At 45.6% G+C, this 57,671-nt stretch carries 52 protein-coding genes and 1 tRNA gene (1 of these 53 running past the window's edge); 34 read left to right on the top strand and 19 right to left on the bottom strand.

Going from position 1 to position 57,671, the window contains the following annotated elements; translation table 11 throughout:
* Both FC82_RS07635 and FC82_RS07630 read right to left on the bottom strand, forming a co-directional pair.
* On the bottom strand, nucleotides 1-641 hold the 5' portion of the coding sequence (locus tag FC82_RS07635; RefSeq protein ID WP_056996655.1) for a TMEM175 family protein. It extends 202 nt beyond the left edge of the window; 641 of the gene's 843 nt are visible here — the first part of the coding sequence; the start codon lies at nucleotides 639-641; its stop codon lies beyond the left edge, outside the window.
* A gap of 504 nt (nucleotides 642-1,145) precedes the next feature.
* Nucleotides 1,146-1,218 (bottom strand) — tRNA-Lys (locus tag FC82_RS07630).
* A gap of 335 nt (nucleotides 1,219-1,553) precedes the next feature.
* Here FC82_RS07630 and yycF point away from each other — a divergent pair.
* The 4 genes from yycF (at nucleotide 1,554) to FC82_RS07610 (ending at nucleotide 6,461) form a co-directional block, all read left to right on the top strand.
* Nucleotides 1,554-2,273: a response regulator YycF gene (gene yycF, locus FC82_RS07625; protein WP_054758864.1), complete on the top strand. Its 720-nt coding sequence runs from the start codon at nucleotides 1,554-1,556 to the stop codon at nucleotides 2,271-2,273.
* Between the two features lie 165 nt (nucleotides 2,274-2,438).
* Nucleotides 2,439-4,313 (top strand): cell wall metabolism sensor histidine kinase WalK, encoded by a 1,875-nt coding sequence (gene walK, locus FC82_RS07620; RefSeq protein ID WP_082620259.1) that lies wholly within the window; start codon nucleotides 2,439-2,441, stop codon nucleotides 4,311-4,313.
* Complete coding sequence (locus tag FC82_RS07615) at nucleotides 4,303-5,601, top strand: YycH family regulatory protein (RefSeq protein WP_054758866.1); 1,299 nt, start codon at nucleotides 4,303-4,305, stop codon at nucleotides 5,599-5,601. The genes walK and FC82_RS07615 overlap by 11 nt, the downstream gene beginning before the upstream one ends.
* A gap of 29 nt (nucleotides 5,602-5,630) precedes the next feature.
* Nucleotides 5,631-6,461 carry a two-component system regulatory protein YycI gene (locus FC82_RS07610; RefSeq protein WP_056996654.1) on the top strand — a complete coding sequence of 277 codons (831 nt, stop codon included), beginning with the start codon at nucleotides 5,631-5,633 and terminating at the stop codon, nucleotides 6,459-6,461.
* A 439-nt stretch (nucleotides 6,462-6,900) separates the two neighbouring features.
* Here FC82_RS07610 and FC82_RS07605 read toward each other — a convergent pair whose 3' ends face one another.
* The gene (locus tag FC82_RS07605) at nucleotides 6,901-7,485 is read right to left on the bottom strand and encodes an NADPH-dependent F420 reductase (RefSeq protein WP_056996653.1); all 585 of its coding nucleotides are present in this window, start codon (nucleotides 7,483-7,485) and stop codon (nucleotides 6,901-6,903) included.
* Nucleotides 7,486-8,190: 705 nt separating this feature from the next.
* Between FC82_RS07605 and FC82_RS07595 the strand changes: the two genes are divergently transcribed.
* The 6 genes from FC82_RS07595 (at nucleotide 8,191) to FC82_RS07570 (ending at nucleotide 14,143) form a co-directional block, all read left to right on the top strand.
* Nucleotides 8,191-8,997 carry an MBL fold metallo-hydrolase gene (locus FC82_RS07595; RefSeq protein ID WP_054758877.1) on the top strand — a complete coding sequence of 269 codons (807 nt, stop codon included), beginning with the start codon at nucleotides 8,191-8,193 and terminating at the stop codon, nucleotides 8,995-8,997.
* A 227-nt stretch (nucleotides 8,998-9,224) separates the two neighbouring features.
* Nucleotides 9,225-10,481, top strand: a complete 1,257-nt coding sequence (locus FC82_RS07590) for a S1C family serine protease (RefSeq protein ID WP_412778485.1) — start codon at nucleotides 9,225-9,227, stop codon at nucleotides 10,479-10,481.
* Between the two features lie 498 nt (nucleotides 10,482-10,979).
* Entirely contained in the window at nucleotides 10,980-11,459 is a 480-nt protein-coding gene (rlmH, locus tag FC82_RS07585) for a 23S rRNA (pseudouridine(1915)-N(3))-methyltransferase RlmH (protein WP_054758979.1), read from the top strand.
* A 12-nt stretch (nucleotides 11,460-11,471) separates the two neighbouring features.
* Entirely contained in the window at nucleotides 11,472-12,053 is a 582-nt protein-coding gene (locus FC82_RS07580; RefSeq protein ID WP_054758879.1) for a putative immunity protein, read from the top strand.
* A gap of 238 nt (nucleotides 12,054-12,291) precedes the next feature.
* Complete coding sequence (gene hemH, locus FC82_RS07575) at nucleotides 12,292-13,242, top strand: ferrochelatase (RefSeq protein WP_056996652.1); 951 nt, start codon at nucleotides 12,292-12,294, stop codon at nucleotides 13,240-13,242.
* A gap of 352 nt (nucleotides 13,243-13,594) precedes the next feature.
* Entirely contained in the window at nucleotides 13,595-14,143 is a 549-nt protein-coding gene (locus FC82_RS07570; RefSeq protein WP_054758881.1) for a TetR/AcrR family transcriptional regulator, read from the top strand.
* Nucleotides 14,144-14,218: 75 nt separating this feature from the next.
* Here the strand turns inward: FC82_RS07570 and FC82_RS07565 are convergent, their stop codons facing one another.
* Nucleotides 14,219-15,046, bottom strand: coding sequence for a hypothetical protein (locus FC82_RS07565; RefSeq protein ID WP_056996651.1), 828 nt, complete (start codon nucleotides 15,044-15,046; stop codon nucleotides 14,219-14,221).
* A gap of 396 nt (nucleotides 15,047-15,442) precedes the next feature.
* Between FC82_RS07565 and FC82_RS07560 the strand changes: the two genes are divergently transcribed.
* Nucleotides 15,443-15,763, top strand: a complete 321-nt coding sequence (locus tag FC82_RS07560) for a thiamine-binding protein (protein ID WP_056996650.1) — start codon at nucleotides 15,443-15,445, stop codon at nucleotides 15,761-15,763.
* 126 nt (nucleotides 15,764-15,889) lie between these two features.
* On the opposite strand, the gene FC82_RS07555 is transcribed toward FC82_RS07560, so the two are convergent.
* On the bottom strand, nucleotides 15,890-16,729 hold the full coding sequence (locus FC82_RS07555; RefSeq protein WP_056996649.1) for an AraC family transcriptional regulator: 840 nt from the start codon (nucleotides 16,727-16,729) through the stop codon (nucleotides 15,890-15,892).
* Between the two features lie 410 nt (nucleotides 16,730-17,139).
* On the opposite strand from FC82_RS07555, the gene FC82_RS07545 reads away from it, so the two are divergent.
* The 4 genes from FC82_RS07545 (at nucleotide 17,140) to FC82_RS17155 (ending at nucleotide 22,651) form a co-directional block, all read left to right on the top strand.
* Nucleotides 17,140-19,512 (top strand): glycoside hydrolase family 2 TIM barrel-domain containing protein, encoded by a 2,373-nt coding sequence (locus FC82_RS07545; RefSeq protein ID WP_162260935.1) that lies wholly within the window; start codon nucleotides 17,140-17,142, stop codon nucleotides 19,510-19,512.
* A gap of 30 nt (nucleotides 19,513-19,542) precedes the next feature.
* Nucleotides 19,543-20,757 carry an MFS transporter gene (locus FC82_RS07540; protein WP_054758901.1) on the top strand — a complete coding sequence of 405 codons (1,215 nt, stop codon included), beginning with the start codon at nucleotides 19,543-19,545 and terminating at the stop codon, nucleotides 20,755-20,757.
* 310 nt (nucleotides 20,758-21,067) lie between these two features.
* On the top strand, nucleotides 21,068-21,694 hold the full coding sequence (locus FC82_RS07535) for a B3/B4 domain-containing protein (RefSeq protein ID WP_235809194.1): 627 nt from the start codon (nucleotides 21,068-21,070) through the stop codon (nucleotides 21,692-21,694).
* Between the two features lie 288 nt (nucleotides 21,695-21,982).
* Nucleotides 21,983-22,651: a YdeI/OmpD-associated family protein gene (locus tag FC82_RS17155; protein ID WP_056996646.1), complete on the top strand. Its 669-nt coding sequence runs from the start codon at nucleotides 21,983-21,985 to the stop codon at nucleotides 22,649-22,651.
* 126 nt (nucleotides 22,652-22,777) lie between these two features.
* On the opposite strand, the gene FC82_RS07525 is transcribed toward FC82_RS17155, so the two are convergent.
* The 3 genes from FC82_RS07525 to FC82_RS07515 form a co-directional block, all read right to left on the bottom strand.
* Nucleotides 22,778-23,521: an ABC transporter permease gene (locus tag FC82_RS07525; protein WP_054758906.1), complete on the bottom strand. Its 744-nt coding sequence runs from the start codon at nucleotides 23,519-23,521 to the stop codon at nucleotides 22,778-22,780.
* An 11-nt stretch (nucleotides 23,522-23,532) separates the two neighbouring features.
* On the bottom strand, nucleotides 23,533-24,489 hold the full coding sequence (locus FC82_RS07520) for an ATP-binding cassette domain-containing protein (protein WP_056996645.1): 957 nt from the start codon (nucleotides 24,487-24,489) through the stop codon (nucleotides 23,533-23,535).
* Nucleotides 24,490-24,590: 101 nt separating this feature from the next.
* Nucleotides 24,591-25,898: a DUF4097 family beta strand repeat-containing protein gene (locus tag FC82_RS07515; protein WP_056996644.1), complete on the bottom strand. Its 1,308-nt coding sequence runs from the start codon at nucleotides 25,896-25,898 to the stop codon at nucleotides 24,591-24,593.
* A gap of 192 nt (nucleotides 25,899-26,090) precedes the next feature.
* On the opposite strand from FC82_RS07515, the gene FC82_RS07510 reads away from it, so the two are divergent.
* Entirely contained in the window at nucleotides 26,091-26,666 is a 576-nt protein-coding gene (locus FC82_RS07510; RefSeq protein WP_056996643.1) for a TetR/AcrR family transcriptional regulator, read from the top strand.
* Between the two features lie 242 nt (nucleotides 26,667-26,908).
* Here the strand turns inward: FC82_RS07510 and FC82_RS07505 are convergent, their stop codons facing one another.
* Nucleotides 26,909-28,078, bottom strand: coding sequence for a DUF2075 domain-containing protein (locus FC82_RS07505; RefSeq protein WP_054758981.1), 1,170 nt, complete (start codon nucleotides 28,076-28,078; stop codon nucleotides 26,909-26,911).
* A 243-nt stretch (nucleotides 28,079-28,321) separates the two neighbouring features.
* Between FC82_RS07505 and FC82_RS07500 the strand changes: the two genes are divergently transcribed.
* The gene (locus tag FC82_RS07500) at nucleotides 28,322-28,723 is read left to right on the top strand and encodes a pyridoxamine 5'-phosphate oxidase family protein (RefSeq protein ID WP_054758920.1); all 402 of its coding nucleotides are present in this window, start codon (nucleotides 28,322-28,324) and stop codon (nucleotides 28,721-28,723) included.
* A gap of 107 nt (nucleotides 28,724-28,830) precedes the next feature.
* On the opposite strand, the gene FC82_RS07495 is transcribed toward FC82_RS07500, so the two are convergent.
* Together FC82_RS07495 and FC82_RS07490 are read right to left on the bottom strand one after the other, a co-directional pair.
* The gene (locus FC82_RS07495; RefSeq protein ID WP_054758922.1) at nucleotides 28,831-29,271 is read right to left on the bottom strand and encodes an OsmC family protein; all 441 of its coding nucleotides are present in this window, start codon (nucleotides 29,269-29,271) and stop codon (nucleotides 28,831-28,833) included.
* 421 nt (nucleotides 29,272-29,692) lie between these two features.
* Nucleotides 29,693-30,148: a hypothetical protein gene (locus FC82_RS07490; protein ID WP_056996642.1), complete on the bottom strand. Its 456-nt coding sequence runs from the start codon at nucleotides 30,146-30,148 to the stop codon at nucleotides 29,693-29,695.
* A 234-nt stretch (nucleotides 30,149-30,382) separates the two neighbouring features.
* Between FC82_RS07490 and FC82_RS16885 the strand changes: the two genes are divergently transcribed.
* The 10 genes from FC82_RS16885 (at nucleotide 30,383) to FC82_RS07445 (ending at nucleotide 40,054) form a co-directional block, all read left to right on the top strand.
* The gene (locus tag FC82_RS16885) at nucleotides 30,383-30,634 is read left to right on the top strand and encodes a hypothetical protein (protein WP_056996641.1); all 252 of its coding nucleotides are present in this window, start codon (nucleotides 30,383-30,385) and stop codon (nucleotides 30,632-30,634) included.
* A 126-nt stretch (nucleotides 30,635-30,760) separates the two neighbouring features.
* Nucleotides 30,761-30,922, top strand: coding sequence for a hypothetical protein (locus tag FC82_RS16735; protein ID WP_156405138.1), 162 nt, complete (start codon nucleotides 30,761-30,763; stop codon nucleotides 30,920-30,922).
* A 46-nt stretch (nucleotides 30,923-30,968) separates the two neighbouring features.
* Nucleotides 30,969-31,916, top strand: coding sequence for an NAD(P)-dependent oxidoreductase (locus FC82_RS07480; RefSeq protein ID WP_054758929.1), 948 nt, complete (start codon nucleotides 30,969-30,971; stop codon nucleotides 31,914-31,916).
* Between the two features lie 25 nt (nucleotides 31,917-31,941).
* A complete protein-coding gene (locus FC82_RS07475) occupies nucleotides 31,942-32,667 on the top strand; it encodes a TatD family hydrolase (protein WP_054758931.1) in 726 nt (241 codons plus the stop codon).
* Nucleotides 32,668-32,778: 111 nt separating this feature from the next.
* On the top strand, nucleotides 32,779-33,234 hold the full coding sequence (locus tag FC82_RS07470; protein WP_054758933.1) for a hypothetical protein: 456 nt from the start codon (nucleotides 32,779-32,781) through the stop codon (nucleotides 33,232-33,234).
* 238 nt (nucleotides 33,235-33,472) lie between these two features.
* On the top strand, nucleotides 33,473-35,146 hold the full coding sequence (locus tag FC82_RS07465; RefSeq protein ID WP_054758935.1) for a DUF5776 domain-containing protein: 1,674 nt from the start codon (nucleotides 33,473-33,475) through the stop codon (nucleotides 35,144-35,146).
* Between the two features lie 309 nt (nucleotides 35,147-35,455).
* Complete coding sequence (locus FC82_RS17150; protein ID WP_056996640.1) at nucleotides 35,456-37,093, top strand: DUF5776 domain-containing protein; 1,638 nt, start codon at nucleotides 35,456-35,458, stop codon at nucleotides 37,091-37,093.
* Nucleotides 37,094-37,592: 499 nt separating this feature from the next.
* Nucleotides 37,593-38,123 (top strand): dihydrofolate reductase family protein, encoded by a 531-nt coding sequence (locus FC82_RS07455; RefSeq protein WP_054758942.1) that lies wholly within the window; start codon nucleotides 37,593-37,595, stop codon nucleotides 38,121-38,123.
* A 335-nt stretch (nucleotides 38,124-38,458) separates the two neighbouring features.
* On the top strand, nucleotides 38,459-39,316 hold the full coding sequence (locus tag FC82_RS07450) for a DMT family transporter (protein WP_082620256.1): 858 nt from the start codon (nucleotides 38,459-38,461) through the stop codon (nucleotides 39,314-39,316).
* 78 nt (nucleotides 39,317-39,394) lie between these two features.
* Nucleotides 39,395-40,054 (top strand): SDR family oxidoreductase, encoded by a 660-nt coding sequence (locus FC82_RS07445; RefSeq protein WP_054758944.1) that lies wholly within the window; start codon nucleotides 39,395-39,397, stop codon nucleotides 40,052-40,054.
* A 105-nt stretch (nucleotides 40,055-40,159) separates the two neighbouring features.
* On the opposite strand, the gene FC82_RS07440 is transcribed toward FC82_RS07445, so the two are convergent.
* From FC82_RS07440 to map, 4 genes are all read right to left on the bottom strand, one after another.
* Entirely contained in the window at nucleotides 40,160-41,053 is an 894-nt protein-coding gene (locus tag FC82_RS07440) for a DMT family transporter (RefSeq protein WP_191982800.1), read from the bottom strand.
* A gap of 189 nt (nucleotides 41,054-41,242) precedes the next feature.
* The gene (locus tag FC82_RS07435; RefSeq protein ID WP_056996638.1) at nucleotides 41,243-42,826 is read right to left on the bottom strand and encodes an MFS transporter; all 1,584 of its coding nucleotides are present in this window, start codon (nucleotides 42,824-42,826) and stop codon (nucleotides 41,243-41,245) included.
* A gap of 2 nt (nucleotides 42,827-42,828) precedes the next feature.
* Nucleotides 42,829-43,374: a PadR family transcriptional regulator gene (locus tag FC82_RS07430; protein ID WP_054758947.1), complete on the bottom strand. Its 546-nt coding sequence runs from the start codon at nucleotides 43,372-43,374 to the stop codon at nucleotides 42,829-42,831.
* 143 nt (nucleotides 43,375-43,517) lie between these two features.
* On the bottom strand, nucleotides 43,518-44,312 hold the full coding sequence (map, locus tag FC82_RS07425; protein WP_054758949.1) for a type I methionyl aminopeptidase: 795 nt from the start codon (nucleotides 44,310-44,312) through the stop codon (nucleotides 43,518-43,520).
* Between the two features lie 143 nt (nucleotides 44,313-44,455).
* Here map and FC82_RS07420 point away from each other — a divergent pair, with 143 nt between their 5' ends.
* On the top strand, nucleotides 44,456-45,166 hold the full coding sequence (locus FC82_RS07420) for a glycosyltransferase family 2 protein (RefSeq protein ID WP_054758951.1): 711 nt from the start codon (nucleotides 44,456-44,458) through the stop codon (nucleotides 45,164-45,166).
* A 188-nt stretch (nucleotides 45,167-45,354) separates the two neighbouring features.
* Here the strand turns inward: FC82_RS07420 and FC82_RS07415 are convergent, their stop codons facing one another.
* A complete protein-coding gene (locus FC82_RS07415) occupies nucleotides 45,355-47,520 on the bottom strand; it encodes a YhgE/Pip domain-containing protein (RefSeq protein ID WP_056996637.1) in 2,166 nt (721 codons plus the stop codon).
* 356 nt (nucleotides 47,521-47,876) lie between these two features.
* Here FC82_RS07415 and FC82_RS07410 point away from each other — a divergent pair, with 356 nt between their 5' ends.
* Together FC82_RS07410 and FC82_RS07405 are read left to right on the top strand one after the other, a co-directional pair.
* Nucleotides 47,877-48,497, top strand: a complete 621-nt coding sequence (locus FC82_RS07410) for a hypothetical protein (protein ID WP_054758958.1) — start codon at nucleotides 47,877-47,879, stop codon at nucleotides 48,495-48,497.
* A gap of 237 nt (nucleotides 48,498-48,734) precedes the next feature.
* On the top strand, nucleotides 48,735-50,870 hold the full coding sequence (locus FC82_RS07405; RefSeq protein WP_056996636.1) for a YhgE/Pip domain-containing protein: 2,136 nt from the start codon (nucleotides 48,735-48,737) through the stop codon (nucleotides 50,868-50,870).
* A gap of 439 nt (nucleotides 50,871-51,309) precedes the next feature.
* On the opposite strand, the gene FC82_RS07400 is transcribed toward FC82_RS07405, so the two are convergent.
* Complete coding sequence (locus FC82_RS07400; protein WP_054758964.1) at nucleotides 51,310-51,813, bottom strand: pyridoxamine 5'-phosphate oxidase family protein; 504 nt, start codon at nucleotides 51,811-51,813, stop codon at nucleotides 51,310-51,312.
* 26 nt (nucleotides 51,814-51,839) lie between these two features.
* Entirely contained in the window at nucleotides 51,840-52,670 is an 831-nt protein-coding gene (locus tag FC82_RS07395; RefSeq protein WP_056996635.1) for an arylamine N-acetyltransferase family protein, read from the bottom strand.
* Nucleotides 52,671-53,005: 335 nt separating this feature from the next.
* Here FC82_RS07395 and FC82_RS07390 point away from each other — a divergent pair, with 335 nt between their 5' ends.
* Together FC82_RS07390 and FC82_RS07385 are read left to right on the top strand one after the other, a co-directional pair.
* A complete protein-coding gene (locus FC82_RS07390; RefSeq protein WP_056996634.1) occupies nucleotides 53,006-54,379 on the top strand; it encodes an aminotransferase-like domain-containing protein in 1,374 nt (457 codons plus the stop codon).
* A gap of 66 nt (nucleotides 54,380-54,445) precedes the next feature.
* Nucleotides 54,446-55,045 (top strand): hypothetical protein, encoded by a 600-nt coding sequence (locus FC82_RS07385; RefSeq protein ID WP_054758972.1) that lies wholly within the window; start codon nucleotides 54,446-54,448, stop codon nucleotides 55,043-55,045.
* Between the two features lie 237 nt (nucleotides 55,046-55,282).
* On the opposite strand, the gene FC82_RS07380 is transcribed toward FC82_RS07385, so the two are convergent.
* The gene (locus FC82_RS07380; protein WP_054758974.1) at nucleotides 55,283-55,852 is read right to left on the bottom strand and encodes a TMEM175 family protein; all 570 of its coding nucleotides are present in this window, start codon (nucleotides 55,850-55,852) and stop codon (nucleotides 55,283-55,285) included.
* A 242-nt stretch (nucleotides 55,853-56,094) separates the two neighbouring features.
* On the opposite strand from FC82_RS07380, the gene FC82_RS07375 reads away from it, so the two are divergent.
* On the top strand, nucleotides 56,095-56,853 hold the full coding sequence (locus tag FC82_RS07375) for a sulfite exporter TauE/SafE family protein (protein WP_056996633.1): 759 nt from the start codon (nucleotides 56,095-56,097) through the stop codon (nucleotides 56,851-56,853).
* Between the two features lie 180 nt (nucleotides 56,854-57,033).
* Nucleotides 57,034-57,555 (top strand): hypothetical protein, encoded by a 522-nt coding sequence (locus FC82_RS07370; protein WP_056996632.1) that lies wholly within the window; start codon nucleotides 57,034-57,036, stop codon nucleotides 57,553-57,555.
* Nucleotides 57,556-57,671: the final 116 nt, after the last annotated feature.

Below are 57,671 nucleotides of genomic sequence, written 5' to 3'. Positions count from 1 at the left end.
GCGACCGGCAGCGCCAGAAAGTTTTGCTGGTCCTGCACCTCCATCTGGTCCATTTGCTGAAATTCTTCCTGCTCGCGGCTGTGAGAAAAAAACGACCACAGTGGAATGAAAAAATAGAGCCCGAGTGCGACTTCCGGGTAGAAGTAACCGAGACCGATAATAATGATGTAAATGATCCAAGAATTCCAAACCGTTGAACCGAAAATGCTCTTGTAGATTTGAGTCATTGCCGCTTTGTCCGTGTATTTCCCCTGAATGATCGTGCGTGAAATCCAGCTGAAAATAAAGGAGATGAGCAGACTTAGACCGCCGTACAGCATGACGGAATCTGCGTTGGTGACGGTGGTGATGAGTCTGGTAAAGGCTGGCATCAGTGACATCAAAAATAGCAGGATCAAATCGAAAACGACGACTCGATTAGCCACCGTTTCTGCTTCGTTGAAGACAAGCGCATGCTGGTACCACAGGTTAGCAATAAAACAGAAGCTGACAAGGTAGATGCCGATTGATTTGAACAATTGAGCGTAATCGACCACACCGTTGTGAATATCCAGCGGCAATGACATAACCATAATGGTGATAATGATGGCAATAACGGCGTCTGCAAAAACGTCCAGACGCTCTTTAAGTTTAGCTTTCAAGATCAGTGTCCCCCTTGAAGTCCGGCGGTGAAATTCGACCAGAACTTCCCCTAATTGTGATATTTCTTCTATTATATGACTGTTTGCTGCCGCTTACCCGCAATCATTATCCTTTTAACGGCTGTTTCGTTAAACGCAATGGTGGGTAGTAGATAGCTAGTAGAAGGGGGTACCTATAAAGGTTGTATATTACATTGTACAACCGTGTCTGCAATCGATTATCACGATCCACATGTTAAAGAAGACACTGACAGCTAGCTATTAAATTTATTTAAGAGCGGCGGAGAAAGCCTTTGCGTCCTGGTGGGGTACGTGTCGGTTCAGGGTGGGAGAACTGGAATGAAACGGCCTTGGCTGGGCAGGCTCTTCATTGGCATTGCTGACGGGGTGCTTACGTGTTGCATTCTGTGACTGTCAGTAACCGCCACTACAAAGAAGACACAAAAAAATCAGCAATCACGGCGTTTAACGCGGCGTGTCTGCTGATTAGTGGTGTTGATATGATGGGCAGTCAGGGGATCGAACCCTGGACCCACGGATTAAGAGTCCGTTGCTCTGCCAGCTGAGCTAACTGCCCATATCATTAAATATGTTGCTGTTGACGTGTTTGCTGAATCAATCAACGTTAAATATAATATCATGTAGATTTGATGTTGGCAACAACTTTTTTGATTTTTTTTGCATTTTGCTGGTTTTTTTGCAAAAAAGTGTGGTGGACCGGTGTTGCCGGGGCTCTGCGTAATCCCTGATACTGTGATATAATAAGCGTTGTGTAGACCAATCGTCAACACTAATTCCTGAAATCGTTGGTTCGGGCCGTGCTACTTGAATCAATATTAACCGAAAAGCACTTAAACTAATAAAACTAAACTTACCTGAAACGAATCGTTATCTGAAGGAGGATACATTCAGATGAAAAAAATTCTAGTTGTCGATGATGAAAAACCAATTACTGATATTATCAAGTTTAACTTAACAAAAGAAGGTTACGACGTTTACGTGGCTCACGATGGTGAGGAAGCGTTGCAACAAGTTGAAGAGGTCGAACCGGACCTGATTATTTTGGATCTCATGTTGCCTAAGGTGGACGGCCTTGAAGTCGCCCGTCAAGTGCGTATGAAGCATGATATGCCAATCATTATGGTCACTGCTAAGGACTCTGAACTGGACAAGGTCTTAGGGCTTGAACTGGGTGCCGATGACTATGTCACAAAGCCGTTCTCTAACCGGGAACTGGTTGCTCGGGTCAAGGCCAACTTGCGGCGTCAAAACACCGTAAGTACCGCGGTTCCTGAAGAAGAGGAAAATAAGGATATTGAAATTGGCGACTTGGTTATTCACCCGGACGCTTATTCGGTATCAAAACGGGGGCAAAACATTGAGCTGACCCACCGTGAATTTGAATTGTTACACTATTTGGCTCAACATATCGGCCAAGTCATGACCCGGGAACACTTGCTGCAAACGGTTTGGGGTTATGACTATTTTGGCGACGTCCGAACTGTTGATGTCACGGTCCGTCGTCTCCGTGAAAAGATTGAAGATAATCCAAGCCACCCAACCTGGCTTGTCACACGACGCGGGGTGGGCTACTATTTGCGTAACACCGATGGAGATGCCGCCCAAGCCTAAATGGCAGGGGTGCAGACTGTCGTTTTCAATAACGGCCACTATTTTTGCCGTAGTGGGGCCCTAAAGCCTGAAGTGACCCATTTTGTATAAAACAATTTGGTGGCCGCTTTCGTCTTTATATATAGAAAGGACCTCACTTTTGGCTATTAAGGGGTAAGCAGTAACGTGAAACGAAAACTAAGATGGTACCAGTCGATTCAATTTAAGATTGCGTTTGTGTTCGCAATGATGTTAATCATTACGTTGGAAATTGTCGGGGCGGTATTTGTCCAGCAGCTGGAATCCCAGAACTTGCGGACTTTTAAGAACCAAATCTCGCTTCAACGTTACGTGAGCACGAACCTGACCAACGAGTTGTCACGGACGAATACGACGTCTGCAAATAAGCAGATTTGCATTCTTCTTTCTGATGCCAATATTCCGAGCACGGCGAATGCCGAAATTCGGGTGATTGACAACAAGGGCACCATTCGGGGGACCAATGAAGCTAATAATCAAACGATCGTTGGCCAGAAGACCACGGACAACGCGGTTAAAAAAGTGATTTATAACAACAGCGGCGGCAGTGAAGCCACCACTTACGATGCCGACACAAATCAGTACTACTACACGAAAATAACGCCTTTGATCAAACAATCCAGCGGGAGCAGTACGCCCGTTGGTGTTGTTTACATCAGGGCGAGTTTGAAGAACGTTTATAACAGTATCAGCCAGGTCACGACCATTTATTTGCTGGCCGCCATTATCGCGGTCGGTCTGGGACTGATTTTGTCACTAGTTATTTCCCGGGCAATTACTGTCCCCATTACTGAAATGAAGGAACAGGCGCTGCGAATTGCACGTGGTGATTATTCCGGTCAGGTTAAAATCTACGGAAACGATGAACTTGGCCAGTTGGCAAGTGCCGTTAACAACCTGTCTGTTCGTGTGGAGGAATCTCAGGAATCGACCGAGTCTGAGCGACGACGGCTGAATTCGGTTATGGCGCACATGACCGACGGGGTTATCGCCACCGATCGCCGTGGGAATGTCACAATCATCAACGAAACCGCCGTTGAATTTCTGGATGTTGATTCAGACCAGGCAATCGGCCGATCAATTCTTGATATTTTGAATATTCGTAAACAATATACATTGCGTGACCTATTGGAAGACCCGGATGAAATTATGCTGGACTTTTCAACGGACGACCACGACCTGATCCTGCAGGCCTATTTCTCACTGATTCAGCGAGAATCCGGGTTTATTAGCGGGCTGGCTTGTGTGCTGCACGATGTCACTGAACAACAAAAGATTGACGAGGACCGTAAGCAGTTTGTTTCGAACGTTTCTCATGAACTGCGGACACCGCTGACCAGCGTGCGTTCGTATATTGAAGCTCTGTCAGACGGTGCTTGGAAAGATCCTGAGATTGCCCCGAAGTTCTTGAAGGTGACCCAGGAGGAAACTGACCGGATGATTCGGATGATCAACGACCTGTTGACCCTGTCACGAATGGATTCCGGAACACAAAAACTGAATCTGGAACTTGTGAACCTCAATGAATTGTTTAACTACGTCCTCAACCGTTTTGATATGATCATCGACTCCAACGAGCAAAACGACCGTTCTGATAAGCACTACACCATCAAACGGGAGTTTACACAACGTGATTTGTGGGTTGAGATCGATACCGACCGGTTTACCCAAGTATTGGATAACATTATGAATAACGCCATCAAGTATTCGCCTGATGGTGGGGTGGTGACCTGCCGCCTGATCGAAACGCACAATAACGTCATCATGAGCATCGCTGACCAGGGTCTTGGGATTCCGCGAGCCGATATTCCGCACGTGTTCGACCGGTTCTACCGAGTTGATAAAGCACGGTCGCGGGCACAAGGCGGAACCGGCTTAGGGCTGGCTATTTCCAAGGAAGTTGTCCAGTCGCTGGGCGGCAAGATCTGGGTCGAATCTCGTGAGGGTCACGGCTCGACCTTCTACATTTCGTTGCCGTATGAACCTTATGATGAGGGGGACGATCTCTGGGATGAAGATTAGACAATTATTACTGCCGACTGGTCTCGGCGTTGCCTTGGTATTGAGCTTGGTACTGTCTGGCATGATGTGGACCAACCCGGCCCACTCAAACGGCAACAGCGGCACCAAGGTGACCAAGACCAGCGATAATACGAGCAACGCGACGTTCCAGGATATTTACCTGCCGTCTTACATTATTTCGACGAGTAAAACGGGCAAGCAGCAGACCTTGACCAACAATCGCATCAACATCGTGTCTCAATTGCGCGATAAGATGAGCCGGTTTAAATCTACCGGGACGACATCAATCAGTCAGGGCTCCAGCAGCAAGTATTTAAAACAACTGCACCGAAAGAACAGCCTGTTGTTGAACTATGAAACGTCAATGACCGTCAATTTCTTTCGAAAAGTGTTCCAGAATCAGTTGAAGATTCCCAATATGCGGTTTAATCGTGTTCAGCTGCTTTTGAATGATTCGAAGCATCTGTATTTGTTAAACGATAAAAACTATCACATCGAACGTGTGACGTTGAAGGGGAACAACTCCAGTAAACTCAAGAAAGTTTTGGCCGATCAGATGGTCAAACATGAAGTGGATATCAAACTCTTAAATGGCAAGCCGCTGGTTTATTATCCAAAGGCCGTTAAATTGAAAAATTACAGTTTTCAGTTGACGCAACAGACCGAGACTTACTATGCCAATCGTATTATGACGAGTAACAACAGTAACAGTGTTCAGGTCAAACGTCGGAAAAACAAAACCGAGTACAACGACCGTGGCTTTCGTCAGATGACGGTTGATAAGAGCAGCGATACGGTGACCTTTACCAACTACAATTCGAAATCCGGGTCTGGCAGTTTCCTATCAACGATGAACCATGCCTACCAGCAAATGGTCATGGTTGGAATCCCGATGGACAGTATTCGGCTGTTCTACTATGATTCCGGTAACGATACCACCATTTTCCGAACGTACGTAGGCGGGGTGCCGGTCTTTGACCAGTCCGGTTTCGGTGCGGTTCGATTCAGTACGCTGGATCAGACCTCGTACCGCATGTACTTCTCACTGGATAGTTTACAAGTCCCAATTCCACCTGAGCGTTCCACCACAACGCTGATTTCAATGAAGACGCTTCTAACTGAACTTAAGAATGCTGGGATCAAACAATCCAAGATCACCAACATTAAGTTGGGCTATGAGTGGTCTCGGGCCACCGACATGAAAAGGGCGGTTAACCTGTCACCAACATGGTATGTCTTAATCAACCATCAGTGGGAAACTTACACGGACGCTATCAATGGTGACTAAACCATTTTTGGGGGAAGGAGGACCAACTCGTGAACTTTAAACGAATTTTGGGGATTTTCTTAATCATATTCATCGCTATCGACGTGTTTTTGTTTGTCGTCTATAATCGCAGCAGTGTTACAAATTCGGACACATCCAGCAGCAGCAACATTCTGGAAGAAATGCGCAAGGATCAAATTAGTTTCAGTAAACCCGCAAATGATACGCACGAGGGGTTCTACTTTTCTGCGGATAATTCTTCGACACTGCGTCAACAAGCCACCGGCCTGCAGCAGCAGTCATACCGCTTTGATGGGACGGAACTCGTCAGTGAATTCAAGCGCAGCATCACTGTACCAACAGGCAAAACGAAAAAGACACTGGACAAGGTCGTTAATAACCCGGTTCTGGTTGCCTTTGGAGATTCCTACAGCTACAGCAAAAAGTTGTCCACTAAGACCGAGATCGTTTATGTTCAGCGAGTTGCTTCAGGTCCGGTATACTCAAAGTATGGCCAGATCCGTTTCACGCTGAACAGCGAGCGCCGTGTCGTCGGCTATAGTCAAAACTACCTAAGCAACGTCAAGCTGCTGAAGGAAAAAACCAAGACGATTTCCGAAAAAAAGGCGCTGACTTGGCTTTACCAATATAATGAATTGTCAAACGGTGCCAAGATCGACTGGGACAACTTAGCCTACACAAGGTTGCTGACAGCCCGCGGCCAGTACGTGTTCATCCCAACTTGGGTGTTCGCGGTCCGAATGAGCGGTTCGTCCACAACGATTCTGAAGCGGGTGAACGCTTACACGGGTGAGATTATTAAGACCGGGAGTTCGAATCAGAGCAGCAATTCTAATTCGGAGATATTTACGATTAATTAAGAGAGTGTGGAGCAGGGCGCATTGAGGGCGGAGCGTAAGGCACTTCGACCCAAAAAGTCAGACCCGGACTTTTCGGGCCGAAGTGCCTTACGTAGGAGCCCTCAGCCCTGCGAAACACGTTTCAGCAATGTAAACTAAAATTAATTCGCCAAAAACGCCCTGCAGACAGAAACAGAAACCAAATAGTAAAAAAACCGCTTAACAATCAATTCCGATGAATCAATTGCTAAGCGGTTTTTTAGCGCCAAATTTCAACATTAATTTAAGCCAACTTTATGGTTACTTAAGTAAAATAAACATCGATTATTATGGCCATCGCTGTGCCTAACGATGGTCCAATCAGGAATTCGTGTTGACGGGAGGTTACATGGGGCACAACAATAAAAACGACCCGGTGTTAGGTACACCAAGTCGTCATGTTACACAGTATTGATTAGCGTTACTCTTGCGTTTGGATAAAGTGCGTTCCTGAAAGCGGGGCACCAAATTCCATCATTGGGGAAGCCTCTTTTAGCGTCCCAAGATCGACGGGTGCAAAGCCCATTTTTTCAAAAAGAGCGGCTGCCGTTTTCTTACTGTCGGCATCGTCACCACCATAAAACAGTACCCGCTTGCCGGCTGCTGTTTCACCAGTGATATAACGTGCAAATAGCGTGTTAAAAGCCTTGATCACGTGGGCGCCTGGCGCTAAATGTGCAACCAGTTCGCTACCGGGATATGCGGGATCAGTGCGGGAATCTGGTAGTTCATTTGTGGCATCGATGATGATCTTACCAGTCCAATTTGGTGTTTTTGCCAAGGCATCGGCGACACCTGGACGTAAAACGGCCAAAATAACGATGTCCTGCTGACCGGCTTCCGCTGGCGTGCCGGCCTTAGCCTTTGGTCCGAGTGCGTTAATCAAGCCTTTGAGTGATTCTGAACCGTGGTGATTGCTCATGATGACAGTGTTGCCTGCGTCAATCAAGAGCTTGGCGACTGCTTCACCAATGTGGCCGCTTCCAATTACGCCAATTGTTGCCAATAATGTCACGTCCCTTACTTTTTTGCTTAGTCTATGCGCTTGGTTAGAATTGGTCAAATGATTGGTTTGAGGCGTTGTGAATTTTTCTATTGATAACTGTAGGAAAGGTCCGATCGAGCTGGTGCAATTAGGTAAAGTAGCTGAAACGCGCTACAAGAGGAAAGTGTATTGCGCGGTCTTCAAGCGCCTCTTTTTGCAGTTGATTATTTTATTTCAGCTAAAGACCCGAATGATCAGGCGCATTCAATTTATATTGTCGAAACGTGCTCCTGAGGGGCAGGGGGCTCCTGCATAAAGACAACATGGCACAAAAACCAAGCCCGGGTTTTTCTGCCATGTCGCCCTTTAAGCGCCTCTTTTTGCAGTTGATTATTTTATTTCAGCCAAAGGCCCGATTGATAAGGTAAAGCATATTCAATTTATATTGTCGAAACGTGCTCCTGAGGGGCAGGGGGCTCCTGCATAAGGGCAACTGGGCACAAAAACCAAGCCCGGGTTTTTCTGCCCAGTTGCCCTTATGCTCCGCCCCCTAACCGCCCTTCTTCCGCACTCTATAATTGCCTTTTCTCCAAAAATGCGGTGTAATAGTAAACGACTAATCAATTAGCGAACAGCTGATTAAAAAAGTTCTCGCACACGATTTTTAAAAAGGTTGCGTGCGTCACCGGATTCAAGTAATTAAGGCAAAAGGAAGTAGAGAAATCGATGGAAAATGAAGGGCTAAAGGTTTGTGTGCTGGCTAGTGGGAGTACTGGCAACTGCACCTATATTGAAACAAATGAACACAAGGTGCTGGTGGATGCTGGGCTGAGCGGCAAAAAAATCGAAAATCTCATGGCTTCCGTTGGTAAGGACATGCAGGACGTTGATTCGCTTTTCGTGACCCACGAACACAGTGATCACCGCAAGAGTGTTGGTATCCTTGCTCGCCGGTACCCCGGCTTAAACGTGTATGCCAACGAGGGTACCTGGGACGCCATGGCACCGAAGATCGGCAAGGTGGCCACTGAACAGAAAAACCTGTTTGCTCCGGATACCACGTTGAGTATGGGCGATTTGGACGTCGAAAGTTTTACGGTATCGCATGATGCCGTAGAACCTCAGTTTTATGCGTTTCACAGCGGCGGCAAAAGTTTCGTTATCTTGACGGATACCGGCTACGTCTCAGACCACGTAGAAGGCGTTATCAGCAACGCTGACGGTTATCTGATGGAATGTAACCATGACGTGGAAATGTTGCGGATGGGCAGCTATTCTTGGCCTCTGAAGCAACGCATCCTTAGTGACACGGGTCACTTGTCAAACGAGGATGGGGCTGACGTCATGATGGACGTCTTGGGTAACCGCACGAAACGCATTTTCCTGGGTCATTTGAGTCAGGAAAACAACATGAAATCGCTGGCTCACCTGACCGTTGCTTCTATCATGGAAGACCATGATTACGGCGTGGATCACGATTTCAAGATTCTTGATACAGATCCGGAAAAAGCGAGCGGGTTAGTCACGCTGTAATCAAAGTGCAGCACTCGCCTAAAATGCCAAGAAACTCACTTTTCAAATCTAGTTTTCTTGACTGATTAGCTTAAAGTCGTAAGGGTTACTTATGAAAAACTTATACATTTGTGCAATCATTATTCAAACATTTTTCATAACTTGCCTTTAAAATAGATATTAATAACGTACCGTACAAGGGTACAAATGAGAAGTTAAGGGAGGGAAGCGCATTTTTGCGCGATGTAATGGATAATCAACCGGAATCAAACGAACCAGAAGAACCAAAACGGTCAAACAACCGTGGGATGTTAACGAAGGTCGCTGTTACTGCGTTAGTTGCAGGGGCAGTTGGCGGTGGAGCCGTTTATGGTGGCGCCACATACATTAGCAACCACAATTCAACGGCTGTACCAAGCGGCTCAAACAGTGGCGGAACGGCGAAAACCAGCACCCTTAATGTCAAGGTGAATTCACAGGCGTCAAAGGTGTATAAAGCCGTTAAACCAGCTGTTGTGTCCGTGATCAATTTACAAAAAGAAAGTTCATCATCGACCGGCATCAGCGGGTTATTCGGCAGCAGCAGTTCTTCAAGCTCCAGCTCAAGCAGTTCTCTTGAAACGAGTTCTGAGGGGTCTGGCGTCATCTATAAGAAGTCCGGCAACGCCGCTTACATTGTGACCAACAATCACGTGGTTTCCGGTTCAAACGCCTTGGAAGTTGTTTTGAGCAACGGGAAGAAACTGACTGCTAAATTAGTCGGTAAGGATTCTGTAACCGACCTGGCCGTTTTGAAGATCAACGGGACGGATGTTAAGAGTGTCGCCACCTTTGGGAACTCCAACAACATTGAAGTTGGGGAGACCTCACTGGCTATTGGGTCGCCACTGGGCACCGATTACGCATCATCACTGACGGAAGGAATCATCTCTGCCAAGAAGCGTTCGGTTACCACGTCAAATGGGACTGCCACCGTTATTCAAACGGACACGGCGATTAACCCCGGGAACTCTGGCGGACCGCTGTTGAACCTTGAAGGGCAGGTCATTGGGATCAACTCGATGAAACTGGCTACCGACAGTGAAGGAACCAGCGTTGAAGGGATGGGCTTTGCTATCCCAAGTAACGAAGTCGTTAAGATCATCAACCAGTTGATCAAGAACGGGAAGATTGTTCGTCCCGCACTGGGTATTAAGTATGTTGATCTGTCAGAAATTTCCTCGTCACAACAAAGTTCCGTCTTGAAGCTGCCATCAAGCGTTTCAAACGGGGCGGTCGTCATGACGACACCGGGTTCAAGCACACCTGCTGGTAAGGCTGGCTTGAAGAAGTACGATGTCATTACCGCAATTGATGGTAAGAAGGTTACTTCGACCACCAGCGTACGTGATCTGTTGTACGAGCACAAGGTCAACGACACCATCAAGCTGACTTATTACCGGAGCGGTAAGGAAAAGACGGTTAGTGTGAAGTTGACGGAAACCACTAGTCAGCTCAATAACTAATCATTAAAGAAAAATGAACTGAAAACGCAATGATCGGCTAACCGGTTATTGCGTTTTTTCGTGGTTTGAAAAAGTCGAATATTCGTTTTATATAGAATTGGGAAGGTAGGGTGAAATCGGTCGTTCGGAATTTTAAATGCGAATGTAGTAAGCGGATTCTCCGGATAAATTTCGAAAATCGGTGTTATCCACCACGTCCTGTGGATAACTTTGGGGATAACTCGAAAACGGTGATGAGACCTGTTATGAACAGGCTGAGTCGCTTTTTTGTTTTAATTTATGAACACCCTGTGGATAACTAAAACGTCAATTTGTCAATTTTTGATGAAAACGTTGCTATCACGCGGTTTGTTAGGTAAAATAGAAACTGAAAACAGGGTGAAACCTAAAATTGGTATACCTAAATTGGTATTAAATCGGTCTAAGAAACGAAAGAGCTATCATGTGAATAAGCCTGTGGATAACTTTGTGGATAAGTCGGATGAGAAAGGGAAATTTATGAACATTAAACTCGTAGTTGTTGGGAAACTAAAAGAGAAGTATTTTAAGCAGGGCATTCAGGAATACGCTAAACGCCTGTCACGCTTCTGTAAATTCCAAATTGTGGAGGTGCCGGACGAAAAAGCACCCGAATCGTTAAGTGATGCTCAAATGGCCCAAGTGATGGAAAAAGAGGGTGACCGCATCCTGGATAAGATCAAGGACCGGGAGTACGTCTTCGCGCTGGCCATTTTAGGTAAGGAACGTACTTCGGAGGCGTTTGCGAAGGAGATCAAGGACTTGACGACATACGGTCACTCAGACATTACGTTTGTGATCGGCGGGTCACTGGGGCTGGACCCTGCTGTTTTAAAACGCGCGGATACGCAGATTTCGTTTGGTAAATTCACGTTGCCGCACCAGTTGATGCGCTTGGTGCTGACCGAGCAGATTTACCGGGCATTTATGATCAATGAGGGCTCACCATATCATAAGTAACAAGGCGCTCAAATGTATTGGTCTGGAAAAGAAGCCGACAAGTCAAAAGGGGTGATTCGGGTGGAGTTGAACGATTATTCTTGGAATCAGCATGAGCGTGAAATTAAGGCGGCCGCTGGTAGGCTGTCTACTCCGGTAAAAATTTCGCTTAATGATGATCCGGCATTGCGTGAAACGTTAATAACGCAGCTTGAGTTTTTGACCCACGCTGAACTAATGGTTTGGGCGCTCAGGGTCGCCCAGCCGTTTCTGCACTATTTTGATGCGGCATTACGTTCTGATCCAAGAATTCAGTTGGGCGAAACGGCTTTGAAACAACGCAGTGCTGGCCAAATTAGTGCTGGCGCTCTTCGGCAAATCGGGTTTCGTGTGAATGACATCGCAAAGGCGTCCCAAACGGCTACCGGTAAGTTTGCTGCACGCACGTTTGCCCAAGCCGTTGCTACTGGGCACATGCGCGGACATGCTGCGGCAGCCAGTGACTATGCGATAAAGACCATTAACTTGCTGAAACCAGATGATTTGGCAGCTGTCAGAGTTGAGCGTCACCGGCAGCTGAGACTTGTTCAGTGCGTTTTGAAAGAGAACGCGTAAAAATTGCGGTATGATTAGTTTAATTGCCGGATTAGAGTCCGTTGAAGCGATACCGCAGTCACACTGGTGAAAGACGCGAAATATTGCGTCTTAGTACTGGGGGCCGTTACGCTGCTGTGGACTGGGGGTTTCGCAATCAGTTAGGGAAAACACGGCAGTTGTGGGCACCGGTATGGGAGCCGACACACTCGGTTTTCATGAAATGAGGAGCGGGGGAATCCCGCATGGAGGGATACATATGAAAGGTGTTTTATTGATTAATCTAGGAACGCCGGAGGAACCAACGGCACAGGCGGTTCGTCGGTATTTGGGGGCGTTTCTCAGTGACCGGCGTGTTATCCAAATGAACCCAATATTTTGGCAGCCGATTTTACATGGCATGATCATGCCGTTTCGCGGCCCGCGTTCGGCCAAACTTTACCAAAAAATCTGGACTGATGAGGGCAGTCCGTTGTTAACGATTACGAAGGCACAAGCGGAACAGCTGCAAACACTGCTGCCTGAACAACGTGTCCGTTTCGCGATGAGCTATAGCCAACCGTCGATTGAAAACGAGCTGACAGCCATGACGCAAGCCGGCGTCGATGATTTAACGATTCTGCCGGCTTACCCGCAGTATTCGACCACCACTGTTGCCTCGGTGCTGGACAGCGTGCACCGGTTCTATCTGCATCAGCAATCCAGCCCAACGCTACACCTGATCAGCAGCTATTGCCACGAACCGGCCTACCTTGATGCGCTTGCCAACAACATTAAAAACCAGCTGGAAAAGCACCCGGTTGAGCACCTTGTGTTCTCCTATCACGGCATTCCTGAAAGCTACGCACAGCAGGGCGACCCCTATGCAAAGGAGTGTACCGATACGACAGCGGGGGTTGTGGCACGTTTGAATCCTACCGTTCAAGTCAGCCAATCATATCAGTCACAGTTTGGGCCGAGTCAGTGGCTTCAACCGAGCACCCACCAGACCCTAGTCGATTTAGCTCAGGGTGGCACACGTTCGGTGGCGGTGATTACGCCCAGTTTTATCGCCGATTGTTTGGAAACCATTTCAGAAATCGGAATCGAAAACAGAGGTTATTTTGAAGACGCTGGCGGTACCGAACTGGTCCGGATCAAACCGGTAAATGAGGACCCTGCGTTTGTTAGCGCATTGCGCGATATTGTGGTTGTTAACCAGCGGCGGTAGCAATGATGGGAAAGTAAATCAACTGATTGTACTTATTTAAGCTATCGTCATACACGGCCAGATATAAATAAATTCAATGTAAAAAAGGGGTTCAATCAGAAACGGTACTTCATGTTTCTGACTGAGCCACTTTTTTTGCAGTGATTAAATTGCCTTATTCATGTTTATGCTAATAACGACTGACAACGTGACCGTTTAAGTAGACAAAATAATCTTGCCCCAAATAGGTGCCGGCGCCGCGCTTTTTTTGAGCATAGTAATCCATGCGCGTACCCAGTTAATGCAACACGTGTTGCTTTTGACGTGACTATGCTATGATAAAGATGTGTTTAATGGATAGGGAATGATGACAATGTCTCGCAAAGATACAGATAAATTGATTATGACGGAATTCGGCAAATTATATGAAAAACGAACGATTACTCAAGTAAGCGTTAAAGAGATTGTTGCTAATTGCCATATTAACCGGACGACTTTTTATAAGCATTTTTATGATGTTTATGACGTTCGTGACCAAATGGAAAATCAATTCATTGATAATTTTACGAATACAATCAAGGAAAATTTCCAGGCTGGTTTTTCAATTGAAAACGTTTCTTATTATTTCGTGAAGATACTGGAAAGCAATGACCCGTACTTTAACGTTTTACTGAAAAGCCCAGACTCATATCATACAATTGACCGATTAACCGAGAAATTGGAGTCGTTTTTTCGTGCTCAAATGGCAATTCATGAGAATGAAATGACAGACTATATTTTAAATTTTTATATTTCTGGCCTGTGTTCGATGCTAATTGAACGGACAAGGAAAGGAAAAAAGATGAGCTCAGAGCAATTAGGTGGGTTGTTGGAAACAATTCTGACAAAGGGAATGTACGTTACTTTAGAGCAATATAATTAAAAAATGGCGCTAAAAAGTCGTAGTCAATACAACTACGATTTTTTAGTGATTTGTCAAATAATGAAAAATGAAATTTTACTTGTTTTGTTCGTCATAAGCAGCCTTGATCCAGTTACTAAACTCAATTGCCAGATGCATTTTATGCTGTTCAACAAGTTGCGCTGGAAATTTATCTGAGAAATAAAGGTTTAAACTTGCGATAAACCCTTTTTCAGTTGGTTTGAATTGATGGAAGGCAGTAATACCAGAATAGTTGCCAGTTTGTGAGTCAGTTCCAATGACACACAGGACAATTGGATAATTTTCCAAACGTGGTGCCGGAAAATCTTTTTTATCGGTTGTGGTGTGAAGGATATAGCGCATCGGTTTTTCATACATTCCCATTGTTTCGATTAATTCTTGGTCACCACTTCCGTCAGGATTCGTATTTGTAGAAACATAGTGGTCCGGATTTGCAATTAAGATACCACGAATGGCATTATCATCTTCTGACGCTTTTTGGTGGGCAAAAAATTGTCCAAATTGTTGTGCTGATAAACCCTCAATTTCGATAGTCGTCTGAGAAAGGTTATAGTGGATTTCTTTTTCATTACTTGCATTATATTTTTGACTCATCCAATTTGTTTCGGGAAGTAATAGGGCTAACATATTTTCGGTGCCAGTGTCTAATTTCAGGGAAACAAGTGCATTTTTTAAATCTTCTAGGGAAGCGTCCTTTTCCTCGAGCAATTTATGCATAGACTTCAACTGAGGTGCGACTTTATGGCTCAACTCTGTATCAGATTCAATGAGTTGAAGCAAATCACTTGCAACTGCAATTGTACGCTCTAACTCTGCCGAATGGATTGCTGAAAAAGAAACTGGCTTTTCATCAATGGTAACTTTCATTTTTAATGCTGTCATTTTTAACAACCTCCTAAATATTATAGGCAACACGTGTTGCCTTTTACGGTTATTATCTTATGACGTTGGTAATGCCTGCTCAAGCAACAATGTTGACTAATATGTTGCCCTGACACTGCTGGTTTCACTGGAAAAACGAATGATTAAGACATTAAATTTTTTGTTTTGACCATACTCTTTGTTCGGTTAAATATACCGTTAAGTGACTTTGAATGTTGCTTAATTTACCACCAATTTCAGTTAAATTAAGCTATTCCGCTTTAGACGATAAAACTGACATAATTGCTACAAAAGTTTCACGTGAAACTTTCTATTCACTCATTGCCCAAAGCAGAAATTCAACGTACAATAAATCTGATTCTTTCACTAAAAGTCGATTCAAAAGGAGATACGAATATGGCAAATGCAGTAATGGCAATTCAAGTTTTACCAAAGGCGGACTCAACGAAAGAAATGTTAAGACTAGTGGATGTGGCAATTGCTGAAATCGATGCAAGTGGGCTTTCTTACGAAGTTAGTGCTTTTGAAACTACGGTCGAAGGGGATTTGGACGACCTCATTAAACTGCTCCATAAAATTCAAATTTCCGTTACTGAAAGTGGTGCGGCCAGCATTAGCAACTACATTAAGCTGTCGTATGCGCCTGAAGCCCATATTTTGACGACTGATGAAAAACTGGCCAAGTATCGGGCACACAACGAAGCGCAACAAGGCTAATCGTTGGTAGCTAAGGTATCATTATTTAGCATAAAAACTCCTCAGCTTTCTTTGCTGAGGAGTTTTTATGCTAAGAAGTCAAAAATACAGCCACGGGGTTTTAATTATTTTTTTAACCAAAATTGTTTATTTTGAATTATATTTCCCTCGAAATTCTGACGGTGTGATGCCATGTTTTTTAATAAATACGTTATTAAAATTTGTGCGATTTGAGAAATTTAATTGAGAGACAATTTCTGTAATTGATAATTTAGAGTACATTAGGTATTCATCTGCCTGTTCCATACATATTTTAATTATATAAGCATGAATAGAAACACCAAAACTTTTTTTAAAGACACGATTTAAATACTTTCCGTTATATCCAAAAGTGTGGCTGAGTTCATCGTATGAGATTTTTTGCTTTTTGTTGTCTATATACTGTTTTATTAATTCACTCAGCTCATTCGAATTAGAGCTTTGGGTTTTAATTGACTCAATTTTAAATTGTGATGAGTTACTCAAAGAATCTAATAATCTTATAGTTAGTCCGGCAATAAGTAGAGAATAGCCGGGCTTTTTTTGTTTGAATTCTTGTTCCAATCTTTGAAAACTTTCAGCCGTTGTATTATGACCCAATGTTCTAAGGAGAAAGGATGTATGCTGATCATTTTTAGAGTTGCCCTGATGGGATAACAAATTAGACATAACTGCATTTTTTTTGAAATAGATAGACTTTTCTTTTGCCCATTGATTGATTATTTCTTCGGGAATTCCTAAAAAATAAGTCAGTTCTTCGGAGTCCCTTCGCAATTCTAGATGATAGGTATTTCTATCTATTAGTAAAAGATCTCCAGAAAATAATTGCTTTTTTTCAGTATCCACTTTGACTGTGAGGCGACCTTTGTCAACAAAAATTAATTCAAAAAAATTATGCATATGCATTAAATTAAAATGGTTAAAGTAGTGAAATTCGGCTTCATTCATTGAGAATGCTTTGGTTTTATCAAAAAGATATTGATAAAAAAAGTGGCGTGATTTGTCTTGAGAAATTTTTGCAAAATAATATGAATATTTCTTCTAATGGATAAACTGTTATCGACTTTTACTTGTTCGTCTTGGTTTGTCTGTATATTTTTGTGAATCCAATATTCATTTTCCATGCTTATTCTCCTATTTTTTCTATGTTCATAATAACCGATTATGATTAATTAGTTGACGATTAAGTACTTAATCGTACATAAACCTTCCAAAAAGTAATTAATTGATACCCCTTGAGCATAATAACCAGGTTAAAGTAATATCCGTTGTAGAAAGCGTTTACAGGAAAGGGTAATGAATATATGGAACAAGAATGTATCAATAAGGGTTGGACCGTTCGAAATTCAATTTCTACTGTGGGTGATCAAGTACAGGGTGAAAAACAAATTGTGAGTAAAAAAGTCGATCTTCCATACGATGGCATGATTCACACTGTGCGAGACAAGCAAAATACCACAGGTTCTGACCTTGGTTACTTTACGCCAGAAGACTATGTGTATACGAAACAATTGATGATCGGTGATGATCAGAAAGGTAACGATTTTTTTGTCAAATTCGATGGTGTTTTTGGGATCACGACTGTTCAAATTAACAACCAGGTTGTTGGCCATCATAATTATGGATACGGCAGTTTTTTATTTAAAATCACAGATTACGTTAAGGTTGGCAAGCTTAATGAGATAAAAATCATCGTTAGAAATCGAGTACAACCAGCAAGTCGTTGGTATACAGGAAGTGGTGTTTTTGACAACGTGTTTCTCATTACTCTAAAGCCGTTAGATGTTTTACCAGACAAACTTCAAATTAGTACTGTAGGTGTTAATAATGATGTTGCCACACTTTCAGTTAAAGTCGCAATTCATAATCATTATATGGAAAGAAAAACGCTTTTTCTTCAACATGAAATTTTTGATGAGGCTGGTCATTTGGTTACGTCTAGAAAACAAAAGCTTAATTTGAAATCACAAAGTAATTTATCCACGTCTACGAGATTGTATCTCAACCACCCAAATCTTTGGAGTGCTGATTCACCATACTTATATCATTGTGTTACGACTTTGCTTGTTGGAAACGAAAAAATTACGATGACTCAAAGCAATTTTGGTATTCGGACACTTTCATTAGATCCCGTTAACGGTCTTCAAGTTAACAATAAAACAGTGAAATTAAAGGGAGGATGTATCCACCCGGATAATGGTTTATTAGGTGCTGTGAATATTGTCGATGATTTAAATAGAAAAGTTCAGTTGCTAAAATCCGCTGGATACAATGCGCTACGTTCAGCTCATAACTCAATGAGTCCGGAATTACTTGAGGCCTGTGATCGATATGGGTTGTACGTTATTGACGAGTTTGCAGATACCTGGACGCAATCCAAGACCTATTTTGATTATTCAGTATTTATGGATAATCAGTGGGCGGATGATTTACAAAGCATGGTTTTAAAAGACTATAATCATCCGTCAGTTATTTTTTATTCAATCGGAAATGAAATTCCAGAAACAGGTACAAATGAATCGGCGTTTTGGGCCATAAAATTCATTGATAAAATCAGGTCTTTAGATCAAACCAGATATATAACCAATGCAATTAATCCAACGCTGTCAAATATGGATAAATTGCCACAAATTACTGAATCTTTAAAGACAGAAATTCCAGAAAAGAATATTAATGATATCATGCATGATTTTAAAAAATTAATGCCGGTTATTAATACTCACCCTATCACTAGTGAAGCAATTTCTGAATCTGCTGATTTAGTGGATGTTGTCGGATACAATTATGCTGCTGCTCGATATGAATTGGATCATAAAGACTATCCGAATAGGGTATTCATTGGGACAGAAACGAATCCGCGTGATTTAGATAATAATTGGAAGCAAGTTGTAGATACACCATACGTCTTAGGTGATTTTTCTTGGACGGCCTGGGATTATCTTGGTGAAGTGGGACTAGGACGCATGGTTCCAGATACCGGGCACGAACAATTTCTTGCAAGTTACCCATGGTTAATCTCCTGCAGTGGCGATTTCGATATTACTGGTTATCGAAAACCCGTATCCTATTGGCGGGAAACAATTTGGGACAAAGAGAATCATAAACCTTATATAGCCGTTCGAAATCCTAAGAATTTTGGGGAAAAAATGTTTATTAGTAACTGGTCTTGGACTGATTCTAAGCATTCATGGACCTGGCCGGGTAGCGAAAATCAGGCAACTTCGGTTGAAGTTTATTCGAATGCCGATGAAGTAGAACTATTTCTCAATAATCACTCGCTTGGCCGCAACAGCATGTCAGCAACTAGGAGAAATTATTTCGTTTGGAATCCAAATTATGTTCCGGGTGTTTTGAAAGCAATCTCTTATTGTGATGGTCGTGCTGTGGGTTCTAGTGTATTGAGTACCGTTCGAGGACAATATGATTTGGTTACAGAGACACATTCATATGGAAGTCTCCGATACGTTGATATTTATGCCGAGGATTCGAATGGCACACTTGATATGAATGCTATTGATGAATTGACTGTTACTGGGGATGAACGTGTCACAATTTTAGCTTTTGGCACGGGAAATCCTAAGCCACTTGAAAAAATGTCAGATTTGACTCACCCGTTGTTCGATGGTCACGCTTTGATAATTGTAAAAATGGAAGATGGCCACAGCGATGCTCAAATTAGTGTTAAGTCTAATGCATTTAAGACAAAAGTGGTTTCTTTCAAAAATCACTAAAACAAAGTCATTAAAAGGAGCGTATTAGTTATGGAAGTATCTCATAAAAGCGTTATGTCTCGAAAAGTCGGAATTTTATCACTAAGTACTTTATCAATGATAACTTTGTGTATTTCACCATCCTACGCGGCCATTGGTAAAGCCTTCCAGGCCAGTAATACATTGGTTCAGATGTTAACATCATTGCCAAACTTAGCAGCTTTAGTAGCTGGACTGGTTATTGGGAAAATAGCAAGTACGAAGTTATCGCACAAGACTTTATCAATTATTGCGTTAGCATTAATATTGCTCGGGGGACTTTCTCCGCTAATTTATCACGCTAATATTGGTTTCTTGTTACTCTGTTCTGCTGTTATGGGGTTTGGCCAGGGTATGATTTCTAATCTTGTCCAGATTTTAATCACTAGTGAATTACCAGAAGATCAAAGGCAATCAACCATGGGGAAAAACACTGCTTTTTCTAATTTGGGAGCAATGGTTGTTATCTTCCTTGGCGGGATTTTAGCTGCAAAATCTTGGGTTAATAATTACATGGTGTTCTTCTTCCCAATTTTAATTCTGATCATTGTTATTTTTGCCCTTCCAAATCGGTATAATGAGCAAGTTAAAACAAATGACCAAAAAGAGACAACTACTGAGTCAAAATCAGTTTCACTTAATAAATATACTTGGCAAATTACTTTTTGTTCCTTTTTCTCAATGTTAATTTATAACGTATACGCAAACAATATTTCTATCTACATCACTGAACATCATATTGGAGGTAGTTCTCAGGCTGGGACAGCTTCAATGATCGGTTTATTTGGTGGATTAGTTTGTGGAATTTTTGTAGCAAAGCTTGCGAAAGTTTTTGGGGCCAGCACGATTGGCATTTCCTTTATTACAATGGCCCTTTCGTTTTTAATTGTGGGATTTACAACTTCCTTGATTGTTGTTATGATTGGTAGTTTTTTGTCAGGTGCCGGGTTAAGTCTATGTATGGCGCAATATCCATATTTAATTTCAATTTCTGTAGACTCTGCGACAGCACCGACTGCTTTTGGTTTTTATAACGCATGTTTAGCTTTCGGTGGTGCATTAAGTCCGATTATTATTAATGCCATTATGGTACCGTTTAAAAATAGTGCTGTCCTAAATACGTTTACAGTCAGCGGTATTATTGCACTGGTTATTGGATTAATTGTAATTTTTTCAAGATTTCAAAACAGAATTATTCAGCGTTCTCAAGACACAGATCACGCCTAATATCATTGGCTTTGTTAGAATAAACAACTGAATCAAATAACTTGTTTCAAAATATAAAGAATTCATCTGAAGTTGTTTTTGAAACTTTCAGATGAATTCTTTTGGTATAGTTGCACACAGACGGTTTTGTATATTTCACTGCAAAGGGTGGATTTACAATCATTGGCGACAGCATCATTAAAAATCAGAATATGCTAACATAATAACCATATGAAGGTGCTACGGAACTAGTTTTGAGTTAAATCCAGACTTAAATCACTTCATCCAGAAAGGCCGTCCTAAAATGTTCACGAGAAATAAACAGATTCCAATGACTATTAAACTAGGCGTCACGATTCTAGAATTCAAAAACGAGACGAAAAACGATGCGATGTGGGCAACCCTCCTCACGCCGCTGATTGATCGAATCAACGCTAACGATACCCTAGAAACTATTCGGCAGTCACCTGAGATTCAAGCAACCAAACAGGCCTATAAGGCGCTTGGTAAAGATCCGTCAAGATTTCGCCCTTCGTCGGACAGTTTGTGGCGCCGCGTTGCGAAGGGGAAGGGGCTCTATCAAGTCAACGCGTTGGTCGATCTTAATAACGCGCTCTCGCTGACCTTTAAAATGCCGTTCGGCAGTTACGATTTAGACAAAATTCAGGGTGATATCACGTTGACCAAGGGGCTGCCCGGTGCGCAGTATCCCGGTATTGGCAAGGATATGATCAACATTGAGAATCTATTAGTGTTAGCGGATAATCAGGGTCCGTTTGGCAGTCCGACGTCAGATTCAACGACTGCGATGATTAATGAGACGACGCACAGAGCTGCGATTATCGCTTACCTGTTCGATGTGGACAACGATGCGGCTGCGCACATTCAGGCGGAAGTTAAAGCGACCGCGGAAACCTACCTCAGTGAAGCCAGTGTGGTGGCACAACAGATCGTCTAACAAACCATCACACAACCACTAACCGCAACGACTTGCCAATTTGGTATCGAGTCTTGAACACCACGATTGTTCATTATAGCTGTATACTAAACGTGCGATGAACTGGATTCGAAAGGGAAAAATGTTTCATGTGAAACATTTTGAGATGGTTATATTGTGAGTCGAGTGCGACGTTGATGCTGATTCTAAGTTTGATCATACCGCAAAGCGAGTTTCTATCGATGACCATCAGCGCACGGATGTCATTTTGACCCATTGGCCATAGTTAATAGACGGAGGGAAACGCACATGAATGAATTGGAAAGATTGGGCTTCACTAAACACGACAACATTGCTGTTGAACATTTACCAGCTGAACTTGAGACCCAGTTTAGTCAGTTGCATATTCAACCTGAGGCGACCACTGCGACTGATCTGCTGGTGCTGTTTGGATTTTCCGTTCCGCAAATCAAAACCGCATTGGCGCGCATAGCGGATGCGCACAGTTTAACTGAGAACGGCACGATTTATCTCCTCTATCCGAAGATGGCCAGCAAACGGTATCCAGGGGTCAATCGTGATGCGTTATTTAACGGATTGTCAGTTAACGAAGATACTGGGGAAGTTGCCGCAACTGGGCTCAAATTTTCACGGATGCGCAGTTTTAACGCCGATTTTACAATGGTTGATCTCAAATGGCTGGCGTCATCGCCACGGCCAAGAACGACACCTTCACAACGGGTGGCGGACTATGTCGAGCGCATTCCTGAGTTGCAGAGCCGATTGCAGCACACCAGCGGGCAACAGCGCGCCGCAACGTTTTTTGAACAACTCACGCCGGGATACAAACGGGAATGGGCGAGATACATTTATGCGCCGGTCCGCGAAGCAACACAAACGAGCCATTTTGAGCAAATGCTTACGGCCCTGAATGCGGGTGCCCCCAACTGGGAAACGTATCAAAAACAACAAAAATAGTCTGGCCTTTGAAAATAGCAACTAAAGACCAAAAAGTCGCCATGTTTGCCTCGAAACTAAATCGGGCAAATCGTGGCGACTTTTGATTTGGGTAGTGATTTCAGGACGTCATCATCAGGCTTTGTGTTAGATGCGCAGTTTTCGGTAACTGTGTGTACTGATAAGCAGCCCAATCAGCAGCAGGACCAGTGAAACGGCAAAACCGCTCACGCCCCATTTTGAATCGAACGTCCCTTGATTGAAGGCCTGGGCACCTTTGACGACGTAGTACATCGGGTTAAACTGGGCAATCGTGCGCAACCAATGCGGGCCGTAGGAAATGGGCAGCATGACGCCGGATAATAACATGAGCGGCAGCTGGATACCGCTGACGATGCCGCCGACAGCACCCGTATTTCGAATTTTCAGGCCGACCCAAGCGGTCAGCGATGAGACGGCTAATGCGAACACGGTGCCAAGCAGTAACAAGACCGATAACCCTTCAATGTGGATCGTAAACCCGCGCCAGGCAGCCCCGATAATGAGAATGGCGGCGGGGACTAAAAAGCCGATAATATCGTAAATGACGGTGCCTAATACGTACGCAAAGCTGTTGATCGGCATCACTTTAAAGAGCTCTAAAATGTCCTGTGTGTCATCGTCAACAACGTACCAGCCAGTGCCCATCCCTGCGGAAAACGCGGTGAGGATCAGAATGCCGGGAACGAACTGATTCAAGACATCGGCCATACTGCCGGAGAATCGTTGCAGCAGCGGCGCAAACAGTACAAGATAGAGAATCGGTGTCATCAGGGTCATAAACAGCATTGCGGGTTGTTGAAACGACTTGATGAGCCGCCTTGTGAAAAAGAGCCAAGTTTGTTTAATCATGGGAATTCTCCTTATTTGGTTTCTTGGGTGTCACTGGTGATCGGTGCGTGACCGGTACGAGCGATAAAGACATCATTTAACGTGGGTTTGGTGATACTGAACGAATGGATCGTCAATCCAGCAATCGTGAGCCGTTGGAAAACCTCGGGTACGTTGGCCGCACTATCGGCAATTTCCATGCGAAAATCTTCGGCTGATAGTTGGTGTACGTTGCGGATATAAGGCAAGTCATCTAAGGGTGACGCTACGGTTTGGTCGTGGGCACCGATACTCAGCGTCAAAATATCACCCTGCAGAGACTGCTTAAGATGATCAGGCGTGTCTAGCGCGACAATCTTTCCCTGGTCAATGATTGACACACGGTCCGCCAACACATCGGCTTCGTCCATCAGGTGCGTCGTAAACAAAATAGTGAGACCGTTACCGGCAAGCTTTTTTAAATATTGCAACAGGTCCTTTCGATTTTGCGGATCAAGCCCAGTGGTGGGTTCGTCCATGAATAAAACGGTCGGCTGATGCAGGAGACCTAGCGCAATGTCGAGGCGCCGTTTCTGACCGCCTGAGTAGGTGCTCACGCGCCGGTCTAAAATGTCTGTGATCTGCAAGATTGTCGCGAGGGATGCCGTTCTGGTTTTGATAGCGGCATCTGAAAGACCGTATAGTCGACCGATCAGACGAAGATTGGCCCGGCCTGTTCGCGTGCGGTCACTGCTGCCGGTTTGGCTGATATAGCCAATGTTGGCACGGACTTGTTTGCCGGCCTTAGTGACATCGTGTCCGGCAACCTGCGCGGAACCGGACTGTACCGGCAGCAGCGTGGTCAGTAAGCGAATCGTGGTCGTTTTCCCGGCCCCGGACGGCCCAAGCAGGCTAAAGATCTCACCTTTTTCAACTCGGAATGTGAGATCTTCCACCGCGGGGACTTCCTTGTAAAAACGTGATACGTGATCCAATGTAATCATCGACATTAGTGTTTCCTCCTCATGTGATACTAATTATTAATCGCCTCAAACTAACACTGTTAGATTTTGGTCAAAAATGATCGACCGTCACTGCGGTCGATAAGTGTCTAGCGAACGTTAATGGTTCCGGATTTTGCGCGCACCGTCAGCCGGTATTCGGGATGGTCGCCAACAGTGCCTTCTTTTAGACTTAAAACGTTGTGTTCATACTGGGTTGCCTTTGGACCCTTAACGGTGCCGTTAGCGGCCTCAAGGTCAAAGAAATAATCGGTGTTTGGCATGGTTAACGCAATCGTGCCGCTGCCATTTTCCACTTGCCAGTCACCAGTGATCTGGTCAAACTGGGCGTTAATGGTGCCAGCGTGTCCGGTGATACTGCCTGCACCGTGAAGACCCATGCCGGAGAAAGTTCCGTTATCGTTCACAATGTTCAGAACGGGACTGGTCACATCGATCATATTAACGATGCCGCTTTTTTCTGCAAGCGTTAATGTGGTTTGAACGTCGGTTTTGGCGAGGCTGATCGTACCACTAGTCAGTTGAACGGCAAGTGTGGCTGCAGTGATCTCATTAAGGCGGACCGTCCCGCTATCAACCGTGAGCGACAAGTTTTCTAAGTCGGTCAGTGACTTTAAATCAAGTTTGCTGCGGTGGGCGCGGATCTTTATTTGGCCCTTGAAGTTTGATGGAATTAAGATGTCCAGGTAGACGCGGAGGCGGAAGAAGTGGGGAATTGTCCCCTGCATGATCTGCAACGTGTCACCAGCGACTCGTGTGCGTGCCCGATAATCGTCATTGGAACCAGTGATGCGCTCACGAATCAGCACTTCATCACCATCCGTGGGAAACACACTCAGGGTTGTGTGGGTCGCCATGATATCAATTGTTTTCAATGACGTGCTGTCAAAGTGCGTGTCTTGATTTGGCGGCAGCATCTCGAAATCGTCACCATCGCGCCACGAAGCCTCACTTAGCGGATCAGTCGGATCAACGCCGAAAACGTGGTCGCCGATTTTTAAACCGTTTGCGTCAGCACGCAGGGTTCGCCCTTCGTTCAACGTGATCCCCTTATTGTCGACCCGCATGGTTTTGCCGTCGTCCACGCGAATACCATCTTCATCAATGTCGATGTGGTGGGCGTGATGTGCGGTCTTGCCTTCATCTGTTGTTTGGGAAGCCGTCTTTGACTGATCAGCATCTGTATTGGCAATCAATGACGACAGCATTGGCATTTCGTCAAAGGCTGCTTCGACTGCCTCTGCGGGAGATAAGCCTTCCGCCGCTTTAGTTTGCGCAGCGTTGATCAGCGTTTGACGCACGGTGTCGTAAAGCGATACACGTGCCGGTGAACTTGGACCGTTTCCAAAATAATCAGTGAGTTGCGTCTCTACGAGGGTTTCAATCGTGTTTTTCATAATCTTTCAGCTCCTTTGCTGTAGGCAATCATTGGATAGTGATGAATTTACAAATCAATCTAACGGTGTTAGAATATAGTTAAATCTAACAGCGTTAGTCTAAGATGTCAAGTGATTTACTCGATATTTCTCAGTTTGGTTTTTGATTCTTTGGTAAAATGAACCTATCAGATTTAGAAAAGGGGATGCGATATGAAAATAGATAACACCGCGATCCTACAGGCAGCTATCAATATCCTCAATACAAAAGGCTTATCAGCGCTGTCGATGCGGGCACTGGCTGATCAGTTAAACGTCAAGGCCGCCTCGCTGTACTTTCATATTAAAAATAAGGACGAGTTACTGGAACAAATTTCCGAAGGGATTTCCGAGCGGGTGTACACGCACCTTGAGTCCATGAAAGACCCAGATTTGCGGCAACTAATGACTGTTTTTCGTGACGAACTCAAAAACATTCAGGATTCCCCGCAGATTTTTTCGAATACGGCACCATTCACGCCGTATCGGACAAAACTCATTGAGATCTCGCTGACCCATATTACGCGGTTAGGCATCGCGCCCGCGCACGCAACCGCAGTGGGGAATTTAGTGAACAACTATGTGCTGTCATTCGTGGCTGATGAACAGTATTTCGCGCGGGTCGATCAGTCATCGTTTGAAGCAACACCGTTTCAAAGTCCGATTGACATGGCCGAACCGGACCACTCCTTCGAGTTTGGCTTGGATTTGATCTTTGCCGGAATTGCGGCGAAGGGGACAGCAGAGTAGTTGTCCAGAAAGCTTCGCGATACGCAAATGGTTGACTAATCGTAGCAAAAAGAGTGGCTAAAAGGCGGCTTTGCCGCAAAACAGAAGCGCCCCTAGCTAAAAATCCAACTTGGATTTTAACTAGGGGCGCTTATGTGACTGAAACACAGCCGTTTATCGCATGTTTAGGCTAGGTAACTAGATGTACTATTGCGCACATTTTATTGCATGGCGACATTTTAGATCGGGTGCAGTCCGATAAGTTACTTTTCGGTATTGTAGAGTTCAATCAACCGTGCTCGTAAGGCTTCATCATAGGCGGTCAGGTAAAGCCCATACTTCCCGCGCTTGATCAGTACGTTCAGGACGTTTGCAATAAACGCCTTGTACTCATCACGGGAAAACTGAATATCCTTGCGTTTCTTGAAGACTTCCTTATGTGAATACTTTTCGGGAATCACCGTCATGGTGTCCGTTTTGGCATCGTAGCCAAACGATGGGCCGATGATCATGCCGACGTAATTTAGGTCAAAGCCTTGCAGTGTGTAGATGGTGCCCACTTGGGTGATTGAGCCTTCTCGCTTAGCCCAAGGTGTCCGTTGCGGATCCCATTCATCCCATGGCAGGCTGAAGGTATCCATTTCAACGTTGTGGCGGCCGTCGATACGCGGGAAACCGGACGTGGCAACGACCCGACTCATGCCGACTTCCTTGTTGCGGGTTTTAATGGTTTCAAACAACTCACCAGCTGTGTCGAAGACCTTGTATTCGAATTTACTGTTGTTTGGGAAAGGTTTCATGGGCTTTTCAGCTGTCAGATCATCCATCCAGGCAACTTGTTCGTTGCTGGCGACCATCCGGTACTGGAAATTCATGTCAAACTGCTTGTGCGGGTGGTTGCCAATCGTTTTGTACAAGAGATCCTTATCCCAGTACATCTTAGATTGGAATACCTGTTCAAAGTCGTACACGGCGATGACCACGTGAGCCAAGTTCAACAGGTCGGTCAGCTGGTTCTGGCCGCGGTAGTGTGCGTAAGGTTCGGATTTAGAATACAGCAAGTGTGCTTCGTCAACGAAGACGATGTCGTACTTTTTGTGGTTCTTTTCCGCATCGTTGATCAGCGATGTTGGCCGGCGGATGGTGCTGACGTCCATATTAGGGATGGCTGTGCCCATTTCACGATAGGCTTTGTATAATTCCGGGTGGTTAACGACCAACGCCGTCTTGTAGCGTTTATCGGTCATATACTGGCGGACAAGCTCCATCAAAACAACGGATTTCCCTGTACCGGCAGCACCTTCGATAACGGCGATTGAATGGGCCTTCTCGCTCAGCCCCTGCTTAATGTAACTGTTGATGTCTGTGATAACGGCCTTTTGATCGTCTGACAGGTCGTCGACGAAGAATTGCGCCTTTAATACTTTATTCATTGGTTTGGTCATGATGTACTCCTAATCGTTAAGTGTTCTCTTCTATCTTAAAAAAAGCCTTTTTCATTATAGCAGGTAAACGCAATGGCGCTGAAACTTCTTTTGGTTTCATCATGAAAGACTGCAGTTTTGGCGACGTGTGTTTGAGATGTGCGAATCGCGGGCGTCATTGAACACTAACGGGGAAAACAGCCTTATAATAACGGTCAGAATCACAATCTTATCTTTGGAGGAGACGATATAATGGCAACATTAACAGATGATATGAAGGCATATATTGCTCATAATTTGGGCTATCTCGCAACGGTCGATGAAAATGGCGAACCGGATTTAGGACCGAAAATGAGTTTGCGGGTTTTAGACGACCATCGTTTAATTTATAACGAGATGACGGGTAAAACAATCATGAAGGATCTTGACGCCAACGGCAAAGTGCTGGTTGCGTTCGCCAATTTGAAAGAAATGCGCGGCTATCGTTTCGGCGGTAAAGCCATTCTCTATCGTGAGGGTGAATATTTCGAAAACGCGCAGAAATGGGCGGAAGCGGGACACCACCCAGCACCGAAAGCAGCGGGTGTTATCGATATCGATACCATTTGGACGCTGGATCCAGGTCCGAAAGCGGGAGAATTATATCAAGGATAACAACGTCAAAAGGATCCATGCGCCAAACACTGTGTTGCACAGCAGTTCGCGCATGGATCCTTTTTTTGAGTTGTCGATTGTCTTAAGATGAATGGTCAAACGGGTGCTTATTCGCCCAATGTTGGTTCGTCGGTAAACTCATCGACGAGTTTGAAGGTGACATTTTCGTTCTCCTTCAATAATTTTGCCACCGGGCATTCATTCAATGCTTCATTGATGATTGCCTGTGCTTCGGTATCGGTGTGTTCCGGCATGCGGATCTGGGCCTCCACGATGAACCGATATCCAGGGGTGTCTTTTTCAATGTCTACCCGTGTTCGTAACTGTGAATCAGCTGCGGTGTGTCCACGATTTTCAACGATACGAATCGTGGCGTTAAAACAGGTAGATAACGCAAAAGCAATGAATTGTTCCGGGTTGGTGCCCGGCGCGTCGATCAACGAACTTGATACACCCAGTGCTAGTCCCTCGTCACCCTCAACAAAACTCGTTCCAGTTAAACCGTTATGGTTCTGAACAAACGTATGATACAAAGATTTTTCAGTCATGATGGTGCCTCCTACTCCTTTAATTACGCACAGTGTAGCAGGGTCGACCGGAAAAGTCTGGATTGGACACTTGATTTTAGTAAGTGTCGAACAAGTGCCCAAGAACGTTGTTGTATAGGGGACAGTGTTGGGGTTGTTCGTTGACAAGTGTTGACTAATTATTTCGATGTGAGGCATTTTTACATGACATTCAGATTTTTTACATGACATCGAAAAAGAGGATAACGCGTGATTCACATAATTGCGTGCAGTAAGCGCTGAACAAAAATGATAGTTTGTACCTGAGTGTTCACGAGACCCGTTTAAAAGCCCATGGCACTTTTACGTTCTGGTCTCTAACGGCGTCTCCCCACTATCTAAAAAAGCAGCCGGAAATTTATTGCTTGCCGGCTGCGTTCAATATTTCTTATTTGATCACTCGTTATGCTTTGTAATGCCATGGACCATATTTAACACTGATTTTTGTATAGTGTCCTTTTACGGACTGACCATACTCGCGTTCCTTCAATTTGTTGCCCACTTTATGAACGACATAGTACACTTTTTTGGTGCCTGGCTCAGTGTTATGGGCACCTTTGATGTAGTAGTAATGACTGCCTGATTTATGGTGGTAGACAACTTGCGTCAGTCGGAAAGGATCGGTGATATAACTGTGGGTTTTAGTATCATAAACCTGTTCATCGTTATATGTGCTCTTGCCAACGTGGATGTAATATCGCATTGAATGCGCCGTTTTGGTCCGCCAAACGCCCCTTAACGCGGTCGGTGTCCCCGCATGCCAAGTGGCTGCCTGCGTCGTGGTCGCAATACTAAACACGCCGGTAAACGCCAGCACCACCGTTGCGGCCATAAGATACCAATGATGTTTAACTTGCATAAAAACGTCCCCCTAAATTCGTCGTAAAGTAAAAGGTTATTGCATGATTCGATTATACTGCTATTCGAACCGAAAGAATATCCCCATTTTGTGATTGCTTTCAAGATTGCTTAACTGGGGTGTACTGAATGAAAATGAACGGGCCGCTATGCACGTTAAACTTGAAGCAGCTTTAGAAGCAATCACATTTGCTGATGAAGATGGCAGTTACTACTTTAAAAAACTGGTGAGATCGTGTTAGCCAGTTCAGCACTTGATGGCGACCTTGAGTGCAATCAACTTGATGCGTATCCTGATGAATCCATTGATTTTTCAATTATTTTTGAAATTGACGACCAGCAGATCATGGCAGACTTCACCAACAGACTCGCAACAGGACAACTGCCAAACGTTTTTGACCGTAGTATGCGCGGACGCGGGGCTTTTCACAGGTTTTGTAACACCTTGAACCGTTTTGAAATAACGGATAGGCGGTACCTGTTTTGAGCTGACGACAACTGGCGGCTGACCATCGACTGATGCCGTCATCACCGTATTGAATATGAAGAATAGTCTTGTTTCGCCTTTCCGCTTTTGCTGACTTATAATTGCTGGTAACAAGAGATTTTTATCATGACGCTAAAACTGGATGATGCTGGTAATGCCTTGGATTCGATAGATGATGAAAACACTTATTTCTATAATACAAAGATGAATGAACTGAAGGCGTGTTTTTCACCAGTGGATCCGGATGCGTACGATATTGGTGAATTCGGCGATCTGTTGGTGTCGTGAAAATGATGTTAAATATGATAAATCAAACAGCTAGGAGTGGGCGAGCATGCCAAAAATAGTGATATTAAACGGTTCCGTGGTGAATTACGACAATCAGATCGACTGGACGACCCTGCCTGGCGACGTTTTTGTATATGATGAAACGCCGCAGGATCAAATCATTGACCGGGTGGCGGATGCGACAGTGGTTGTGACCAAGGAAATGCCGATGCCGGGCGACATTATCCGCCAATTGCCAGCCAGCGTGAAGATGGTGTGCGAGGCTGGGACCGGCTACAACAACTACGATGCCGATGCGCTCAGGGAGAAGGGCATCATACTGACTAATATTCCAGCCTACAGCACGCAGCGTGTCGCTCAAACCGCCATTATGCTGATGCTGAATCTGGCCAGCACGATGCAGGAACAGATTCGCATGCTGGCTGCGGGCAACCATGATAATTTTGATAAACATTTAATGGTCAATCATGTGGAACTCAACGGGAAAACGCTGGGCGTGGTTGGCTTCGGCCATATTGGTCAGGCCATCATCAAAGTGGCCCAGGCCATGCAGATGAACATTCTGGTGGCGACTCGGACGCCACGCAAGGACTTCGGCGGCATCCATTTCACCTCGCAAGCAAATCTGTTTGCAACCAGTGATGTCGTTTCCCTAAATTTGCCGCTGAATGACGCGACCCATCATATGGTGAACAATCAGTTACTTAAGACGATGAAGCCCTCGGCATTCTTAATCAACACGGCACGGGGCGGCTTGATCGACCAAGACGCACTGATCGAAGCACTGCGAACACACGTGATTGCCGGCGCCGGTTTGGACGTGCAGGAAGTTGAACCGCTGCCGGATGACAGTCCATTGTTTGGCCTGCCGAACGTGATCGTGACACCGCATATTGGCTGGCGGGGATTGGAAACGCGGCAACGGCTGCTGAAAATCATCAAGGATAACATGACGGCGTACTTTGATGGCGAGCCAATCAACCGCGTGGTATAGCAGGTACGAAAGTCGGGTGGTAACTATGATCGATGCACATTGTCACGCCGAGCACCAAGCAACTTTTATTCAGTTTCAGCAACTGCATCACATTCAGTCGATTCTCAACTGCGACAGCCCTGAGGAATTGGCGTTTAATCGGCAGCACGCCGGACCTGGTCAGGTGTTGAGCTGCGGTATCCATCCTTGGCATGCTGATCAGGAGTTGGCTGATGCGGCACTGAACCAGTTTTTGACTGCAGCACCAGTGATTGGTGAAATCGGACTGGATAGCGTTTGGACCAAACTGCCACTAGCGGTTCAACGCCCAGTATTTTTGACCCAATTAGCCATGGCGAATACGTTACACAAGCCGGTGATCATCCATACCAAGGGTTGTGAAGCAGAAATTCTTAATATTATCCAAGAATACCCGAAGTTACATATTTTAATTCACTGGTACTCATCTGAGGCTTTTCAAGCAGACTACCTTAAGCTGCCCAACGTCTATTTTTCCATCGGACCGGATCTGAACTCAGACGCGGCGGTAGCTAGGTTGTCCCGAACAGTACCGCTTGACCGGGTTTTAGTGGAATCAGACGGGCTTGGGAGCATCGCCTGGGCTCGGAAAAAAGACCATGTGAATTTGGCGGATTACGCGATAACGTTACAGGCGATGTATGCTGAATTGGCAGCAGTTCATCATATGCCAGAGAAGACGTTTGAAACAGCCGTCACGCAAAATTTAGCTGCGTTCATTGCCGGTTCATAGCGCCGATTACTTAATTTTAACTGTTAGTTGATACGAGTTTGGCGCATCATTTCAGTGAACAATAAACGGCTGTAAACGCAAACGGGTTACAGGGGTTTTGGGAGGAGAATCATGGGGAAGTTATATCGACGATTCAACGCGTTCATGAAACGCATGGATCAGCAAAGGGCGGACTTGCTTGTGATTGATCTGAGCACTGCGGGCGCGCTGGCATTATCCTGGTTATCGGTGTCCTGGGCAGTCAGGGCAGCTGCGCCACATATGCAGGGGGTGGGCGGCCCGTGGTTTTTGATTTTCGGCGGCATTATTTTGTTTATTCCGGTGGTGGCCGTGCTGATCATTAGCTGGGGGCTGGGTATCACAGCGCTGGTAATGACGATTAAGGATTTCAGTCATTCACATAACATGGCGGTCATGGTTTGTCAGGGGCTGACATTTTTGTTACTGATCAGCAGCGCTTTTTTGATGTTCGCTTGCCTTTGGATACTGTGGCTTGTCGCTGGCGCATATGTGAGTTGTGCACTGATTTTGGTATTTAAGCCTGATCGAAAACATGATCTGAACTAAGCCCGGTATCCTGTGGTACCGGGCTTTTAAGCAATTTTTGCGATACGTACCTAGTATTACTTTCGGTAGTGTTTTTGATAAGTTTATCCGCCCATTACCAGTTGTGTAGTAGACAATTCACTACCCATATGGCTAATTTTGCTACATATTGATAAATATTTGTTGCAAAATGCTACAATAAAAACGATAAGATACTAGGCAGTCTTATCAATAAAAAACTATTTTGGAGGTAATTATTATGGGGACAAACACTATGACTCGTACTGGTGCCAAGTTGCGCACGCGACTGGTCATCGGTATAGCGGCCATTACTTTAGGGTTTGCTGTCGGCGGTATCGGGGGATCCGCTAAAGCAGACTCGACCTCGACGGAAACTTCGTCGCAGGCAAATTTTGTTAACTATGGTACGAATACGGCGGATCCCTCGAGCGGACTGACGTGGGCAGGCTATTTTGAGGATGCTACGGATTCAAACGATGTGAGTTTGACTGCTCAAAACATCGATTCGGGCTATTATAATGAGCGTTCCGCAGTTAATGTTAAGAGTGGTTCAACTAACTTAAACTACGTCATAACGGTTAACAATCCGACTGGCGTTGATTTAGAGGGTAAATTGTTTACATCCGTTTATGATCAAGATAGTGCAGATAAATATTCAGGCGCTAAACTGCGCTTTGGGTCAACGGCCTCTGATGGCACGCGAACACTGAAGACTATCGATAATTACTATACTGCCAGTGATAATGTGTCAGATGTCTCGGCTTCATATGGCTTGACTACAAGTGATGGCCTAGACTACTGGGTTCCATATGACACTGTCACAAGCAGTGACAACATCGACAACATCGTTCGATTGGGGCTTTTCTTCACGCTTAAAGCTGGTAAGTCAGTCACATTTAAGATCCCAGTGACAGCTTCAGCCGGTTCTGCTGATAATGAAATCGATGCTGATAAAGTCGCAACGGCACCAGTCTCTGATTTCACGATTGTGTTCGGTGCGATGTACAACTATACGACTGATGGTGCACCATACACAGTTACTGGTAACAAAAACCATAACTTATTAGTGGCCTATTACAACATGACCGCTATTACAACCAAGGAAGATAGCGCAACAGCTCAGGTTGGTGATTCAGTCGACGCTGCCACTTATGGTGCCGACCCAAGTGATGCGAAGATTACCAAAGTAACGGACGCTAGCGGCAATTCGGTTGCGGCTTCTACGCTTAACGATGGGGTGTTCACACCGACAGCGGCTGGGACATACACGATTGAGCTGACGCGCGATGGGTACTCACCAAAGACCGTGACGTTAACGGTTACAGCACCAGCGTCCAATAATAGCGGGTCGTCTAGTTCGTCAAGCACCACAACAAGTTCTAGTTCATCTAGCTCGACTGATGTGACCACCACGACATCTCCTGATACAGTCGTTTCTGGTCAAACGGTGGCTAACAAGGGCCGTGCGATTTATGCTGTGAAGGGGCTCTACATGTACAACAAGAGCACCTTTACCAAATCAGCTCGGAAGTACCACTACACTAAACAGGCACGAACGAACCGGCCAATCTTCATCGTTGACGGGTACACGAAGTCTAAAAACGGTGCACTGCGGTACAAGGTCCACGATTACTATCACAAGAGCCGCAAGGGTTACATTACCGCCAAGAGCGGTTACACGAAACTGGCTTACTACTTCAGTGTTCCGAAGTCCAAAGCAGTTCGCGTGATCACCAGCACTGGGGTCAACAGTTATGCGAAGAGCGACTTATCAGGTAAGAAGCTCAAGCATTACAAGAAGGGGACCGTTTTGAAGGTCAAGAAGGTCGTGAAGTACAAGTTAGCGTCACGCTTCGAATTGACAAACGGTCGCTACATCAGTGGTAACAAGCGGTTTGTGATCATGAAGTAACCGGATTTCTTTTAAAAAGAATAAGTTTCTAAACAATAAAAGAGTGGTTGAGGTCAGTAAGATTTTAACCACTCTTTTTCGTGTCACATGAAACAATCTCCTCCCAAAAAAGATTTCAACCGATTGCATTATTTCCAGTAAGTTTAGCGATAAGCGTGGATTGTCTTTATTAGCTACCTTTTAAACGATTAAGGCCCTTATTGATTAACAACCGCACATTGTTATGAACACTTGTCGAAAAATGATACAATAACGGTAATAAGAGGATAGGCAATCTTATTGTACAATTAAATTTTGGAGGTTTTTATCATGGGGATAAAAAGTATGACTCGTGACCGTTCCAAGTGGTTTATAAGACTTGTGATCGGTCTGACAGCCGTTACCTTTGGGTTTGTTGTTGGCGGGTTCGGGGGATCCGCGAAGCCAGCCTCGGCTGCGACAGATACATCAACGCAGGCTAATTTTGTTAACAGTGGGATAAATGTGGCAGATCCGATTAAGAGCGGGTTGAGTTGGAGCGGACATTTTGCGGATGCTACAAATCCAGACGATATTAGTTTGGATAGTAAACCTGGTAATACAAACGTGAATACATCAGCGGTTAACGTCAAGGGCAATGCGACGAACTTATTTTACGTCGTTACAGTCAAGAACATCACTGACCAGGATTTGACAGGCCGATACTTTGTCGATTTTTATGATCAGGATACGGCGGGTTATTCAGGTGCCGGTCTTTGCTATGGGTCAACGACCAATGGTGTTCGGACGATTGACCACGACTACACACCTTCGGATGATGTTTCCAACGTTTCCGCAACGTATGGGTTAACGACAGAAGCGGCATACAGTTATTGGAACGAATGGGATTCTTTGAGTGACACACAAAAATCACAAATCGTGCGGGTGAGAATCAACTTCGATCTAAAAGCAGGCAAGACCGTTACCTTCAAACTACCTGTTATCGCGTCAAAGGCTGGTAACCTTATTCAAGCAAACAAAATAGTGGATGCGGACCTGACAGACTTTACGATTATCTTTGGCGTCATGTACAGTTACTATCTGGGCACGACAACAAGTATTCCGGACTCAGGGTCCTTTAACCATAATCAATTTTTAGCTGCTTACGAAATAACGGGCATTACCACAACCAAGGACAGTGCCACCGTCCAAGTTGGCGACACCGTTAATGCGGCGACCTTTGGTGCTGATCCTACCGATGCCACCATCGGGACGGTGACGGATGCGAACGGGCAGACAGTGACGGACCCAACTGCTAAAGCTGGGACGTACACGGTTGAGTTGACCCGCCCAGGGTACACCTCAAAAACGGTGACACTGGTCGTTAATCCGAAGCCAAGCAATAACGGCGGGTCGTCTTCAAACAATGGCGGCACAACCAATAACAACAGCAGTTCAAACAACAACTCCTCATCAGACATTGATACGTCAACATCTCCTGATACGGTAATTGATGGTCAGACGGTCGCAAAGAAGGGCCGGGCCATTTATGGACTTAAAGGGTTGTACATGTACAACAAGGCGACGTTTAAAAAATTAGCCCGCACGTACCACTATGCCAAGCAAATTCGGACAAAGCGGCCAATTTTCATCGTTGACGGCTACACGAAGTCCAATAGCGGTGCTTTGCGTTACAAGGTCCACGATTACTACCACAAGAGTCGCAAGGGCTACATTACTGCTAAGAGCGGTTACACGAAATTGGCTTACTACTTCAGTGTTCCGAAGTCCAAAGCAGTTCGCGTGATTACTAGTACTGGAATCAATAGCTATGCGAAGAGCGACTTATCTGGTAAGAAGCTCAAGCATTACAAGAAGGGGACTGTACTGAAGGTCAAGAAGGTCGTGAAGTACAAATTAGCTTCTCGTTTCCAATTGACCAACGGCCGCTATATTAGCGGGAATAAGACCTTTGTTATCATGAAGTAGCTTCATTTCATTGTGAAATGGCTGAATTAACACATTTTATTGCATATGAACTGAGAAGCTGGGGAAGCATTGCCCCGGCTTCTTTTTAGTGTCTGCAACATTTCGGTATTGTCTCGTGAGCGTGTCCCAAAAGGGTTGGTATGACAAATTCAAAAAGAATGAATTCAATAAATAACAATCAATTCGTTCATTACCGAGTACACCCGGAATTTCGTTTATTAGGCATGATGTTTCATGTGAAACCATACGTTGCATGCATTAGTTCTGAAATGTTCAATTAAGGCATAAATATGTTTTAAGGCATAAATATGTTTTAAAAAACCACTGATGATCGTATGATATGAGAACTATCAAAGATAAAAACGCGTCCGAACATGGTAATGAAATTAGCAGCGCGACGGGTTTTGAAGGCTAGTTACCGGTTGATTTGTAAATGTTTCATATGAAACAAGTGATCACCACTGTTAGAGAAAGAATTACCAGTTAGGAGGGTACAATCATGCGAAAAATAGTTCTGTATATTGGTCAAAGCCTAGATGGTTACATTGCTGATACAGCCGGTGGGGTTGACTGGATGACAGGCGAACAGCCCAGTACAGCAGGTGTCGACACCTATACGCCGTTTTTAAAAACGGTTGATACGATTATCATGGGATGGACAACGTACCATCAAATCGTAACCGACCTAGCACCATACGCGTGGCCGTACCCTGATCAACAAACATTTGTCATCACTCACCAATCACTGGCAAGCACGGAAAATGTAGTGTTTACAACGATTGATCCGGTAACGTTGGCGGCACAATTAAAAGCTGTGCGCGGTGAAACAATTTGGATCAATGGCGGCGCTTCAGTGGTTCAAGCACTGCAGCGTGCTGATTTGATTGATGTGTACCACCTGGCAATATTACCAGTTATTTTGGGTAGCGGAACCCGGCTGTTTGCTGACGATGGGGCCACTGTCTTGTTGCGCCTGACGCGGCAAGTGAGTGCTAACGGCATTGTGGAAATGACTTACGAGCGTCGTTAATGGACATTTAGGCAGGACCCGGTACTAGGTCAAAAGTTCATATAACATCTAAACATCTCTAAACCTATCTTTCAGTTTATCTCGTTGAAACGCGCAAAAAAGTCACTCCCGGCCAGAGAAGAGACGCCAACTAAAACCTCAAATTTGGGGTTTTGGTTGGCGCCTCTTCTCTTCTGCGAGCAAAACCATTTTTTGTTCCACGTGCTTCCTACGATTGTCCGAAAATAAAGGTGCCTTTGTGCTAATACATTGAGCGTATTTTTATTAGAAAATAGTGACCGTCACCATGGTAAAATAGAAGCTATTAATCTGGTTGTGAAAGGGAGGTGATGCCATTGAAAAAACAAACCGTTATGCTCTTGATTTTCGCCATGATGGCCAGTTCGTTCGCGGCTATTTTCGTGAAATTGTCCACCGCGCCGGCAACCATTACGAGTATGTATCGAATGTATCTTGCGAGCTTGCTATTACTGCCGTTTGCGTGGCGTTACCGTCACGATTGGGGACGACTGTCAACACGGGATTGGGGTATGATCATTGGTGCAGGAACGCTGTTAGCGACCCACTTTGGGTTGTGGTTTGAATCTTTGCAACTGACAAGTGTGGCGAGTTCGACCATCATTACGGCCATGCAGCCGGTAATTGCGATGATTGGCGGGTTCATTTTTTACCGTCAGCGGACGACGCGTACGGCTGTGATTGCAATGTTGATCTCAATCAGCGGTATCGTTTTCGTTGCCTGGGGCGACTTCGGTCACGCTGATCTGATGATGTTGGTGGGTGATGGCTTGTCTCTACTGTGTATCATCGCGCTGGTTGGTTACATGTTTCTGGGGCAGCGCGTGGTCAGCAAGATTTCATTTTGGACCTATAGCTTTCTAGTTTTTCTGATTGCTGGTATCATGCTTAATCTGTTCAATCTCGTGACCGAAACGCCGATTATGCACTACGGCAGTCATGATTGGCTAGTTTTTTGGTTGCTGGCGATTTTCCCCACGCTGGCTCACGTCATTTACAACGCGTTGCTGCGGAAAATCAACCCAACGGTTATTTCTATGAGCATGCTTGGCGAACCAGTAGGTGCATCTATTTTAGCCGCCCTGATTCTCGGTCAGGCAATCAGCGGCCTGCAATTTCTCGGCGGTGTCGTCGTCCTGCTCGGTGTTGGACTTTATCTGCGGAACACCGCGTAGAGCTGTTTCATTGTTGTTACCCTGATTTATCGGTATAATAAATTGATGTACTAATTTAATGTAAGGGAGACAGCATCCATGAAAATTTTAGTAATTGGCGCGCACGGTCGCGTGGGGCAACGGATCGTTAATCAGTTAAACGACAATGGTGATGATGTTCTGGCTGGCCTGCGTGATGAAAAACAGTTCAACACGTTTACCGGGGCGCACATCACGCCAACACTATTAGACATTCAGCAAATTACGGTTGCTGACCTCACTCAGTTAATGACGGGTGCCGACGCAGTGGTCTTCAGTGCTGGTGCCGGTGGCGGCGGTTATGACCGCACGATGCTGATCGACCTGGACGGCGCTGTGAAAGCCATGCAGGCGACCGAACAGGCCGGTATCAAACGGTTTATCATGGTTAGCGCTATGGGCACTGGCAGTCGGGCAACTTGGGCGGATGCAATTCGGCCGTACTACGCGGCAAAATTCTACGCTGATCACTGGCTGATCAATGATACAAACTTGGCTTACACGATTCTGCGGCCAAGTACGCTCAGCGATGAGGCTGGGACTGGTAAGATCACAGTAAACGCTCAGGATAAATTGGAAGACGGCGCTAAGACAGTGAGCCGTGACGACGTTGCTAAGGCAGCGGTCGTGGCGTTGCACGACGATAAGACAATCAAACAAATTATTAGCTTTACTGGTGGTGACACAGCGATTGAAACTGCTGTGGATTCATTGGGCTAATCAAATCTGAGAGCAGTGACCGATTCCGTTGGTTGCTGCTTTTTACTTATCACTAAATCAAAAAAACCTCCGGCAGCGAATGCTGGCCAGAGGTGTAGATTTCAGTTAAGTGCGTTTTTGCTGCCATATTTTTCGAAAATCCAGCTGCATGACCAGCAGGGCAATCATAATCAGCACGCCGCCAATTAATAGGTTCGCTGTAAACGGTTCGAAATCGAAAACGACAGAGAAAATGCTGCCGAACATGGATTCCGTCATTAAAATGATACCCGCTGGGGTGGCATCGGTGAACCGTTGGCCGACGACCTGCAGTGTTTGCGCGCCAAATGAGGAGAAGATTCCTAAGATGACAACGGGCAGAATACCAGCTTTCCAATCAATGCCGGCGTATGAAGCATGTTCGAAGATCAGTGAATCAACCAGCCCCAAAACACCCTGCGTAATTCCCAGCATAAAGGAGAGGACCCAGGGATTCATATCCGTTGCGGGCAAACTAAAGTAGACAATTTGCAGGGCATAGAACAAAGCCGAGATTATTGTGAGCAGGTCACCGATGTGCAGTGACACGCCGTGATCCATAATGCCCGTTAGAAACATCATACCGACCATGCAGATAATGATGGCCGGGTACGTTTTAGGTTCGGGTCGTTTATGAAAGAAGACGAACATGATAATCGGAATCATCACGACGTAAATTGCGGTCAGAAACGCGTTATTGGCCGGTGTGGTGTACATCAGGCCCATGGTTTGAAATTGATACCCCAAAAAGTTGATGATGCCGGCGGTCAAGCCCACGCGAAAATCAACTAGGGTCATGCGGTTGATGGCCTTGTGGAACACCAGGTAGGCAACCCCGGCATAAATCAGGCCTCGAATGGCGTTGATGGTACCCGCATGCATTCCTGCATTGGTGGCTTGTTTTGAAAATAGGTAGCCGGCACCCCAGATAATAGCGGCAAAGATCAGCATGGTGTTGGCTTTACCCTTCGATATACTCACGATGACTCCCCTCGATTCCTTAAAATGTCACCAAACCACTATAGCATTGATATGGTGGGAATTACCAGTCAAAATGAGTACAAATGGATGACCATTTAATCTGATGAAAATTGACGGCTAGAATTGACAAAACGATTATGAATTTTTTTGCGATCACTTTTTTAATGACTGTTCGACTAAACTGTATCGTTATTTATCTTCTTCAGCAGTCGAAATTTCCGTCGATTTCTCCCGGTTTCGCAGCAACAATGCAGCTGCTAGTCCACCAACGATGGCAATGCCAGCTGCACCCAGAGATAGGGCGGAAGTGCCGTTATCATATGCGTGCACGACGATTCGCTGGAAGTCCTGCGCAAACAGCGCGCGACTTAAGCGTTCTGAGAAGGCGATGCCGTGACCGGAGAATGGTCCAGCGGAAATCAGTGCTTCCTTCAGCGCGTGCAAGGTTTTTGCCGGCATGTTGATACTTCCTAGATGACCGTTCAGGTAAGATTCATAACGGGTGTCTTGAACGAGTCCAAGGCCGACGACCCCAACGGTGATCCCGATTTGACGAAAGACGTTCAGGAGACCAGAGGCCATGCCCATTTCTTGCGGTGCAATACCTTCCAGGCCGGCTGTGTTGAGCAACGGGTTAACCATCCCGTTTGTGATCCCCATCAGGACCATCCCGGGCCACAGGTCAACGAAGCTGACGTTTGGGCCGATAGCGTTTGCCAGTAACAGAAAGCCGATACCGCCCAAAAACATACTCAGACTGATCATCCATTTTTTAGAATAACGGGCGCTCAGGATACCAGTGACGGGACCCAAGATCAGTGACCAGACGCTGATGGTGAGTTGCCGAACCCCGGTTTGGATGGCGGAATAGCCGATATAGTTTTGCATTAAGGCCGTTAAAAATGTGTTGTACGAGTAAATACCGGCACCCAGTGTGAAGGCCACGATGACGATCCCGACAAAGTGGGCACTCTTGAACATCTTCAGGTTGACCATGGGTTCCTTGATCTTGCTTTCGGCCACGATAAAGATAATCAGCAGCACGAGGCCGCCGATGAGCCAACCAGCGACGCGACCATCAGTCCAATCCCAGTGCGGATGACCTTCTTTAACGATCAGGCCGTAAACAATGGCAAACAAACTCACCGTTGATAATGCCATACCGATGAAATCAATACGCTGGTTTTTCCCATAACTTGGCGTTTCTTTGACGTAAATGACCGTGAGAATGACGGCGAGAATTCCAAAGGGTACGTTCACGTAGAAGATGGATTCCCAACCGAAGTGTTCGACCAAATAACCGCCAATCAGCGGACCGGACGCACTAGAGAGACCGATGATCGACCCCAGAATACCCAGCGCGGTGCCCCGTGCCCGACCATCAAAGTTTGATGCCACCAGCGCCATTGACAGCGTCATCATCCCGGAACCGCCGATGGCCTGCACGCCGCGGCTGATGTCGAGCATGAGCAGGCTGCTGGATAGGCCGTTGACGGCAGATGCCATCACGAAGATAACCATTGACGTCAGAAACACCTTTTTTCGGCCGAACATATCGCCCAGTTTTGACATGATCAATAACGAGACCGCGTAAACCAGTGTGTAGGCGTTTAGAACCCACTGCAGATTTGTAAACGTTGTGTTGAACGCTTTGACCATGGTGGGTAAGGCCACGTTGACAACGGTGACGTCTAAAAGTCCCATGAAGACCCCTAATCCCATGGCACCCAAGGCGATCCATTGTGCGGTGGATGTTTTTTTAGTTGCTTGCATCGTTACATTTCCCCCTGTAGTTCATTTTGGCACTGGCTGATCCAGGCCAGTTTGGTATCGCAGATATTGATGCTGAGTTTTAACGATTGTGCGGACCACTTTAAAACAGTTTTGTCGCTAACTTGATACATTAATTTTTCCGTTAACAATTTATAGGTGGTTTCAAAACTAGCGCGGTCGGTTCGCACGGCAGTCTCATAATCGGCAAGGATCGAGGCGCGTTTGGCAACTGCCACGGTCCCCAGCCCCCGGAGCTTAAATCGAAACATGGATTCGCGTTTGGCATCCATCTCGATGGGCTGCGCCATAAGAACCTGCAGTCGTTGTCGACCTTCGTCAGTAATGGACGCGATTTTTTTGGCCCGCGGGTCATCGTCCTCTCGGTGAAGCGTGATATGGCCGGCTGCAGCCATCTTGTTCAGCATCGGGTACATGACGCCATTGGAGATCTCTCGACGCGGCACCAGTGTACTGCCGAGAATTTGACGCAGTTTGTAACCCGACATATCACGGGATGTTAACATAATTAAAATTAATAATTCGTACATAAATGCCTCCGATACTTAAAAATACAGCTTTTCTAGTATAGGTCGTGACGACATATAGTGCAAGTAATTATTTTCAAACAGCAAAAAAGAGTTCCCAGAACTGAATGACAGTCTGGAAACTCTTATACAACATCTTTGTTGAGTTACATTGCCAAATATTTAGCGTCCATCTCGGCGTCCTGACTAGTCAAAATCCGCGGGCCATCTTCGGTAATGGCAATCGTGTGTTCAAACTGAGCGCAGTCTGAGCCATCGTCGGTGACGTAGAACTCCCAGTCGTCACCAGGATCTTGCTTGGCCACGATGTCCGAACTTCCGGTGGTAATCATCGGTTCGATACAGATGGTCATGCCGGCTTTCAAACGGGGTCCGCGACCTGCTTCGCCATAGGCGGGAACGTCTGGGTTTTCGTGCATGGTGGGCTGGATGCCGTGGCCGATCAATGCCTTAACGTTGCCGTAACCCTTAGCGGTAACGTAGCTGTCGATTGCATCGCCAATGTCGCCGACCCGGTTGCCGACAACGGCTTGTTGAATTCCCAAGTAAAGGGCCTTTAGCGTGTCGTCCATGAGGGCTTGACGTTGTGGCGAGAGGTCACCACACGCAAACGTCCAGCAGGAATCGGCCAGATAACCGTGCCAGTTCACCACGGTGTCAACGGCTACCACGTCGCCTTCCTTCAACAACAGCCCCTTCCGCGGCATAGTGTGGGCCACTTCATCATTGATGGAGACACAGGTGGCGTACTTGTAGCCTTCGAACCCCTTTTCCTCCGGGGTGGCGTCGTGGTCCTCAATGTATTTTAGACTGAATTTTTCGATGTCCCAGCTGGTGATGCCGGGTTTGATAATGTCGCGTAATGCGATGTGCATGCCGGCCAGAATTTTGCCAGCCTTGGCCATGCCCTCGATTTCGCGAGATGATTTTAATGAGATCATTTCTGTTTGCTCCTAATAGTTAAGGTACATTCAGTTTACCACAGTTGTTCAACGCTGGAAATTCGTGCTAAATGGTACAAGCTAATCGGTTGATTAAGTCGTGTTTCGGGGGATAATAGGCCGCAAAAACGAGGTGATACACGATGAAAATAACGGTTGTAGTGCCCACGTATAACTTGGGCTCGTACGTGAAAGCAATACTGGGTAATCTAAAGGAACAAACGGTGGATTTCGAGGCTTGGCTGGTGGATGACGGGTCGACGGATGGGACTGCGGAAACGTTAGCGGACTTTGCAAGGGGCATCCCAATGTTTCATGTGGAACAATTACCGCACAAGGGCGTGTCGGTGGCGCGTAATTTTGGTATCGAACATGCGACCGGTGACGGCATCGCATTTGTAGACGGTGACGACATGATTAAACCGACTTTTGTCGAAACACTGGCTGAGGGGCTGGATCAGGATGCGGTCATGTCGGCTGTGGGGTACGACTGGCGCCGCCGCTCAGTAGACCGGGCGCGTGAGTCGCACCACGCCATTGTGCTCGACCAAAAGAGCATGTTTCGCCAAGCCTCCAATCACGGTACGGAAGTCGGCGGCTACATCTGGAACAAAGCTTTTAGCAGCACTGCTTTGCAGGCAATCGACCTGACGTTTGATACCTCCCTGCACATTGCGGAGGACTACCTCTTTACAGCGACATTCATTGCCAAAACGCCAGGCCGGTACGTTTACATTCCAGAGGTGCTGTACACCAAACGAAATCGTCCGGACAGCACCATCCACACCGTGAATCGGGCACAGGAACCAGGGGTGTTTCAGCAAATCTATGCGCTGGAGGATCTGATTAAATAACAACGGTGATAAAGTACGGTTTTACCCTCAAAATAAAAAGGTGCAATCCTAAATCCTAAATTGGATTCGTGATTGCGTCTTTTTTGACTAGTCAGGCACAAGCGCAGCCTAGCTATTTTGTTTGAAGATGACACTGACACTGTTCTGTCGGCATTGCAGCTTGCAACAACTCAATGTCTCGTCTTATATTACTGCCCCAATCCAGTTTTACTAAAGTCGGACAAAATTCGTCGTGTAAAGCGTTGCAGCCGCGCCTTCAAGAAGTAACCCAACAAAAGGGTGACGATGATCATTAACAGCAGTGCAAACGCGTCGGTGAACACTGTTTCCATGTTCGGGCCGCCGACTGCTTCACGAAAGCCGCCTACGCTGTACGCAAACGGGAAGAAACGGTAGACGACGCGGTAAAATAACGGGTTCAATTGAATCGGGTAGAGTGCCCCGGAACCGGCCAGCTGTAGGGCCACCAGGAAGATGACGCCTGCTTTGCCTAGGTTGCCAAAGGTCGATGCCAGGGTGAAGACGATTGTTGTGAACAGAATGGACGTTAGGAAGCCGAACAGTAACATGATGAACAGGCTTTCCACCTGAACGTGCAGTAATAGAACGGCACTGAAGATGATGATGGTTGTTTGAATCAGTGAAATGGTCCCAAACGTCAACATCTTGCCGAAGTACTCTTCGTGGACGGTCATGTTTCTGAAACGGCGGTTTTCTCGTGGAATCGTGGTGTGGAGCACCATGACCAGCATCGTGCAGCCGACCCAGATGGAGAGCGTCAGGTAGGTTGGCAGAAAGGCCGAGCCGAACGAACTGACCTTGTAGATGCTTTCATCCTTGACGTTGAACAGGGAGACCAGCGTGTTACCCATGGTCTTTGGATTGTTTTGCAGGACCGTAATGATTGAAACGATATCACTGTCGTTAGTCAGTTTCAGCTGGTTGGCAATCGTTTTGATATCGTCCTGATAGCTGGTAAGTTTGGTATCGAGGTCTGCAGTGCTGGATGCAATCAGCTTGTTACCCTTGATGGCATTGTCCAGATAGTCCTGATTAATACCCTTAGCCTGCTGAAGCTCGCTTAAGATGGTTTGCGACTTAGTCACCGCGGAGATCAGATTACTGCTGATACTGTTTAAATGGCCCTTTACTGAGGTGTTGTACTGACTCAGCGCGGAATTTAAATTACTGGTAATCTGCTGGGTGCTGGTCAGTGTGCTGCTGATATCGCTGCTCGTGAGTTTACCAGTGGTGCTCAGTGTTGATTTTAGAGATTTGAGTTGTGTTTTTACCGAATTCAAGAGCGTGACTGCGTTGCCCAGCGTGTTATAGAGGCCGGTCAACCCCTGCAGTTTCGACTGGCTGTTAACACTTTTGAGAAATGATTGCAGCGGAGTGACTTGACCCTTCAGGAGATCAACTTGCGAGATGGCACGGTTCAGCGTTGTGTTCACCGTACTTCGGCTGCTGGAGCCGACCTCCGAATTCAGTTGTTTCAGCGTGTTGTTCAATCGCGACGCACTCGAATTTGCGCTGGTGAGGTTCGTGTTGAGGCTGGTAAACGCTTTGTTGATCGTTTTCTGAACCGAATGCAGGGATGAGATGGTTTCCGTGTTAGTGGTCTGCAGGACATCCACGTTCTGTGAGGCCGTCATAACTGGTTTCAATCCGGTGAGAATGGCAGCCATATTGGTTGAGGTTTGATTGATTTCGCTTAACGCCCCCGTAGCCAGATCCATACTGTTACTGAGGGTGATGATCCAGTCTTTCAATTCCAAAATTTCTGCTTTTTGGCTCTGTGCCTTATCACCCAGCAGGTTCAGCTTTGAGAAAATCGTGGTGTTGACCGTTTCCAGAAAGTTTGTTTGAACTTGATTAACCAGCGTTTTGGCCGCAGTTTCGGTGATTTTGCCACCCATGGGACTGTCCCGACTGTTGGCCCGATAAACGAGTTTAGCCTTATGCGCGTGACTGCCGGCAATGCTGGATAGCGATTTCGAGAAATTCTTTGGAATCACGATTTCCGCGTAATATTGACCGCTGCGGAGTTTCGTTGCGGCAGTCTTTGCGGAGGCAAATTTCCAGTTCAGCTGATGGTCATTTTTTAAGGTGTTGACCACGGTTTGACCGACATTCAGTTTTTTCCCCGCTAACGTGGCACCCTTATCCCTATTCACTACGGCGACGGGAATATTTTTAATTTCTGATGTATCATACGGGTTCCAAATGGCCCGCACATTGATTAGAGTATAGAGGCTCGGCAGGATGCACAACGCCAGAAATGTGATGATCACAAACGGCGACGAGCGCATCGCTCGCAGGTCTCGTTGATAAATTGCTTTGACGTTTTGCATTAATTTCTCCCTATAATAACTGACGATAATGGCAATTTTCGCGCTTCCTAAATAGTTTAGGTTAGTCACGCGTTAAATTCAAATACTTGGTGAACAGTATTGAACACCTGTTAAGATTCAACAAATCAAACATTTGCTATATAATTGTACTAAATAAGGGCAAAAAGCGCTTCATATGGGCGTTTGAAACGGTAATGTTTTTGACAATTCAAGTAGTTAACCCGCTGAACAATCCAGAATGCACCGGTTTTGGTGGTATAATGTGTCACATTGAATTACCGAAAACAGCCTTTATTTTTTCGTTGAACTTATCTATAATAACTTGACTATTCAATTTTTAAAAGGAGTAATTACTTATGAAGAAGCCAGCCCTACTTGTTGCGCTCCTCGCCACTGTTTTGATGCTTGTCACGATAACAACTCAAGTGGAAGCCAAGACAAAGAGCGCCACGATCGTATCAACCAGAACATTGACCAAGACGCCATACCATGCCACAAGCGGGTATTTATATACCTCAGCGCATTTGACAAAGAAAGCCCACAACGCGGATAACTATCCGTTGACGACCTTCTACGCTACAAAGTCTGACACTGTGCGGAAGGCTAATGGGAATAAAGCCGTTTACTACTACGTTAAGAACGGTAACGGCAAGGTGAAGGGCTGGATCTGGCGCGGCCATCTGGTGCGCATCATTGATACAACTTCGAAGCTGCAGCAGTTTAATAAACTGATTGGGCTGATCGATTCGACATCAACGAAGACCTATAACCAAATCGTTTCCTTATTAAATACGCTGAACAGCGATACCACACTGTCCACGTTGGTTTCTGATTTAACAAGTCTGAAGAATAGCCTGACCAACAGTTCAGACATTGCGACATTGAAGACGATCATTACCACGGTGCAAAGCGATGTCAGTTCCGGTATCACGACCGTAGCCAACATTGTCAGCTGGGTCCACAGTCTCTTTAATTAAACGACACAAAACTAAGCGTTGCCTTGAAACCGCTGTGTTTCAGGGTGATGCTTTCGTTTGGTTTTAGCATGGTTGCCTGCTGTGCCTGTGAATGGATTCAGTCAGTGTCAACGCCTGGTTCTAGGCGGAACGCAGTGCCAGTTTTAATGATGATTGCATGACTACAATGGGTTGCCGCGCCAGCAGCCTTTCTAACTTTCAAATCGCTTTTTTCAAACTCTTACTATGGAGAATACTATGCACAATATTTTATCGCTCATCAAAAAAGATTTTTATAATATTTTCCATCGCCGATCTATCTGGATCACGCTGCTGGCGTTTGCGCTTATTCCCATGGTCTACGCGGTGTTAAACATTCAGGTTTCCTGGAACCCATACTCACCCAAGAATACCAGCCGGCTGGAAATTGCCGTGGTCAACAGTGACGAAGGGGGCTCGCTGAAGGGGCAGTCGTTCAACATTGGTGACCGCATTATTAAGCAGTTGCACAAAAATCACGCCATTCACTGGGTGTTCACTAACGATTGGGCAGCTAATAACGGGTTGGAAAATGGGAAGTACTACGCCATGATCGAGATTCCGGATGACTTTTCGTCTAAACTGGCAACGTTTGCGACCAGTGACCCTCAGAAACCGAACGTGATTTATAAATCAAACGAAAAACTCAATCCCGCGGCGACCAAGATCATCGGTCAGGCCAAAGAGACACTGACCGACACGATTCGACAGAACTTCATCAAGACTGGGAGTAAGGAGATTTTACAGGTCGCTAACCTCGCTGGCGAACAGGTGAAGACTAAGAAACCAGAAATCCTGCAGATTCGCAGTTCGCTGACGGATGCAATCAAGACGATCAACAAGACGCAGAACACATTAGCCGACGTCAATAAAACGAATTTGAAAACGAAGGCCGCCCTGAAGGAAGTCAAAACCAACATTCCGGTGATCTCCAGTCAGATCGATGACCTGCAGAATGTTATTTCCAGCACTAAATCGTTAAACAATTCCACGCAGAAACTCAATAGTGCGCTGAAATCGAACTTGGCTGATGGCATTAATTCGTTGCAGACTCAGGGCACGAAGCTACAGAACACACTCGATGCGCTGCCATCGGGAGCGGTATCGGCCACTACCTTAAACAGTACGTCTTCAACGACGACTTCGCTGTTAAACGGCATCAATGACACGCTGAGCGATAACCTACGCGTGTTGGACATCATTAACAACTTTATTCCAAATAACACCACAACTTCGCTGATTAAAGCCATCAGTACGGCAAAACAGAATGTGACTAAACAAAAGGCACTGGCGAAACAGTTGAAGGCGACCGATTCCAGTTCAAAACAGCAGTCGTTGATCAAAAAGCTCAAGGCTGGAGCAAACACGTTGAACACGGATTTGGATAACGCCTACACGGACTTCAACGCCACTACCAGCCCAGCCTTAGACAGTGTTAACAGCACCCTGAATGAAAATCTCAACGGCAACAGTCAGGTCGTTTCCTCTATGAAATCGGTTTTGCCTGAGTTGAAAGCCATGGCTAACGCGGGGACTATCACCACGTCACAGACCAGTGATATCAGTTCCCGGTTGGGTAAGATCAAAACGACATTGAAGACGTTAGACAGCCAGATGAGTTTCCTCAACGAAAAGAACCTCAATACGTTGATCAAACTGCTGGGAACCGACCCAAGCCTATCGTCGATCCTCTCCTCGCCAATCAAATTGCAAACCAAGGAAATCTATCCGATGAAAAACTTCGGCTGGCAGATGACCCCGTTCTACACCGTTTTAGCTCTATGGATCGGGTCGCTGTTGCTGTCCACGATTATTGCGTGGAAGTACATTTTGCCGGACACGAAAAATGGCCTTCACCGACCAAATGCGTTTGAATCATACGTTGGCAAACTGACCATCTACCTCACAATGGGCTTTCTTCAAGCCACCTTCGCCTATATCGGCGTCATGCTGCTGGGGGTCAGGCCGGTTCACTGGTTCCTGTTCCTGCTGGCGTTCTACGCGGTGAGCCTGACCTTTACCACGATGATGTTCAACTTAGTCTTTATGTTGGGGAATGCCGGCAAGGTGGTGATCGTCCTGCTGATGCTGATCCAGCTGTTCGGAACGGGCGGGGTGTACCCAATGGAAGTCGTGCCAAAGGATTTGGCAGCACTGGCCCCGTTCATGCCGTTCACGTATGGCATCCAGCTCTTTAGGGAGGTCATGACAACGCCAAACTGGCCAGTGGTCTGGCACGATGTGTTAATGCTGCTGGTATTCGTCCTATTCTTCACAGCCATCATGATTCTGAGACGCGTCTTTGAGAAACGCGTGTTTAGAATGGAAGAGGATATGAGGAAGGCAAAGTTGTAGAGTGCGGAAGAAGGCGCTTAAGGGGCAGAATATAAGGGACTTTGGCAGAAAATCCCGGGCCTGGATTTTTTGCCAAAGTCCCTTATATGGCCGCCCCTTGCCTTCTGCAGCACGTTTAGTCTCGAGGACAAGAGTGCACTACGAAAAACGGGCCTTCAGCAAAAAAGCCATCAAATCGAGTGCCTAAACAGAATCCCCTAGTCTTCTACTACACGCATACTCCCAAGGACAGGAGCACACGACAAAAAAGGGGGCCTTCAGCAAAAAAGCCATCAAATCGAGTGCCTAAACCGAAATCCCCTAGCCTTCAACAAATTGAAAAACCAAGCACGCCCCAAAACACTCTAGCCTCAACCTTAAAAACAAAAACCACAAAAAAGGTTACCAGCCACCTGAGCATCCAAAGCTCAAGCAGGCAAGTAACCTTTTTACTATCCCATTATTTTTCCGGTCCACTTGGCTGAGCATGCTGCTTGCCAGTAAACGACGCAACATCGATGCGAATCACACCAACATATTTCAAATCGTGCGGATCAATATTTCCCGGGACATCATGACCGACTTCGTGTTTCAGCACGAGCCGTAACGCGTGTTCCTTTTCAGTTAGATCAGAAACCAAAACAGCTTTGCCGACGCCGTAAATACTTTGATAGAAATAACTATAGTGGCTGAGCTTATCATCGTTTGGCTGGTACAGTGCCGTGTTGGTCACAATGTTAAACGATACTCGGTTATCGGCCTGGATCAGGGTCCGTTTCTTACCAACTGGTGCACCGTGAATGTAGAGTGTTAATTTATCCTGATCGAATTCATACCCATAATTGGTTGGTACCACGTATGGCGCAGCGTCAGCGGTGTTAATGCCTAGGGTGATGACGTGGCCATTCGCAATGATTTGTTCCATAGTGGTTAAATCTGTAATTTCGCGGTCAGTTCTTCGCATTTGCATGTCCTCCATTTTTCTCTTCTTCATCGTTCAATACCAAAATACTGTTTTAAAACAGTGGTTAACTGTTCCGTTGAAACGGTTTCGGTCGTGCGGTCGCCATGGTGGTTTACGGTTAAAATGTCGGCCGTCAAATCGATGTAGCCGTCAGGCAAACGGCGTTTAACGTGACGGGTTTCGTAGGCTGAATCGCCGAATGAGCGCATCAGACTAAGACCATAAAAATCTTCCAGGTAAAAATTGACTGGCGTGAATTGTTCTAACGCCCGCTCAGTGCGGCTGGTTGTGCTTTTTCGAACCAGGGTGATCCATCCCGGGTGAGTTGAAGACACGCCATTTTGGACAGGTTGGGTCGAGAAATAAAATAGCTCGTGATTCGACAATTGTTCAGCCCCGTTATCGATATCTAAAGAGGTCATTGGGGCCGGTCCACCATAGCCGACGTCGCAGAAAAGCCGCTGCCCATTCAAGTACACGATGATTGCACAATGGGTGGCCGGAACCGGAACAGATTCGTCATGCTGCAATTGACGAGCTAAACAGAGCCAAGCGTCGAACCCCAGAGCACGCAACAGCAGCGAAAAAGCACCATTGAGCTGAAAGCAATAACCGCCGCGCTTACCCAATATTAGGCGTTGATAAAGGTCGGCTGGACGTAACGAAACCGGTTTGTGGAAATCGGTGACGTCCAAATTTTCAAAAGGAATCATCAGTTGATGCTGAGTGACAAGCGCGTCTAGAAAGGCGCGGTCGGGTTTCTGTTGTTCTAAACCTAATTTTTTTAAATAATCTTCACAGTAATGCTCAGGCAGATTGAAGTAGGCCTGCCAATCACCATTTTTTGACCACGCCATATACCAATCTTCTTTCTAAACAGGAATTTACTTGAGATATTGCCATTTTAACATAGCGTGGGACTGGGAACCTTCTGTCCAAATTTGTGTGCATTGAGACCTTTTTACTGGTTGCAGCCGGGCCTGTCGTGGACTGAAAAAACGTTTTGAATCACGGTTGACCCCATTTTTTGGTTGTAAGTCATTGCGTCTAGAGCGACTAGTAATCATGTGATTCCTCCAATCAATATCAAGCTTGTCTTCCAGTTATTTCTTCGATACACTTACACTACAATTTTGTTTGCATACATTCAATTCGAAAAGTGTATGCAAGACAATGTGACGGAGGATGAATTATGTATGATTATGAATTGTCTTGGACGCCGGAAACCAAGCAGCTTGACCGGCCATACTACAAGAGTCTATTTCGATTTTTAGCGCGTGATATCATGACTGGCGTGCTAGAACCAAACGTTAGACTGCCGTCACAACGGGAACTCTCTTACTACTTAGACATTAATTTTACGACGGTGACAAGGGCTTATAAAATGGCTTTTGAACAGGGGCTTCTGTATTCAATCAAGGGGAAAGGCACGTTTGTTTCGCCCCAAGCTAACGTTGACCAGACGGTGTTTCATGATTGGGTACCGAACCGCGCAATCAACCTTGGTTTCGTCGATGTATTCCATGACCAAGATCCGCAAGTGACACGGTTGATCCACGACGAACTCAATGATTTGCAGGTCGCCAAGGTGTTCTCCTATGATCGGGAAAACGATGCGCTGAACCGGGCAAAAGCTGGTAAGACATGGTTATCCTTGTTGGGCATTACACCAAGTCCAGCCGTCAAGATATTGATGATGACGGGCGCGCAGAGTGCATTGACGACCATTATGATGGGCTTGTTTGCTCGGGGCGACGCGATTGCTGTTGATGAGTATACTTATTCCAACTTTATAGAACTGGCGAAACTGGTTGGCATTGAACTCATGCCGATTCCGCAAGATCGGTTCGGCATGCGTATTGATATTTTAGCCGAACAGCTGGTGTCACGCCGAATTAAAGGCGTTTATGTGATGCCGCTTCGAAGCAACCCAACGAACCTGATGATGTCCGCGGGGCGCCGTCATGCATTAGCAGATCTGGCAATGGCGCATGACCTTTTGATTATTGAAGACGACTACCTTCGATTCTTAAAACCGGATGCTGGTCCGGCACTACTGGAATTAGCACCCAGCAAAACGATTGGGATATTTAGTACTTCAAAAGCGATTGCACCGGGAATCCGCTTGGGATTTATTGCGTGTGATGCGCAATTTGAACAACGGCTGCACCACACCTTCGTTGATCTGGAGTCGCAGGTCTCGACAATTGACGCAATCATGATGACCGATTTGATTTTGTCCGGTAAAGTTCGAAAAATTGTTAAGAGCCGAGTGGCGCAAATACAACAGGCTAATCAAATTTGTGATGCGCTAGCCATCGGCAACACGCAGGGTCTTAGTCTGCACCGGTGGATCGCCTTACCGGATGATTGTCAGGTCACTGTTTTACAGCAACGCCTCCGCGATGCCAATATTTTGGTGTTGTTTGATGACCATTTTCGGGTTGGTCACGACACGCGCCATCGATTTATCCGGGTGTCGCTGTCGGCTACCAGTAGTCTGACTGAGTTGCGAAATGGACTCATTCAGCTTCAAGCACTTATCCAATTATCTTCTGGTAAGTAGCTGTGGTGTCGGTATACTGACAGAAGCTGTATACTAAATTCAATATGTGTGAACGGGGGTTAGACTTTGGCATTATTTTTAAACATTGGTGTTTTGGTCTATTTCATTTATCAGCAATTTAATTACGGTGATGTTCATAAATTTCGCTATTTTGTGTTGCCTTTATTTGCGTTGTACAAACTCGTCACGATTTCAGGCTGGCACACAAGAGACATCCCTGGTGTACTCTTGATTGCTGTCGTTAGTTTGTTCATTAGCTGGTTCCAAGCTCATGGTACGCGTGTGCGTGAGGAACATATTGCAAAGTATTATTTTAAAAATAAGGCAGGTAAAGAAATCCCAATTTACTCGCATTCTGCTACTGCGCGCGGTGGTTGGTATTATCTAATTGGTTGGGGCGTCATTCTAGGCATAGAATTGCTGCTTGAAGTGAACGTATCGCAAATGACGTTGGATAATGTTAATATTGGTCATCTCGTTTTTAGTGAAACACTTCAGTCTTTACTCGCTGTCTATGCAGTTGCCAATCCTGGCCACAATGACTGGTCTGTCTGGTCACTAACTTTCTTCACTAGTCTGGGCTACACGTTGTGGTTGATGCATAAATCGGCCGTGGTTAAAGAGGCGCTGCTTAATCCGGATGCTTTCGAGGTTGTGGATGAATAGCGCTTGCCTTTTCGACACTAATAGCGTGAGGTTGTGCCAAAAGTCATGATAGGTCATGCATTCTAAGCGTATTCTTGTTTTAGCTGGCTTAAACGTGGAATAAGCGGTAGTCGCCGGCAATATAAGCACCCCTAGCTGAAAGTCCAATCTTGGATTCTTAGCTAGGGGCGTTTGTATGATGTGAACAAAATCGCGCTTTATTTCACGCGCAATCTTTTAACGTTTAGTAAAATTAATTCACTTTTCTTTAACGGGTTCGATTGAGACGAGCTGCATTGTGAGTACTATTGTAATCAAACCGACTAGGAAAAGTGCTGAGATTGGCCAGAAGACAGCTAAAATGATTCCGGCAATGTAACCACCGTAGAGGAGTAGACGCGAGATGATATTATTTGATACGTCACGTTTAACATCAGGGTTGTCCCGGATGACTTGCTCATCCATTAATTGAAAGGTGAACGACCAAAGTAAGAGCACTGCTAAGTATATGACTTCAGGTATAGTGGCATCCGGATGTTCACCTACCCAGTCTGTGGCGAAGGGGACAAGTGTGAGACTAAAGAGCCACAATCCATTCAGCAAAAAAGTCCGCGTTGAAATGATTTTGGCCTTATTAAACATATTATGGTGTGAGAACCATACGATATAGATCATTGTAAAACTAATGATGTACGACAATAACACAGGCCAATCAGTTAATAAGCCGTGCAATGAATCGGACTTTGGCGGGTGCAGTTCCAAGACCATGATGGTGGCAGCAATTGCGATGACCGCGTCGGTGAATGCTTCTAGTCTGGCTTTGTTCATATGTATCGACCTCCCTGCACTTAGTATAAAACAAGGGGGGCGGTTTTACTGCGATGGGTGCTTTATGTTTCACATAAAACACCGGCTAGCCAGTGTTGCGCTTTTTAATTGCGATTCTGATCAAATCCTAATTGTCCGCATACACCGAACTGTTCAAAAACTGATATGCCCCATTATTTTGGTGGGCGCCATATTCTTTTGTGGTACTGTTAGAGTTAGTTCAAAGTGCAGGGGTGGTTACAGTGGTAACTTTTTTGATTGTTTGCCCGTTGGTATTTTTGGCAGGGTTTGTTGATTCTATCGCCGGCGGGGGCGGCTTAATTTCGCTACCCGCATACATCATGACCGGCATGCCGGCCCACATTGCGATTGGTACGAACAAGCTTTCTTCTGCAATGGGGACAATGATTTCAACGCTTCAATTCGCGCGAAGCGGTTATATGCGGTTGAAACTGTCATGTCTTTCCATAGTGGCGGCGTTAATTGGGTCCTTTTTTGGTGCGCGTTTAGCTTTACATATTTCAGATTTCTATTTTCGAATTATCTTAGCCGTTATCCTCCCGCTGACGGCTATTTATCTGATGCTCAACAAACAGTCCTTAAGTGCCGTGAGCCTAAAAATTGAAAAGATCGTTGGCAAACAGCTGCTCTATTCTGTGTTAATTGCTTTAGCGTCAGGTATTTATGACGGGTTTTACGGTCCTGGTACTGGCACATTTCTGTTGTTGGCACTGACTGGATTGGCTAAGTTACCGATCAATTTGGCTGCCGGCACCACTAAGGTCATTAATTTAACCACTAATTTGACTGCGCTGACCGTTTTCTTATTCAGTGGCAAGGTGATGATTTTACTGGGATTAACTGCTGGCGTCTTCAGTATTTTGGGCAATTTTATCGGCGCCTGGTATTTTAAACGCGGTGGGGCAAAAATTGCGCGACCAATCATTATCATTGTATTAGTTATATTTTTAGTGAAATTGATTTACGATTTTGTGGGTTAATATTCTAAATGAGTATGTTGGTAAACATTTTTCTATGAGTGATAATTGGAAATACCCACCTTCAAAGAGATTTATTGGGATGCTAATTTAGATTTGTTATCTCCTTGTAGTTTTATACTGCTCACTGATGTACGATTAAACTAATTTAGTGATTAGTAAATACAAGGGGGAGACATGGTTATGAATCATAAAATTATTGGTGCGATTGCGTTAGGCGCTGCCTTGTTTGCTGTTGGAACGACTGCTCAGGCTTCCAGCCATAGTACAATTCCAGCAAAGTTAAGGGGCACTTGGTACCAGCCAAACTCAAGTAAGCGTTATTCCGTGATTGCGCTGACGAAACACACCGTCACGGGTTGGACGGCGAACAATTCTGGGAAACGGACAAGTAAGAAGACAACTATTTTGACTTCATCGGCGAAGAATTACAAGCAACTCTATGTGACTAAGAGCAACGCTTTTAGTAAGAGTCGATATTGGTATAATTTGCCGAATATTAATAAACAAATTCCCGGTGGATTTACCGATGGTTTGGCCTTTTGGACTTACACTAAGAAGTTGGGTTCAAAGAAATATAGTATATTAGGCACTTATCAGCGAATGGGTTACGTCGATGCGTGGTCTAAGACACGGATACACCATAACTTCTCATACACCGCAAATTCTGAAAAGGCGATGGATGCGTTGGGATATAAAAAATAATCAAAAAAACGTCCTGAAAACGACAAATCTGCCGTTTCCGGGACGTTTTTTAATTATTATCTGAAACTTGAAAGCTAATAATCACGCCAAAGGCGTGTGGTTATTGGCTTTTTTGG

Source organism: Secundilactobacillus collinoides DSM 20515 = JCM 1123, assembly GCF_001435975.1.
Classification (GTDB): domain Bacteria; phylum Bacillota; class Bacilli; order Lactobacillales; family Lactobacillaceae; genus Secundilactobacillus; species Secundilactobacillus collinoides.
Note: the sequence above shows the minus strand (reverse complement) of the source record. Positions and strands in the feature narration are given on the sequence as shown.

What these genes read in the sequence shown, in the direction of transcription:
- FC82_RS07525 (WP_054758906.1), bottom strand. Translation starts at nt 23,521, where the DNA reads ATGATTAAACAAACTTGGCTCTTTTTCACAAGGCGGCTCATCAAGTCG.
- rlmH (WP_054758979.1), top strand. Translation starts at nt 10,980, where the DNA reads ATGAACATTAAACTCGTAGTTGTTGGGAAACTAAAAGAGAAGTATTTT.
- FC82_RS17155 (WP_056996646.1), top strand. Translation starts at nt 21,983, where the DNA reads ATGAATGAATTGGAAAGATTGGGCTTCACTAAACACGACAACATTGCT.
- FC82_RS07580 (WP_054758879.1), top strand. Translation starts at nt 11,472, where the DNA reads ATGTATTGGTCTGGAAAAGAAGCCGACAAGTCAAAAGGGGTGATTCGG.
- yycF (WP_054758864.1), top strand. Translation starts at nt 1,554, where the DNA reads ATGAAAAAAATTCTAGTTGTCGATGATGAAAAACCAATTACTGATATT.
- FC82_RS07595 (WP_054758877.1), top strand. Translation starts at nt 8,191, where the DNA reads ATGGAAAATGAAGGGCTAAAGGTTTGTGTGCTGGCTAGTGGGAGTACT.
- FC82_RS07590 (WP_412778485.1), top strand. Translation starts at nt 9,225, where the DNA reads ATGGATAATCAACCGGAATCAAACGAACCAGAAGAACCAAAACGGTCA.
- FC82_RS07560 (WP_056996650.1), top strand. Translation starts at nt 15,443, where the DNA reads ATGGCAAATGCAGTAATGGCAATTCAAGTTTTACCAAAGGCGGACTCA.
- FC82_RS07515 (WP_056996644.1), bottom strand. Translation starts at nt 25,898, where the DNA reads ATGAAAAACACGATTGAAACCCTCGTAGAGACGCAACTCACTGATTAT.
- FC82_RS07465 (WP_054758935.1), top strand. Translation starts at nt 33,473, where the DNA reads ATGGGGACAAACACTATGACTCGTACTGGTGCCAAGTTGCGCACGCGA.
- FC82_RS07510 (WP_056996643.1), top strand. Translation starts at nt 26,091, where the DNA reads ATGAAAATAGATAACACCGCGATCCTACAGGCAGCTATCAATATCCTC.
- FC82_RS07390 (WP_056996634.1), top strand. Translation starts at nt 53,006, where the DNA reads ATGTATGATTATGAATTGTCTTGGACGCCGGAAACCAAGCAGCTTGAC.
- FC82_RS07490 (WP_056996642.1), bottom strand. Translation starts at nt 30,148, where the DNA reads ATGCAAGTTAAACATCATTGGTATCTTATGGCCGCAACGGTGGTGCTG.
- FC82_RS07380 (WP_054758974.1), bottom strand. Translation starts at nt 55,852, where the DNA reads ATGAACAAAGCCAGACTAGAAGCATTCACCGACGCGGTCATCGCAATT.
- FC82_RS07540 (WP_054758901.1), top strand. Translation starts at nt 19,543, where the DNA reads ATGGAAGTATCTCATAAAAGCGTTATGTCTCGAAAAGTCGGAATTTTA.
- FC82_RS07570 (WP_054758881.1), top strand. Translation starts at nt 13,595, where the DNA reads ATGTCTCGCAAAGATACAGATAAATTGATTATGACGGAATTCGGCAAA.
- FC82_RS07420 (WP_054758951.1), top strand. Translation starts at nt 44,456, where the DNA reads ATGAAAATAACGGTTGTAGTGCCCACGTATAACTTGGGCTCGTACGTG.
- FC82_RS07480 (WP_054758929.1), top strand. Translation starts at nt 30,969, where the DNA reads ATGCCAAAAATAGTGATATTAAACGGTTCCGTGGTGAATTACGACAAT.
- FC82_RS17150 (WP_056996640.1), top strand. Translation starts at nt 35,456, where the DNA reads ATGGGGATAAAAAGTATGACTCGTGACCGTTCCAAGTGGTTTATAAGA.
- FC82_RS07430 (WP_054758947.1), bottom strand. Translation starts at nt 43,374, where the DNA reads ATGTACGAATTATTAATTTTAATTATGTTAACATCCCGTGATATGTCG.
- FC82_RS07505 (WP_054758981.1), bottom strand. Translation starts at nt 28,078, where the DNA reads ATGAATAAAGTATTAAAGGCGCAATTCTTCGTCGACGACCTGTCAGAC.
- FC82_RS07395 (WP_056996635.1), bottom strand. Translation starts at nt 52,670, where the DNA reads ATGGCGTGGTCAAAAAATGGTGATTGGCAGGCCTACTTCAATCTGCCT.
- FC82_RS07470 (WP_054758933.1), top strand. Translation starts at nt 32,779, where the DNA reads ATGGGGAAGTTATATCGACGATTCAACGCGTTCATGAAACGCATGGAT.
- FC82_RS07500 (WP_054758920.1), top strand. Translation starts at nt 28,322, where the DNA reads ATGGCAACATTAACAGATGATATGAAGGCATATATTGCTCATAATTTG.
- FC82_RS07555 (WP_056996649.1), bottom strand. Translation starts at nt 16,729, where the DNA reads ATGAATGAAGCCGAATTTCACTACTTTAACCATTTTAATTTAATGCAT.
- FC82_RS07565 (WP_056996651.1), bottom strand. Translation starts at nt 15,046, where the DNA reads ATGACAGCATTAAAAATGAAAGTTACCATTGATGAAAAGCCAGTTTCT.
- FC82_RS07435 (WP_056996638.1), bottom strand. Translation starts at nt 42,826, where the DNA reads ATGCAAGCAACTAAAAAAACATCCACCGCACAATGGATCGCCTTGGGT.
- FC82_RS07535 (WP_235809194.1), top strand. Translation starts at nt 21,068, where the DNA reads ATGACTATTAAACTAGGCGTCACGATTCTAGAATTCAAAAACGAGACG.
- FC82_RS07455 (WP_054758942.1), top strand. Translation starts at nt 37,593, where the DNA reads ATGCGAAAAATAGTTCTGTATATTGGTCAAAGCCTAGATGGTTACATT.
- FC82_RS16735 (WP_156405138.1), top strand. Translation starts at nt 30,761, where the DNA reads ATGACGCTAAAACTGGATGATGCTGGTAATGCCTTGGATTCGATAGAT.
- hemH (WP_056996652.1), top strand. Translation starts at nt 12,292, where the DNA reads ATGAAAGGTGTTTTATTGATTAATCTAGGAACGCCGGAGGAACCAACG.
- FC82_RS07495 (WP_054758922.1), bottom strand. Translation starts at nt 29,271, where the DNA reads ATGACTGAAAAATCTTTGTATCATACGTTTGTTCAGAACCATAACGGT.
- FC82_RS07475 (WP_054758931.1), top strand. Translation starts at nt 31,942, where the DNA reads ATGATCGATGCACATTGTCACGCCGAGCACCAAGCAACTTTTATTCAG.
- FC82_RS07405 (WP_056996636.1), top strand. Translation starts at nt 48,735, where the DNA reads ATGCACAATATTTTATCGCTCATCAAAAAAGATTTTTATAATATTTTC.
- FC82_RS07410 (WP_054758958.1), top strand. Translation starts at nt 47,877, where the DNA reads ATGAAGAAGCCAGCCCTACTTGTTGCGCTCCTCGCCACTGTTTTGATG.
- FC82_RS07520 (WP_056996645.1), bottom strand. Translation starts at nt 24,489, where the DNA reads ATGTCGATGATTACATTGGATCACGTATCACGTTTTTACAAGGAAGTC.
- FC82_RS07370 (WP_056996632.1), top strand. Translation starts at nt 57,034, where the DNA reads ATGAATCATAAAATTATTGGTGCGATTGCGTTAGGCGCTGCCTTGTTT.
- map (WP_054758949.1), bottom strand. Translation starts at nt 44,312, where the DNA reads ATGATCTCATTAAAATCATCTCGCGAAATCGAGGGCATGGCCAAGGCT.
- FC82_RS07400 (WP_054758964.1), bottom strand. Translation starts at nt 51,813, where the DNA reads ATGCGAAGAACTGACCGCGAAATTACAGATTTAACCACTATGGAACAA.
- FC82_RS07445 (WP_054758944.1), top strand. Translation starts at nt 39,395, where the DNA reads ATGAAAATTTTAGTAATTGGCGCGCACGGTCGCGTGGGGCAACGGATC.
- FC82_RS07615 (WP_054758866.1), top strand. Translation starts at nt 4,303, where the DNA reads ATGAAGATTAGACAATTATTACTGCCGACTGGTCTCGGCGTTGCCTTG.
- FC82_RS07415 (WP_056996637.1), bottom strand. Translation starts at nt 47,520, where the DNA reads ATGCAAAACGTCAAAGCAATTTATCAACGAGACCTGCGAGCGATGCGC.